This window comes from Rhodococcus sp. NPDC059969, from assembly GCF_042738325.1.
Lineage (GTDB): Bacteria > Actinomycetota > Actinomycetes > Mycobacteriales > Mycobacteriaceae > Rhodococcus_F.
Genome location: NZ_JBHWUF010000005.1, coordinates 226,760 through 276,788, shown reverse-complemented (window position 1 = coordinate 276,788; position 50,029 = coordinate 226,760). Strand labels below are relative to the sequence as shown.

50 protein-coding genes (1 of these 50 only partly in view) are annotated in these 50,029 nt (G+C 62.5%); 23 read left to right on the top strand and 27 right to left on the bottom strand.

The window, feature by feature from the left end:
• Nucleotides 1–117: 117 nt before the first annotated feature.
• From ACFWAD_RS17125 to ACFWAD_RS17100, 6 genes are read right to left on the bottom strand one after another with little or no spacing between them, the layout of a single operon-like run.
• The gene (locus ACFWAD_RS17125; protein ID WP_378545838.1) at nucleotides 118–903 is read right to left on the bottom strand and encodes an ABC transporter permease; all 786 of its coding nucleotides are present in this window, start codon (nucleotides 901–903) and stop codon (nucleotides 118–120) included.
• Nucleotides 878–1,780 carry a 2-aminoethylphosphonate ABC transporter permease subunit gene (locus tag ACFWAD_RS17120; protein ID WP_378545835.1) on the bottom strand — a complete coding sequence of 301 codons (903 nt, stop codon included), beginning with the start codon at nucleotides 1,778–1,780 and terminating at the stop codon, nucleotides 878–880. Before ACFWAD_RS17120 ends, ACFWAD_RS17125 begins: the two co-directional genes overlap by 26 nt.
• On the bottom strand, nucleotides 1,777–2,952 hold the full coding sequence (locus ACFWAD_RS17115) for an ABC transporter ATP-binding protein (protein ID WP_378545832.1): 1,176 nt from the start codon (nucleotides 2,950–2,952) through the stop codon (nucleotides 1,777–1,779). The genes ACFWAD_RS17120 and ACFWAD_RS17115 overlap by 4 nt, the downstream gene beginning before the upstream one ends.
• A 2-nt stretch (nucleotides 2,953–2,954) precedes the next feature.
• Complete coding sequence (locus tag ACFWAD_RS17110; protein ID WP_378545829.1) at nucleotides 2,955–4,004, bottom strand: 2-aminoethylphosphonate ABC transporter substrate-binding protein; 1,050 nt, start codon at nucleotides 4,002–4,004, stop codon at nucleotides 2,955–2,957.
• Nucleotides 4,005–4,029: 25 nt separating this feature from the next.
• Nucleotides 4,030–4,707, bottom strand: a complete 678-nt coding sequence (locus ACFWAD_RS17105; protein WP_378545826.1) for a phosphonatase-like hydrolase — start codon at nucleotides 4,705–4,707, stop codon at nucleotides 4,030–4,032.
• A 25-nt stretch (nucleotides 4,708–4,732) separates the two neighbouring features.
• Nucleotides 4,733–5,860 (bottom strand): TIGR03364 family FAD-dependent oxidoreductase, encoded by a 1,128-nt coding sequence (locus tag ACFWAD_RS17100; protein WP_378545823.1) that lies wholly within the window; start codon nucleotides 5,858–5,860, stop codon nucleotides 4,733–4,735.
• 96 nt (nucleotides 5,861–5,956) lie between these two features.
• Between ACFWAD_RS17100 and ACFWAD_RS17095 the strand changes: the two genes are divergently transcribed.
• Nucleotides 5,957–6,700, top strand: coding sequence for a GntR family transcriptional regulator (locus tag ACFWAD_RS17095; protein ID WP_378545820.1), 744 nt, complete (start codon nucleotides 5,957–5,959; stop codon nucleotides 6,698–6,700).
• A 101-nt stretch (nucleotides 6,701–6,801) separates the two neighbouring features.
• Nucleotides 6,802–7,653, top strand: coding sequence for an SDR family oxidoreductase (locus tag ACFWAD_RS17090; protein WP_378545817.1), 852 nt, complete (start codon nucleotides 6,802–6,804; stop codon nucleotides 7,651–7,653).
• A gap of 23 nt (nucleotides 7,654–7,676) precedes the next feature.
• On the opposite strand, the gene ACFWAD_RS17085 is transcribed toward ACFWAD_RS17090, so the two are convergent.
• The 7 genes from ACFWAD_RS17085 to ACFWAD_RS17055 all read right to left on the bottom strand — a co-directional run bounded on the left by ACFWAD_RS17085 (nucleotide 7,677) and on the right by ACFWAD_RS17055 (nucleotide 16,089).
• Nucleotides 7,677–8,804, bottom strand: a complete 1,128-nt coding sequence (locus ACFWAD_RS17085) for an FAD-dependent oxidoreductase (RefSeq protein WP_378545814.1) — start codon at nucleotides 8,802–8,804, stop codon at nucleotides 7,677–7,679.
• 9 nt (nucleotides 8,805–8,813) lie between these two features.
• Nucleotides 8,814–9,500: a TetR/AcrR family transcriptional regulator C-terminal domain-containing protein gene (locus ACFWAD_RS17080; RefSeq protein WP_378545811.1), complete on the bottom strand. Its 687-nt coding sequence runs from the start codon at nucleotides 9,498–9,500 to the stop codon at nucleotides 8,814–8,816.
• A gap of 264 nt (nucleotides 9,501–9,764) precedes the next feature.
• Nucleotides 9,765–10,925 carry a serine hydrolase domain-containing protein gene (locus ACFWAD_RS17075; RefSeq protein ID WP_378545808.1) on the bottom strand — a complete coding sequence of 387 codons (1,161 nt, stop codon included), beginning with the start codon at nucleotides 10,923–10,925 and terminating at the stop codon, nucleotides 9,765–9,767.
• Between the two features lie 150 nt (nucleotides 10,926–11,075).
• Complete coding sequence (locus ACFWAD_RS17070; RefSeq protein WP_378545805.1) at nucleotides 11,076–11,981, bottom strand: hypothetical protein; 906 nt, start codon at nucleotides 11,979–11,981, stop codon at nucleotides 11,076–11,078.
• A gap of 126 nt (nucleotides 11,982–12,107) precedes the next feature.
• On the bottom strand, nucleotides 12,108–13,466 hold the full coding sequence (locus ACFWAD_RS17065) for an L-serine ammonia-lyase (RefSeq protein ID WP_378545802.1): 1,359 nt from the start codon (nucleotides 13,464–13,466) through the stop codon (nucleotides 12,108–12,110).
• Nucleotides 13,463–14,677, bottom strand: coding sequence for an amidohydrolase (locus ACFWAD_RS17060; RefSeq protein ID WP_378545799.1), 1,215 nt, complete (start codon nucleotides 14,675–14,677; stop codon nucleotides 13,463–13,465). The genes ACFWAD_RS17065 and ACFWAD_RS17060 overlap by 4 nt, the downstream gene beginning before the upstream one ends.
• A 68-nt stretch (nucleotides 14,678–14,745) precedes the next feature.
• Nucleotides 14,746–16,089 carry a DUF3100 domain-containing protein gene (locus ACFWAD_RS17055; protein WP_378545796.1) on the bottom strand — a complete coding sequence of 448 codons (1,344 nt, stop codon included), beginning with the start codon at nucleotides 16,087–16,089 and terminating at the stop codon, nucleotides 14,746–14,748.
• A 135-nt stretch (nucleotides 16,090–16,224) separates the two neighbouring features.
• Here ACFWAD_RS17055 and ACFWAD_RS17050 point away from each other — a divergent pair, with 135 nt between their 5' ends.
• Nucleotides 16,225–17,223, top strand: coding sequence for an Lrp/AsnC family transcriptional regulator (locus ACFWAD_RS17050; protein ID WP_378449505.1), 999 nt, complete (start codon nucleotides 16,225–16,227; stop codon nucleotides 17,221–17,223).
• Between the two features lie 37 nt (nucleotides 17,224–17,260).
• Here the strand turns inward: ACFWAD_RS17050 and ACFWAD_RS17045 are convergent, their stop codons facing one another.
• From ACFWAD_RS17045 to ppk2, 4 genes are read right to left on the bottom strand one after another with little or no spacing between them, the layout of a single operon-like run.
• Nucleotides 17,261–18,226, bottom strand: a complete 966-nt coding sequence (locus ACFWAD_RS17045; RefSeq protein WP_378545793.1) for an endonuclease/exonuclease/phosphatase family protein — start codon at nucleotides 18,224–18,226, stop codon at nucleotides 17,261–17,263.
• Nucleotides 18,227–18,273: 47 nt separating this feature from the next.
• Nucleotides 18,274–19,968, bottom strand: coding sequence for a SulP family inorganic anion transporter (locus tag ACFWAD_RS17040; protein ID WP_378545790.1), 1,695 nt, complete (start codon nucleotides 19,966–19,968; stop codon nucleotides 18,274–18,276).
• 18 nt (nucleotides 19,969–19,986) lie between these two features.
• A complete protein-coding gene (locus ACFWAD_RS17035; RefSeq protein WP_378545787.1) occupies nucleotides 19,987–22,728 on the bottom strand; it encodes a cation-translocating P-type ATPase in 2,742 nt (913 codons plus the stop codon).
• Nucleotides 22,729–22,755: 27 nt separating this feature from the next.
• Nucleotides 22,756–23,604: a polyphosphate kinase 2 gene (ppk2, locus tag ACFWAD_RS17030; RefSeq protein ID WP_378545784.1), complete on the bottom strand. Its 849-nt coding sequence runs from the start codon at nucleotides 23,602–23,604 to the stop codon at nucleotides 22,756–22,758.
• 172 nt (nucleotides 23,605–23,776) lie between these two features.
• Here ppk2 and ACFWAD_RS17025 point away from each other — a divergent pair, with 172 nt between their 5' ends.
• Nucleotides 23,777–24,028, top strand: a complete 252-nt coding sequence (locus ACFWAD_RS17025) for a three-helix bundle dimerization domain-containing protein (RefSeq protein ID WP_378533672.1) — start codon at nucleotides 23,777–23,779, stop codon at nucleotides 24,026–24,028.
• A 130-nt stretch (nucleotides 24,029–24,158) separates the two neighbouring features.
• Entirely contained in the window at nucleotides 24,159–24,536 is a 378-nt protein-coding gene (locus ACFWAD_RS17020; protein WP_378545781.1) for an SHOCT domain-containing protein, read from the top strand.
• Here ACFWAD_RS17020 and ACFWAD_RS17015 read toward each other — a convergent pair.
• Together ACFWAD_RS17015 and ACFWAD_RS17010 are read right to left on the bottom strand one after the other, a co-directional pair.
• Complete coding sequence (locus ACFWAD_RS17015) at nucleotides 24,514–25,911, bottom strand: hypothetical protein (RefSeq protein WP_378545778.1); 1,398 nt, start codon at nucleotides 25,909–25,911, stop codon at nucleotides 24,514–24,516. The two genes, ACFWAD_RS17020 and ACFWAD_RS17015, sit on opposite strands and share 23 nt — an antisense overlap.
• Before the next feature lie 78 nt (nucleotides 25,912–25,989).
• On the bottom strand, nucleotides 25,990–26,388 hold the full coding sequence (locus tag ACFWAD_RS17010; protein WP_378449497.1) for a hypothetical protein: 399 nt from the start codon (nucleotides 26,386–26,388) through the stop codon (nucleotides 25,990–25,992).
• A 162-nt stretch (nucleotides 26,389–26,550) separates the two neighbouring features.
• Here ACFWAD_RS17010 and ACFWAD_RS17005 point away from each other — a divergent pair, with 162 nt between their 5' ends.
• A complete protein-coding gene (locus ACFWAD_RS17005; protein ID WP_378545775.1) occupies nucleotides 26,551–27,144 on the top strand; it encodes a GNAT family N-acetyltransferase in 594 nt (197 codons plus the stop codon).
• A 17-nt stretch (nucleotides 27,145–27,161) separates the two neighbouring features.
• Here ACFWAD_RS17005 and ACFWAD_RS17000 read toward each other — a convergent pair whose 3' ends face one another.
• The 4 genes from ACFWAD_RS17000 to ACFWAD_RS16985 form a co-directional block, all read right to left on the bottom strand.
• Nucleotides 27,162–28,238 carry an ABC transporter substrate-binding protein gene (locus ACFWAD_RS17000; RefSeq protein ID WP_378533664.1) on the bottom strand — a complete coding sequence of 359 codons (1,077 nt, stop codon included), beginning with the start codon at nucleotides 28,236–28,238 and terminating at the stop codon, nucleotides 27,162–27,164.
• 141 nt (nucleotides 28,239–28,379) lie between these two features.
• On the bottom strand, nucleotides 28,380–29,216 hold the full coding sequence (locus tag ACFWAD_RS16995; RefSeq protein ID WP_378545772.1) for an AraC family transcriptional regulator: 837 nt from the start codon (nucleotides 29,214–29,216) through the stop codon (nucleotides 28,380–28,382).
• Between the two features lie 55 nt (nucleotides 29,217–29,271).
• Entirely contained in the window at nucleotides 29,272–29,598 is a 327-nt protein-coding gene (locus ACFWAD_RS16990; protein WP_378545769.1) for a DMT family transporter, read from the bottom strand.
• Nucleotides 29,595–29,945, bottom strand: coding sequence for a DMT family transporter (locus ACFWAD_RS16985; protein WP_378545766.1), 351 nt, complete (start codon nucleotides 29,943–29,945; stop codon nucleotides 29,595–29,597). The genes ACFWAD_RS16990 and ACFWAD_RS16985 overlap by 4 nt, the downstream gene beginning before the upstream one ends.
• A gap of 70 nt (nucleotides 29,946–30,015) precedes the next feature.
• Here ACFWAD_RS16985 and ACFWAD_RS16980 point away from each other — a divergent pair, with 70 nt between their 5' ends.
• The 5 genes from ACFWAD_RS16980 to ACFWAD_RS16960 all read left to right on the top strand — a co-directional run bounded on the left by ACFWAD_RS16980 (nucleotide 30,016) and on the right by ACFWAD_RS16960 (nucleotide 34,718).
• Nucleotides 30,016–30,735 carry a hypothetical protein gene (locus tag ACFWAD_RS16980; RefSeq protein WP_378545764.1) on the top strand — a complete coding sequence of 240 codons (720 nt, stop codon included), beginning with the start codon at nucleotides 30,016–30,018 and terminating at the stop codon, nucleotides 30,733–30,735.
• A gap of 29 nt (nucleotides 30,736–30,764) precedes the next feature.
• A complete protein-coding gene (map, locus tag ACFWAD_RS16975; protein WP_378533654.1) occupies nucleotides 30,765–31,622 on the top strand; it encodes a type I methionyl aminopeptidase in 858 nt (285 codons plus the stop codon).
• An 8-nt stretch (nucleotides 31,623–31,630) separates the two neighbouring features.
• Nucleotides 31,631–33,142 carry a cobyric acid synthase gene (locus tag ACFWAD_RS16970; protein ID WP_378545761.1) on the top strand — a complete coding sequence of 504 codons (1,512 nt, stop codon included), beginning with the start codon at nucleotides 31,631–31,633 and terminating at the stop codon, nucleotides 33,140–33,142.
• Between the two features lie 96 nt (nucleotides 33,143–33,238).
• Nucleotides 33,239–33,808: an RNA polymerase sigma factor gene (locus ACFWAD_RS16965; RefSeq protein ID WP_378449488.1), complete on the top strand. Its 570-nt coding sequence runs from the start codon at nucleotides 33,239–33,241 to the stop codon at nucleotides 33,806–33,808.
• Nucleotides 33,809–33,884: 76 nt separating this feature from the next.
• Nucleotides 33,885–34,718 carry an ANTAR domain-containing protein gene (locus tag ACFWAD_RS16960; protein ID WP_378449487.1) on the top strand — a complete coding sequence of 278 codons (834 nt, stop codon included), beginning with the start codon at nucleotides 33,885–33,887 and terminating at the stop codon, nucleotides 34,716–34,718.
• Here the strand turns inward: ACFWAD_RS16960 and ACFWAD_RS16955 are convergent.
• On the bottom strand, nucleotides 34,715–35,140 hold the full coding sequence (locus tag ACFWAD_RS16955; RefSeq protein WP_378449486.1) for a DUF6069 family protein: 426 nt from the start codon (nucleotides 35,138–35,140) through the stop codon (nucleotides 34,715–34,717). The two genes, ACFWAD_RS16960 and ACFWAD_RS16955, sit on opposite strands and share 4 nt — an antisense overlap.
• Nucleotides 35,141–35,224: 84 nt before the next feature.
• Entirely contained in the window at nucleotides 35,225–36,094 is an 870-nt protein-coding gene (locus ACFWAD_RS16950) for a PhzF family phenazine biosynthesis protein (RefSeq protein WP_378545758.1), read from the bottom strand.
• A gap of 121 nt (nucleotides 36,095–36,215) precedes the next feature.
• On the opposite strand from ACFWAD_RS16950, the gene ACFWAD_RS16945 reads away from it, so the two are divergent.
• Together ACFWAD_RS16945 and ACFWAD_RS16940 are read left to right on the top strand one after the other, a co-directional pair.
• Nucleotides 36,216–36,677, top strand: coding sequence for a PPOX class F420-dependent oxidoreductase (locus ACFWAD_RS16945; RefSeq protein WP_378449484.1), 462 nt, complete (start codon nucleotides 36,216–36,218; stop codon nucleotides 36,675–36,677).
• A 220-nt stretch (nucleotides 36,678–36,897) separates the two neighbouring features.
• Entirely contained in the window at nucleotides 36,898–37,443 is a 546-nt protein-coding gene (locus ACFWAD_RS16940) for an alpha/beta fold hydrolase (protein ID WP_003942671.1), read from the top strand.
• 78 nt (nucleotides 37,444–37,521) lie between these two features.
• On the opposite strand, the gene mtr is transcribed toward ACFWAD_RS16940, so the two are convergent.
• Nucleotides 37,522–38,898, bottom strand: coding sequence for a mycothione reductase (gene mtr / locus ACFWAD_RS16935; protein WP_378545755.1), 1,377 nt, complete (start codon nucleotides 38,896–38,898; stop codon nucleotides 37,522–37,524).
• Nucleotides 38,895–39,944, bottom strand: a complete 1,050-nt coding sequence (locus ACFWAD_RS16930) for an alpha/beta hydrolase (RefSeq protein ID WP_378545752.1) — start codon at nucleotides 39,942–39,944, stop codon at nucleotides 38,895–38,897. Before ACFWAD_RS16930 ends, mtr begins: the two co-directional genes overlap by 4 nt.
• Nucleotides 39,945–40,090: 146 nt before the next feature.
• On the opposite strand from ACFWAD_RS16930, the gene mqo reads away from it, so the two are divergent.
• The 10 genes from mqo to ACFWAD_RS16880 all read left to right on the top strand — a co-directional run.
• Nucleotides 40,091–41,629, top strand: a complete 1,539-nt coding sequence (mqo, locus tag ACFWAD_RS16925; protein ID WP_378449480.1) for a malate dehydrogenase (quinone) — start codon at nucleotides 40,091–40,093, stop codon at nucleotides 41,627–41,629.
• 11 nt (nucleotides 41,630–41,640) lie between these two features.
• Nucleotides 41,641–42,117, top strand: coding sequence for a GNAT family N-acetyltransferase (locus tag ACFWAD_RS16920; RefSeq protein ID WP_003942808.1), 477 nt, complete (start codon nucleotides 41,641–41,643; stop codon nucleotides 42,115–42,117).
• 224 nt (nucleotides 42,118–42,341) lie between these two features.
• Nucleotides 42,342–44,273 (top strand): magnesium chelatase subunit D family protein, encoded by a 1,932-nt coding sequence (locus tag ACFWAD_RS16915; RefSeq protein ID WP_378545749.1) that lies wholly within the window; start codon nucleotides 42,342–42,344, stop codon nucleotides 44,271–44,273.
• A gap of 21 nt (nucleotides 44,274–44,294) precedes the next feature.
• Nucleotides 44,295–44,909: a cob(I)yrinic acid a,c-diamide adenosyltransferase gene (gene cobO, locus ACFWAD_RS16910; RefSeq protein ID WP_378545746.1), complete on the top strand. Its 615-nt coding sequence runs from the start codon at nucleotides 44,295–44,297 to the stop codon at nucleotides 44,907–44,909.
• Entirely contained in the window at nucleotides 44,903–46,279 is a 1,377-nt protein-coding gene (locus ACFWAD_RS16905; RefSeq protein ID WP_378545743.1) for a cobyrinate a,c-diamide synthase, read from the top strand. Before cobO ends, ACFWAD_RS16905 begins: the two co-directional genes overlap by 7 nt.
• Nucleotides 46,263–46,676 (top strand): cobalamin biosynthesis protein, encoded by a 414-nt coding sequence (locus tag ACFWAD_RS16900; protein WP_378545740.1) that lies wholly within the window; start codon nucleotides 46,263–46,265, stop codon nucleotides 46,674–46,676. The genes ACFWAD_RS16905 and ACFWAD_RS16900 overlap by 17 nt, the downstream gene beginning before the upstream one ends.
• A complete protein-coding gene (gene cobA / locus ACFWAD_RS16895; protein WP_283303818.1) occupies nucleotides 46,673–47,899 on the top strand; it encodes a uroporphyrinogen-III C-methyltransferase in 1,227 nt (408 codons plus the stop codon). The genes ACFWAD_RS16900 and cobA overlap by 4 nt, the downstream gene beginning before the upstream one ends.
• Nucleotides 47,900–47,958: 59 nt before the next feature.
• Nucleotides 47,959–49,425, top strand: coding sequence for an MFS transporter (locus ACFWAD_RS16890; protein ID WP_378533634.1), 1,467 nt, complete (start codon nucleotides 47,959–47,961; stop codon nucleotides 49,423–49,425).
• An 80-nt stretch (nucleotides 49,426–49,505) separates the two neighbouring features.
• A complete protein-coding gene (locus tag ACFWAD_RS16885) occupies nucleotides 49,506–49,934 on the top strand; it encodes a CBS domain-containing protein (protein ID WP_378533632.1) in 429 nt (142 codons plus the stop codon).
• Nucleotides 49,935–49,969: 35 nt separating this feature from the next.
• On the top strand, nucleotides 49,970–50,029 hold the start of the coding sequence (locus ACFWAD_RS16880; RefSeq protein WP_378533630.1) for a YdiU family protein. The gene runs 1,449 nt beyond the window's last position; the window shows 60 of its 1,509 coding nt (coding positions 1–60); the start codon lies at nucleotides 49,970–49,972; the stop codon falls past the right edge of the window.

Genomic DNA, 50,029 nt, shown 5'->3' with positions numbered 1-50,029 from the left:
TCCTAACCCCCCCACCCCCCCGCGGGGAATGGTTCTGCTTTAATTCTGGCGGTTGGCAAACCCCCTTGGTGGGCCATTTTATCACCCGGGGGGTTTAAATAACGCCCCACAGCAAGGTCAGCGCCGACGGATTCTGCCGACCACCATGAGGGCGATCAGGGTGACTGTGAGCAGCAGTGTCGTATTTGCTGCGGCAAGAAATACCTGGCCGCGGTCGGTGAGTCCGAAGATACTGACCGGCAAGGTCTTCCATGTCGCCGGGTAGACCATGACCGTTGCGCCCAGCTCACCCATCGACAGTGCGATAGAAAGCCCGGCGGCCGCACCCAATGCTGGGAGCAGCAGCGGTAGCGTTACCCGCGTCAGCACCCGCGCTGGGCCGGCGCCGAGTGATTCGGCAGCTTGACGGTAGGCGGGATCGAGCCGTTCGAGCGCGGCCGATACGGAACTGAAGGCAAAGGCAAGCACCAAAACCGTGTGAGCGAGAATCACGATCCACTTGGTACCGCCGAGCAGTAGTGGGCGCTCGTTGAAGGTGATGAGCAGACCCAAGCCGATCGCGACCGACGGAACCGCAATCGGTAAATGGAATACGGCATCGGTGATGCGCCGCGGCCACATCGGTGCCTCACGAGAGGCCAGCGCGGCCCACGTTCCGACGATCAGTGCCAATACTCCCGAGATGAACGCAGTCTGCAAGCTGACGGTCAGACTGGCGAAGTTCTCGTCGGACAGCGCCGTGGAGAAGTTCTTGCCGCCGAGATTCGACGGGAGTGGCCCCGTCCACGATCCGGCCAGCGCAGCCGCGACGACGGTGGCGATGGGTGCGACAAAAACTACCGCGACGACGAGGGCGAAGAATCCGAGAACGAAAGCCCTAGAGCTTCGTGTCCACAGCAGCATGGCTGCCTCCCATTAATCTGTTGAAGGTGAATCGGTAGAGGCAGTACAAGCCGAGTGAGAGTGCGACCTGGACGGTCGCGATCACTGCCGCGCCTGGCAAGTCGAAGGTGACGATGCCACGGGTGTAGATGAGGACCGGCAGAGTTACGACGTCTTTGGCTCCGGTGAAGAGCACGATGCCGAATTCGTTGAGTGTCAAAAGAAGTACGAGCGATCCACCGGCCAGGAGGGCCGGCCACGCTTCCGGCATCACCACCTGTCGCAGAACTCGTACGGGTGACGCTCCGAGGCTGGCTGCGACGTCGAGTTGTTCACGCGGAATCTGGGTGAATGCCGCAAGAAGTGGACGCACGACAAAGGGCGTGAAGAAGGTGATTTCGGCCGCGATCACACCCAAGGGAGTGTTGAGGAAATTCAGGGGCCCATTCGCGTCGCCGGTGATGCGGACGATCAAGGCGTTGACGGCGCCGGCCGTGCCGTACAGGAACGTGAACGCCAATGTGATCAGGAAAGACGGCAGCGCGAGCACCGTGTCGATCAATCGCCCCACCACCTTGGATCCGGCGAATGGAACGAAGGCAAGCACCAAGGCGAGGAAAGTGCCGAGGACCAGGCAACCCAGGGTCGACGCCACGGCGATGTGGATGGTCCGCCAGAGCGCGGTTCGGAACAGTTCCGATCCGAGCACCGAAGACCACGTGGACAGACCGGTGCCGTCTGCGGTGCTCAGCGATTCCGTGAGGACCCGCGCGGTGGGATACACCGCGAACACGAGCACCAGAAGCAGTGGCGGTAGCGCCCACCCGATCCGGCGCCACGGAATCGGGTCTTTGTGTTGGGTCATAGCGGTTTCGGGGCGTTCCAAGGTTGTGGTCATGGCCGGCGATCCGCCGGAACCAGAACGCTGCCGTCCGTGGGCAAGACGACGCCGACCTCGGTGTCGACCGGTCGTTCGTCGTGGCCTGCAACATCCGCGTCGACGCGGACGTTTTCGAGGCCACGGACAGCCAGTGTCAGACGCGTCGTCGAACCACGCCAGACGCTCGAGACGATGCGTGCCGGGAACGATCCTCGTGCGCCGACGCCGGTCACCACTACCGCGTGCGGACGAACACACAGGTAGGCATCCATGTCGGACTCCCACTCGATGCGCCCGATCTCGGGTTGAGGGGCGTGAGCAGTGAACGGAGCGCCACCGATCGAGACCAACGCGGAGGTACCGATGACGCGAGTGACCGTGCAGGGCAACAGGTTGGCGCCGCCGAGGAAGGCCGCCGTGAAGCTGGACGGCGGACGCTTCCACAAGGCCTCCGCGGTGTCGATGTCCGCGAGTCTGGCATTGCGCATCACTGCGATTCGGTCCGCGAGCGCCAGGGCTTCACTCTGATCGTGCGTCACGTAGAGCATGGCTGTGTCAGGTAGTGCGGCACGCAGTCTCGCCAGTTCGCCGAGCATGCTCTCGCGAAGTTGAGCATCCAGGGCGGCCAGCGGTTCGTCGAGGAGGAGTACTCCGGGACGAATAGCCAACGCGCGAGCGATGGCAATCCGCTGCTGTTGACCGCCGGAAAGCTCACGCGGCAGACGCTTTCCGTACGCCGACATCCCGACCATGTCGAGGGCTTCGGCCACGCGTGGGCCGATCTCCGACCGCGGCACACGGTGGGCTCGGAGTCCGAAGGCCACGTTCTCGGAGACCCTCATGTGTGGGAAGAGCGCGTACGACTGAACGACGACGCCGATTCCTCTTTGTGCGGGAGGGAGATTGGTGATGTCTCGGGTGCCGAGCTTGACCGAACCGGACGTGGGGCGGACAAATCCCGCGAGGGCCTTCAAAGCGGTCGACTTGCCGGATCCACTGGGCCCCAGCAGTGCCACAGTTTCACCCGGCGCGACTCGTAGATTGAAATCGACGAGGGCGTGGGTTGCGGTCTTTCCGCGGCCGTAGGCGACGTTGACGCGATCGAAGGTGATGGCCGGAGCGGAATGTTCGATCGCTCCGTGAATACCGACGGTCTCGGGGAGCGTCCGCCCCAGTCTGGTTCTTGCCATGATCAGCTCCCGGTGGCTTTCTGGTAGGCGGCGATGTCGGCGTCGAGCGAGCTGAGGACGTCGTTCCAGTTCGGGGTCCACACGTTGACGCCCTGTAGAACTCCGGAAGGCGTGTTCTTGTCGGTGGATTCACCGGTAGCGCTTCGGACGTCCTCGCGGACCGATACGCCGAGTGCGTCGGTGGCGACGGTCTTCTGGGATTCTTCGGAGAGCAGGAATTCCATGAGCTTCTTCGCTTCTTCGCTGCTCGGTGCGCTCTTGGCGAGCCCCATCACGTAGGGCAGTGCAATGGTGGTGCGAGTGCCGTCGGCTCCGGCGGGGAAGAAGATGTCGAACTTCGATCCGTCGTCCGCGATCGAAGCGAGGTTCATCTGGACGTCACCGTTGGCGACCAGCAGCTCTCCGTTGCTGACCTTGGGCTGGAGCTTTCCGGTCGAGGACGAGGGGCCGACGTTGTTTGCCTGGAGCTTTCCGAGGTAGTCGAGTGCTCCTTCCTTACCCATCAGGTGCTGGAGCAGCAAGAGCACCGCGGTGCCGTCGCCGGCCTGGCCGGGCGTGGAGTACTGCAACTTGCCCTCGAACTGATCTGTGAGTAGGTCGTCCCAAGATTGTGGGGCGGGTGATGCAGTCGGATTGGCAATGAACGAGAGGTAGTTCTCGACGACGGGTACGTACTTGCCTGCGTCGTCCTTCTCGCCGGCCGGAACGGCGGAGGTGTCGATTCCGCTGGGCTCGAGCAGACCTTGCGCGTCGGCCTTCTGAATGAACGGCGGCAGGGTGATGATGACGTCGGCCTGTGGGTTGGACTGCTCCTTGTCGACGCGGGAGACGACCTCGCCGGAACCGGCTTCCACCAGGTTGACAGCGATGCCGGTCTGCGCGGTGAAGGCGTCGAATCTGCCCTTGTACCAACCGGACAGGCCGTCGGCGCTGTAGACGGTGACGGTTTCGGTATCTGATCCGGCGGCAGTGCCGGTTCCACCGCAGGCTGTGGTGAACGAAAGGACGGACACGGCGAGAGCGGCCGCAGCGATGCTCGGGCGTAGACGCATGACGATTCCTTTTTCGGAGGTGAGATCAGGGGTGGGTGAGGAGTTCGGCGAACTCCGTCACGGACGGGACGATGTGGGTGGCACCGGCGCCGCGCAGTTGTTGCTCGTCGTGAGCGCCGGTCAGAGTTCCGGCGACGATGGTTGCGCCGGAGCGAATGCCGCTGAGCACGTCGTTGGACGTGTCGCCGAGTACGGCGATCTGGTGGACGTCGTCGATCGAGAGTTTGAGCAGCGCAGTCAGAATCAAGTCAGGGAACGGGCGACCGCGACCGGCTTCGGCGGGGGAGAGGGTGAGATCGGCGAGGGTTTCCCAGCCGAGCGCGACGAGGAGTTTATCCTGCGTCGATCGACTGAACCCGGTGGTCAAGGCAACTTTGATGCCGGCCTCGCGGAGTTTGGTTATTGCCTTCTCCGCGCCGGGGATCGGCTCGGCGAGCCCCTGGTCGATGAGGGAGTCGTACGTGGTTTCGAAGGCGGCGTTCGCGGCCTGGGCGCGGTCTTCGTCACCGAAGATCGCGCGGAACACGACGATCTTCGACTGGCCCATCGTGTCGAGGACGTACTGGCGAGCGGCATCGGCTTCCGGGCCTTCGTCGGGCAGTCCGCCGGCTTCAGCGGCGGCAGCGAAGGCGCGAAGAACCAGTCCGTCGTCGGCGACGGTGGTGCCGGCCATGTCGAGAACGGCAAGGGTGATGGGAGACATGAGAAGTCTTTCTTGTCAGAAGGATTCAGAGACCGAGCTGGTCGGCGGTTTGTTCTGCCAGTGCCGGGCCGAGCGTCATACCGCGGCCACCGGGGCCGGCAACCACCCAGACGTTGTCGGCGGCCTGTGCGCGGTGAACCAGTTGTGAGGGGTCGAGGCACTGGCTGTAGACGCCCGCCCATCGCTTGACGATGGGCGGAAGATCGTGTCCCAGAAGGGTTTCCACCACTGCGGACAGATGGCGATACGGCGCCTCGTCGACGTCGAAGTCGAAGGGTTCCTCGTACTCGTGGGTGTCGCCGATGGTCAGCCCGCCGTGCAAGCGCTGCACGCACAGGAGCTGCATGCGGTGCGCCTCGGCAGTCGGTTCCTGCGGCTGCACGGTGCGAAGGTGATCGAGGGCAGATCCAGCGAAACCGGGGTAGTAGCGGAAGCTGTCGCCGTCTGCGATTGCGGTGGTGAGCTTTTCGCCGAGTGGGGCCGTCTGCATCATCTGTAGGCGCACACGGCGCAGGGGGAGATCTCCGGCGAGATCGCGAGCCAATCCGCCGAGTGTTGCTCCGGGGCAGACGATCACGTGATCGGCGTCGAAGTTGCGACCGTGGTCGTCGCGGATGTGTACGCCGGTGCTGTTCGTCGTGATCTCACGAGCTTCTGTTCCGGCATGGAAGGTGTAACGGCCGCTGGCATCGAGATGCGACCGGATGGCGGGGAGCGCTTGCCGTGATTCGACTGCAGCGTCGAGGCTGCAGTGCAGTCCACCCAGGAACTTCCCTCGGAGTGCTGGGTTGACGGCACGAACGGCGTCGGGATCCAGGAGCGCGAACCCTCTGTTGTGAGCGTCCGGCGGAGAGAACGCTTCCTGCGCGACCGCGACTTCCTCCTCGGTGCGCATGAGGGTGATCGAACCCGCCGGTCGGTATCCGACGCCGGGGACACGGGCGGCAAGGTCTGCCCACAACTCGCGCGAGCGCAGCGCGGTCTCGAGTTCGTTGGGAGCTCGCCCGGATACCCAGACGAGTCCGAAGTTCCGTACCGTGGCACCGCGGGCTTCCGGCTCGCGTTCGAGATGAACAACCTCATGTCCCCGGCGGATTGCCTCGTCGGCGTGCGCCGTTCCGAGGATTCCTCCGCCCACAATCAAAATTCGCATGTAGAGATAGTGACGTTTGGTCTAGACCAATAGGGGGAATCGAGACGAACTCCAGGTTAACAATTGGTATAGACCGAATTCTTGTACGCTTGCGCCATGAATCAGCAGACGTCCACCGGGCCGGGGACCTCGAGCGTCGTGATCGAGCCGGAGCTGAAGTACTACCGCGTCCGCACCGAGATCGAGACCATTCTCGGTGGGCTCGCGGAAGGTGATGCCGTCCCGTCGGAGCGGGAACTGGCATCGCGGTTCACGGTCGCTCGTGAGACGGTCCGTCAAGCGCTTCGCGATCTGCTCGTCGAAGGACGGATCGAGCGGCGTGGGCGAGGCACCGTCGTTGCGAGTCCGAAATTGGTGCAGCCCCTCTCGCTTCGTTCCTACACCGAGGGCGCGCTGAGCGCTGGGCGAGTGCCCAGTCGTGAAGTCGTGACCTTCGAACGAATGTCGGCCGACGACGGTCTCGCCACTGAGTTGGGTATCGAGGTGGGCGACACCGTCGTTCATCTCGAGCGTGTCCTCTTCGCCGACGGCGAGAAGATCGGACTCGAATCAACGTTCTTGCCGGACAGCAGGTTCGGTGAGATGCTCGACGCCTTCGATGCGACGACATCGCTGTACGCTGCCATCCGCTCCATCGGCGTGGTCTTCGCCTCCGCTACCGAACGGATCGAGACGGTACTTGCCTCACCGCGTGAGGCGACGCTCGTCGAGTCCACCACCTCGATGCCGATGCTTCTATTGCACCGGACGTCCGTCGACCCGGAGGGCGTGCCGATCGAGCGGGTGCGCTCGCTCTACCGCGGCGACCGTATTGCCTTCTTGACGACTCTGCGCGAGTAGTCGGGGCGTTGAGGGGTTCTGCTGGTACCCGGAACGGCAGGCACTCCCGCCCTCGTGCAACCTGGTCTGTACTGGACTCGTCAAACGAGAGGACAGTACGCATGAGTGACAAGAAGATCTGGTTTGTTACCGGCGCAGGCCGGGGCATGGGAATTGACATTGCGCAGGCGGCCCTTGCCGCCGGGCACGCGGTGGTGGCAACGGGGCGTGATGCGGACCGCGTTGCTGCAGCGATCGGTGAGCATGACGACCTGTTGGTGATTGCCTTGGACATCACCGACGAACAAGCCGCATATGCTGCGGTGGACACGGCAGTTGCACGATTCGGTGGAATCGACGTGCTGGTGAACAACGCCGGAAACTTCTACGCCGGGTTCTTCGAAAATGTCAGCCCGGCGCAACTTCGCGCTCAGATGGAGACCAATTTCTTCGGGCCGATCAATGTGACACGGGCGGTGTTGCCGGTGATGCGTCGGCAACGGAGTGGACACGTCGTGACCGTCAGTTCTATTGCGGGCCTGCGCGGTCAGGAATTTTGCGGAGCCTATGCTGCGTCGAAATTTGCGTTGGAAGGCTGGATGGAGTCCTTGCGATTCGACGTCGAGCCGTACGGTATCGGCACGACTATCGTGGAGCCGGGATTCTTTCGCACCGAACTGCTCGTCGAAGGTGCGTCGTCGATCTGGCCGGAGCTGTCGATCGCCGACTACGACGCTCGGACCGGCGAGACCGTGGAAGCGTGGAAGAGTATGAACGGCTTCCAGGGTGGGGATCCGGTAAAACTTGCGTTGGCGCTTGCGACGCTTGTCGATTCGCCGTTTCCTCCACGTCGTTGGGTTGCCGGAGCCGACGCGGTATCCGCGGCTGAGCAGAAGGCCAACGAATTGCTTGATCAGGTCGAAGCCCACCGTGCGCTGTCGTCGTCGCTTGCTCATGACGATGTGACGATATGACGATCCAGCCGGAAGCGGTCGGGTCACCCATGTGCGCTGAACATGTCCAGGAGCCGTTGGGGTGCGTTCTCGCCGAAGCACATGTCCAGACCATCAGCCGACTGTTGTGCCGATGCGGCGCTGCGCGGGAAGAGTCGCTCTTCGTAGGCAGCGAGTCCTTCCTCCGTGTCGCTGTGTGACGTGATCGCTTGACCGAGTTCGGCGCCGTCGAGCATTGCCAGGTTCGCGCCTTCTCCGGCAAACGGCGACATGACGTGGGCCGCGTCCCCGAGCAGTGTGACGCCGGGAGTGCGACTCCAGCTGTGTCCGATGGGAAGGGCATGGATGGGACGAGGGGTCAACGAGCTGTCCGCTTCGACGATCATCGACCGGAATGACTCGTCCCAGTCCGAGAAGTGTTCCAGCAGAATCTTCTTCGCAATGTGGTCGTCGGAGAAATCGACGCTCGAAGCCCAACTCTCGGGAACTCGGAGGGCAGCGTAGATGTGCAGACTGTTGTCCGTCTCACGATGGGCAAGGAAGCCCTTGTCGGCACTGAGCGCGAACATCATTCCGCCGCCGACTGTTTCGGCGGATTCCGCGTGCTGGTTGTCAGCGTCGTGAAGGTCGAACTCCACGAAGGATATTCCGGTGTAGGCAGGAGTGGCGTGTGAAACCAGTGGACGGATTTTCGACCACGCACCATCGGCGCCGACCAGAAGATCGGTGGTGAAGTGGGAGCCGTCCGCGAGATGAACTTCGTGTCGACCGTCCGGCAGTGCATGCGCGCCGCGCACTTTGGCTCCCCAATGGACGGTGTCTTTCGGCAGCGATCCGAGTAGTAGGTCGCGCAGTTGTCCGCGGTCGACTTCGGGGCGGTCGCCGTCTCCCTTGTCCTCCTCGCTCAGGTGCACGACGGCATTTCGATCGAGAACGCGCATCTGTTCACCGCCTTGATGAACGAGTGCGCAGAACTCGTCGTACAGACCGGCGGCACGAAGTGCGATCTGGCCTGAGTCCTCGTGGATGTCGAGCATCCCGCCTTGAGTTCTGGCCGTCGGTCCGGATTCGAGATCGAATACCGCCGAATTGATTCCGTGCTGATGGAGGACTCGGGCGAGTGTGAGGCCACCGAGGCCGGCGCCGATGATTGCGATGGGGTAGTGGTTCATGGTGGGTTCCTAAGAAGTGAGTGGGGTGTTCTCGATGCCCGTGATGAGCGTTCGGAATCCCCAGGAGAGGCGTGCGGTGGGTTCACCGGCAAGTAGGGCTGTGGAATGGCTCGCGACGAGGGGGTGCGTCTGCGGGTCTGCGTGCTCGATTGCGTCGGTCAAGGCGTTCCACCGGGCGTCCGTGTCCGAGGCGTTGTTCGGCGCCGAGTGCTCGGCAGCAGTGGACGTCGCGTACTGAAGTAGTAGGTCCACGCCCCAGGCGGCTTGAGCCGAGGGAACCGTGCCCTCGTCGAGCAATGCCAACAGGCGTTCGAGCAGGCGTACGTAGTGAACTCCGCTTGGCCGCGAAACAAGAGCCGACTGGGCAAGGCCGGGATGATCGAACAATACGGCCGTGTAGGACGTCAACACCCGTTCGAGGCGCGCTTGCCAAGTGCCGGAAGTATTTTCGGCGAGGTCGACGACTCCGAGCAGCTCATCCAGAACCGCGGCGTGCAATTCGGCTGTGTTTCGCACGTACACGTACAGCGACGCGGGTCCGGTGTCGAGTTCCAGGGCGAGTCGACGCATTGTCAACTTCTGCAGCCCCTCCGAGCGCAAGATCTCCACCGCCGCACTGACGATGCCCTCACGTGTCAGTGCGGGTTTGGCCGGGCGATTGCGTCGGCTCGACGGACTTGCTGGGTGAGTGGGCATGGCTCCACCATACACGAACATGTTCGTAACGAACATGTTCGTTGAATCACGCGATGGGTTACATACCCGTTCCACCGGAAAGCATCGCGATCGTCAGCAGGATGCCGCCGACAATCCCCACAAGCGGGTGGTCACTGTTGAGTAGCCAGTCGTTCAACGATCCCATGAGCGCCTCTTTCGGGTTCGATCTGTCGATGATCGAGCCTATCGACAGATCGAACCCGATATGTCACTTTTATCCGATTGTCGGTTGGGTCGGAGTGATCAGCCGTAAACGTGGTCCGGGCTGATCAGCTTGGTGATGGGCACCATCAGAGCGCTGGTCAGGTCAGTCTCGCCGTCGATATCGGTGTTGATGAAGACGACCAGGGTGGTGTCCTTCTCGGGCAAGTAGACCGAGACTGTCTTATAGCCGGGCAGGCTTCCGTTGTGACCGATCCAGCCGCCGCTGTTGAACAAACCGAGTCCGTACCCGGAACTGTCGTCCCCTTCGCTCAAGTTCACTGTTTGCAGGCGCTGCTTCTGAGTGTCGTCTGAGAGGAGATCGCCCTTGGCCAAGGCCGGAACCCAGATGCGCATGTCGTCCAACGACGAGATCATCGCACCCGCGGCGCCGCCCCACGACGGATTCCAATCCGTTGCCGCGGTCACGGATTCGTCGAGCGTTTGGTTGGTGTACCCCTGTGCGTGTGGGTTCGGGAACGCGTTGGTGGTGGGAAAGCTGGTGTGCTCCATCCCGAGTGGTGTCGCGATCTTGGTGTCGATGACTTCCGACAGTTTTGAGCCGGAGACCTTTTCGATCACCATTCCCAGCAGAATAGTGTTGGTGTTCGAGTAGTCGACGGTGGTCCCTGGTCGAACCTGAAGTGGGAGATCCTTGACGTACCCCACGAGCTCTTCAGATGTGAAAGCTCGGCGAGGATCCGAAAGATATTCCATGACAAACTGTTCGGACGTCGTGTAGTCGACGAAGCCGCTGCGCATCCCCGCCAGCTGTCGCAAGCTGATCGCATCACCTTCCGTGACGCCATCGACGTACTTGGAGATCGGATCATCGAGACCGATCTTGCCCTCGTCGACCAATTGCAGCAGGGCGGTCACGGTAAACGTTTTGGTGACGCTGCCGATCCGGTGGTAGAAGTCGGTTTCCATCGGCGCCTTTGTCGCCGTATCCGAGACGCCTGCAACCTTGACATAGTTGCCGTCGGGTCCCCAGATGCCCACCATCGCACCGGGAATCCCGGTCGAATCAACCGCTGCGTCGATGATCGCATCGAGCTGGTCGGTGACGGCAGAGTCCATGACCTTCTCGGATGTGGCTGTCGGATTGTCTGTGGATTTGTCCGTGCTGCAGCTGATTACAGCCCCGGCAACCATGGCGCTGCACAGGCCGACGAGCATGATGCGTCTTGCTCCGATTTTCATGAGTCGAACTCTGCCTGTCCGACGAGGCGTGCACATCGACCCTCGGTACGGCTGCCGCAGTCCCCAGGTACCTCCTCAACCGGTACCGGGGGACTACGGAACCCCTGCCTGAACCCCTGCCTGAACCCCTCCCTGAACCCTTGACTTGGGTCAGAGTCCGCCGTCGAAGAACGCCGCCAGCGCGGGTGCCGGGTCTGCCGCGGTGCCCATATTTGCTACGCCGACAACGATCAATCCCAGCGTGAACAGTGCAGTGAGAAGACCGATCGACCCCGACACGAATCTCGTCCGTCTGTCGGATCGCGCCGTTCTCGCGAAGCGTGCCCACACGACCACAGTCACGGTCAGTGATATTGCTGCCGCGATCAGCGCGATCACCGCCATGGCCACGTGATACCGCGCGAAGTCGCTGATCATCAGTTCGAGGACAGGGCTTTGCTGGTTTCCGGTGCCCGTCGACTGAGCGAGCTGTTGGCGGACCTGCCCGACAGTGTCGCCAAGTGCCCCATCCGCCTGGGCCACGGGCAACATCGAGATCAGCGAAGAGAAGGGTGCAACGACACCTTGGACATTGGCCATCACGAGCACCGAAGAAAACATCGCGAGGAGCGTGACCAGCCCTCCCGCCGAGACGAATGCGAGTTTCCTTCCAGCCGTCAGAGGGCCGGCGTTCACGAACGACGCCTTGAGCATGCGGCCGAGTGCGAGCAGAACCGTCAGCAGGATTACCGCGATCACTGCCTTGGCCACGTGGTACCGCATCCAGTAATCGACAGCGGACTCCAAGCTGGGAGAGAAGGCTTGGACACCGGAACTCCAGTACTCGACGAACGCGACACGGACCGTCTCGACGAGTTCCCCCTGGTGTGCATACCCATCGCCCGGCCTACCGGTCAGCATGCCCGGGCCGAAAACGAAGGCAGCGGAGACAACGGCGACCAACGCGATCAGCGCGGCGATCTTGCGACCGGAGGCCTGCGTCGAGCGCGACGGCCCCGCAGTGTTGTGCCGTGAAGAATTGTGCAGTGGGATTCCTCCAGCGTGATGAGCGATCATCTGGTAACCGTCCACAAAGTCATGTCACCGAGTGTAGAAATCGGTACACCGGACTTCATCGTTCGAGAGGATGATATTTCCGGCGACGGCGTCCGCCCGCCCTCGCCGCTGCCGTCGACATCCCCCTCAGCACTCGACGACATTGACGGCGAGCCCGCCCTCACTGGTTTCCTTGTAGCGCACGGACATGTCGTTTCCGGTTTGTCGCATGGTTTCGATGACGGTATCGAGGCTCACCACGTGCGTTCCGTCGCCCAGGTATGCGAGTTGAGCCGCGGTGACCGCAGTCGAGGCAGCGACGGCATTTCGTTCGATGCACGGGATCTGGACCAGACCACCGACCGGATCGCAGGTCAGGCCCAGATGGTGTTCCATGGCAATCTCAGCGGCATTCTCGATTTGTCGTGGCGATCCGCCCATGACGGCGCACAGACCGGCCGCCGCCATCGCACAGGCGGCTCCGACCTCACCCTGACACCCGGCCTCCGCCCCGGAGATCGAGGCATTCGCCTTGATGATCGATCCGATTGCGGCCGCAGTGAGGAGAAATGTCCGAACGTCGTGAACGCCGGCGCCGGTCGCGCGTATGTGGTGGTAGAGCACCGCAGGCACGATGCCTGCCGCACCGTTGGTTGGGGCCGTGACAACGCGGCCACCTGCTGCATTCTCTTCGTTGACCGCCATGGCGTAGACGGTCAGCCACTCGCGTGAGGAGGGTGCGCAGTTGCGTTGTTCCAGTTGGCTCTTCGCTGATTGTGCTCGTCGGCGAACTCCGAGTTTTCCGGGCAGCACACCGACGGTATGCATGCCGCGCTCGATGCAGGCGCGCATCGCGGACCAGATTGCGTCGATACCGGCGAGCGCTCGGTTCTGGCCGTGCATCGCGATTTCGTCTCCCAACGCCAGTTCGGCGATAGTTCCGGAGCCACATTCCGCCAGTAGCTCTTTCGCGGTGCGATAGTGGGAGTCGATCGGGTGCGTGGGTTCTTGCGTCTGCGCTCCCGTGCGCACTACGAACCCGCCACCGATCGACAGATATGTACTCGTGTAGACGATTTCGTGACCTTCGAATGCCGTCAGGGTCATCGAGTTCGGGTGCCCGTGCCGGCGAACGAGCGGTTCGAACACCATGTCGTCACGAGTGAAAACGACGTGTCCGAGTGAGCCACCGGCGAGCATCACCGATCCACCGTCCGACAGTTCGGCAAATGGGCCGTGCACGTCGGCGGGCTCGCACGTTTCAGGATCCAACCCACGAAGTCCCGCGATCACGGCGTCGGGAGTGCAGTGGCCAATACCCGTGGCCGCGAGAGAGCCGTGCAGATTGCAGCGAATTCGGTCGACCGGATCGGTCAATCGGGCAGATTCGAGTTCGCCGACAAAAGCGTGGGCGGCTCGCATCGGACCGACTGTGTGTGAACTGGACGGTCCGATGCCGATGGAGAAGAATTCGAGAGCGGAAACGTAGACGCCATTGGTGCTCATTCGGCACTCGTGACGGTGGTCGCTCCTGACTCGCGCTGGGCCGCAATCGTCAGTAGATCGGAGCGAGAGTCTCCGGTAGCGGCTCGGATCACCGTGCGCGCCATTGCAATTGCTCCGTGTAGAACAGCTTCGTCACCCGCTGAGGAGCGGGCATCAGCGGCAAATTCGATCGTGTGAGGAACTCCGGTGACACCGCGCAACGCGATCATCGGGTGGATCGAGGGAACCGCCTTCGAAACGTTGCCCATGTCGGTCGAACCACCGGTCAGGGGAGTTCGGGCGGCCGCGATGCGGCCCAGGTTCGCGATCTCCTCGTCCCAGATAGTTGCCAACACCGGATGTTGAACCAGTTCCTCGTAGCGAGGTTCGGCGCGTTCGGTTGACCAGGCGCAGTCGCTGGCCACCGCGCCGCCCTCGAAGCAGGCGAGCATTCGACGTTTGGCGTCCAACAGCACCTCGAGATCTGCGGCCCGAACTTCCGCTCGGACCAGAGTCGAGGCCGGGATGATGTTGGTGGCTTCTCCGCCGTGTTCGACGTAGGCGTTGAGTCTGACGTCGGAAGGGAGCTGTTGACGGAGGAGTCCGATGGCAACCAGTGCGATCGTGGCGGCGTCACCTGCGTTGATGCCCTTGTGTGGTGCGGCGGCCGCGTGTGCGGCCCGTCCGGAGTAGGTCACGTCGAAACGATCGACTGCTTGCGTTCCGGTGACAGTGCAACTGACGTCCTCACCTGCAGCGCCGTGGACCATGATCGACATTGCCGCGCCCTCCCACGCGCCGCGTTCGAGGAGCAAGACTTTCCCACCGCCGTGTTCTTCGGCCGGCGTACCGAGGAGGACAACAGTCAGCCCGTGGTCCTCCGCGACCTCACCGAGCGCGATGGCTGCGCCCAGTCCGGCGGCGGCGATGACATTGTGTCCACATGCATGACCGATGTCAGGGAGAGCGTCGTACTCGGCGCAGACGACGACGCGGAAAGGGCCGGAGCCCCGAACCGCTTCGAATGCCGTCTCGAGGCCGTGGGCGGCGCGAGTAACCGTGAAGCCGGCTTCCTGCGCGGCGTCGGCCAAGAGGGCCGATGCACGATGCTCTTCGAATGCCAACTCCGGGTGAGCATGGATGGTGTGGCTGACGTCGATGAGGCGTGATGCCCACTTCTCGATCGTGTTCGAAACAGAGTCCGTGGGGGTGAGGGTGTCGGCTATGGACATGGATATGTCTTCCTTTCAACGTCTTTGGTTGTCAGCATCTTTGGATCGCGGTGTCTTCGGGTGCAGTTCTAGTGCCAGAGGCCGAGTGCGAACTCCGCGACGACCACTGAAAGTAGGTACGAGGCGAGGATCGCGACGATTCCGACGGGGACGATCTTCCAGCCGATCGTCTTGAGCAAAGGGAGGTCCTTGCCGAGGCTGAGACCTGCGACAGTCAAGGTGAGGGTGCAGATCGAGAGAAAGTCGACGGTACCGACGGTGCTCGAGACGAAATCGCCGATGGGGGACCATGGCGTGGTCGCCAACGCGCCGATGGTGATGATTGCGATCATCGCCGCGATCTTTCCGCGTGTCAGACGGGCGACCCCGACGCCCAGGAGCAACAAGCCGGTGAGGATCAGGTATCCGACGATGATCGAGCGAGACATCCCACCCGCCGCGATCGAGGAGACAATGACTCCTCCGACGAACAGAATCGGAATGACAGTTGCCAACGGCACGGTGACGCTCGGAGCAACTGCTCGGGGAGCAGTCCGGGCTTTCTGTTCGGTGGTCACCTTCGAGCGCTTGGTGAGTACGCCGTAGATTCGATCAGCAAGGGGGAGTGCGACATACATGCCGACATACACGCCCAGGAGACCGGTGATGATGTTGGATGTGGCCGCCACGGCGAGTACCTGATCGGCCATCTCGGGGTGCGCCGAGACGACGCTCGCGGCAGCGGCGGCCATCATCGAGCCGGATCCGACTCCAGCGCCCATCGCCAACGCGAGGGGGTCGAAGATGTTGAAAGAGGTAGCCAGCGATGCGATCAGGCTGATCAGCACGGCACCGAAGAGCGTGCCGAAAACGTACATCGACAGGACCCCACGGTACTGGTCGGAATCGGGGCCGTATCGTTCGCTGACCATCGCGAAGGAGCCCTCACGGTCGATGGAGAACGTTGCTCCGACGGTGGCCGGTCCCATCCGAAGGAGTACCGCCAGTGGGAGTGCGAGCGCGATCGTGCCGAACAAGTGCCCCAATTCCTGTAGCAGGAGTGCGGGGCCGGCGTCGAACAACAGTTGGATGTTCGGGCCGATGGTGAAAGACAGTCTTGCGCAGAGCAAGAGAACCGCAAGACCCATGATTGCCGACGCTGCGGCCTGAAGGTCGAGGCCGAGGGGTTTCCACTTCTGGCTCGAGACGACACCGCCGGCGATCAGTCCCCACACCATGGGCAAGATGGTGATAGCGGCAGCGCCGACGGGAATCACTGCGGGGCCGATCAGTTGGGCGCCTGCCGCAAGAGCGAGGAGCAGAAGCACCACGATCCACAGCCGTGGCGATCTCATGCCGAAAATGACCTTCTGCGTCGTGGCTGGGGCGCGAACCGGAGAATCGTCATGCGAGACGGGAAATGCTTCGGTCATGTCGGTGTCTTTCTCGAGGGGCGAACGAACGCAAGACGTGAGCGTTCTCGAGGTTCAGGATTTGGTGGACTATTGATGTCATGAAGTTAGGATCAACGCGTTTCGATCCTGTTTCGGTGCAGCATTCTTCTGAAAGTGAGGTCCCCGGTGCAGGATCAGATGCTCAAGGACGAAGATCTTCGACTGTTGAACGCATTGCAGATAAGGCCGCGAGCGTCGTGGTCCGAGCTTTCGCGTGCCATTGGTTCCGATCCGGTGACACTGACCAGGCGTTGGGAGCGTCTTCACTCGCAAGGGATTGCCTGGATCGCTGCTTACCGTGGGGGTCCCATCGTGTCCGCGACCGCACTTCTCGAGATCGAATGCGCACCGGCGCAGACCCTGCGCGTTGCCGAACAGATCGCGCACGATCCCGAAGTACTCACAGTTGATCTCACAACCGGCAATCGGGATCTGTTCGTCACCCTCACGTGTACTGACCTCGATCAATTGTCGAGGTACGTCTTGGAACGAACCCAATCGCTGCCGATGATCACCGCGATGCGAACACAGATCGTGTCCTCGGCGAACTCCGATGCCCGAAACTGGCGTCTACGTGCTCTCGACGCGGACGAAATTGCCGCGCTCGAGTCGACCCCGCCGGCGAAGATTCGTGGTGTTCGAGCCAGCGAAGAAGAACAGTCGCACCTGTTCGAGATCCTTTCTCGCGAACCACGAATTACCGTCTCTGCCCTCGCCGCAGCGCTCGGGGTAACAGCGGCCCGCGCCGGGGCGCTCCTGTCGCATGAGCTGTCGACGGGGCGACTGGTCGTCCGCACGGAGATTGCTCGGCCTTACTCCGGCTGGCCGGTCTATGCCTGGTACTTCTTACGTCTCGACGCGCGAAAGGAGGCAATTGCCCAGCGTCTTGCTCACCTGCGAGAAGCGAGGCTTGTTGCTTCGACTATCGGCAGCTACGACATCGCACTGGCGGTGTGGCTTCGCTCGATCGACGACGTGCAGCGATTGGAAGGTTATCTCGCCGAACAGTTCCCGGGCGTATCCGTGGTAGACCGATCGATAGTCCTGCGCACGCCGCATCACCTCCATCGGACGATCGATGTGTCGGGTCGAAGCATGCCCAAGCATGGGTGAGGTGCACCGTGTCCGTGCGTGGCGGCATGCTCGCTGACTATTCGGGGATGGTCACGTCGACGATCAAGCCGTGGTGATCGGAACCTTCGATCTGGATTCGCTCGAGCGACTTCGCCTGTGCGCCGCGCAGAACTACGTGGTCGATGCCGACTATCGCAGGGAATCGCTTGTCGGCGGGGTAGGTGGGAACGATGCCGACGCCCAATTGGTCTGCGGCGTCGGAGTAGCCGACGTCGAGGAGGTCTCGGAATTGTTTGTGCATGAAGGTCGTATTGAAGTCACCGCTGACGATGACGGTGTCCTCGGCGGCAGCGGCGTCGAGCGCGTTCCGGAGAGTGCTCAGCTCGGCAGTCCACACGTCGGGCGGGGTGACGTACGCCGGTCCGGGGTGTACCGCCAAAAGCGTGAACGGGGTGGAGAAACCCACTGTTGCAACAAGATTAGTGGGTCCGAAGCCGTTCAGCTCTCGCGTATCCGTCAGCGGGAAGCGGCTGTAAATCCCTGCTCCACCGCCGCCGGCGTTGTCCGGCATCAAGAAGCGGTACGGCAATAATTGTTCGAGGCCCTGATCTCGCAGGGATCCTTCGAGTGATTCGGTCAGTTCCTGAACTGTCAGGACGTCGACTGCCTTCTCGCGCACCGTCGCAGTCAAACTGGCAGGATCTGCCTGCCCGAACAGAAGATTGGCCTGCATCACCCGCAGGGACGGCCCGTCGATTTCGGAACCGTTCGCGACGTACAACGGGCTGATCACCGAAGCGCCGGTCGCTATGAGCGCAACCGAGATCGCCAGGAGGATCCAGCGCCGAAAGGCCAGGCAGATCAGAGACGCGACGAGTGTGACTGCAAGCAGAATCGGGACGAAAGAGGCCACGGCGATCAACGGGTTGATCGGTTTGGAGGAGTACAACGCGATCAGCGCGACAACGCCGACGGCAATGCCGCCCACACCGGCGACCTGAGCGATACGGCGTGCCGGAACATTGTCCGTCCTGAATCCCATACCGAACGGTACCCAAAACGACCGATGCTCCCAACTTCGTCGTGCAGTCAGTCGCTGTTCCTGGCGCGGAATGCGCTCACCGCAGCCTCGAGTGTCGGGAAGAAATGCGTCGAATCGAACCGATCCCCGACGCCGAATCGGATGAGTCGATCCTTGATCGGACCTTTCATCTCCGCGAACGCCAATCGAATTCCTTTGCCTTCGAGGAATGTATCCAGATCGACGAGTTCGTCGACAGCCGTGGTATCGAGTCCGGTGATCGGTTCGGCGGCAATCACCACCCACTCGACCGGGTCCGGCGCCTTGGCGACGACGGAGCGAACGTACTCGTCGAAGATCTCGCCGTTCGCGAAGAAGAGTGGAGCGTCGAACCTCACCAACACCAACCCGGGGATGCGATGCCCATCTGGATGGCGTTCGACGTCGTGGAAGCCGGCCAGGTCACCGGTTTCGACGAGTTCGGTTCTGTGCGGTTGCCACACCTGCGCGATGACTGCCGCGAAGGACAGTCCGATCGCAACCAGGATGCCTTGAAGCACGCCGACCAGCGCGACTCCCAGGAATGCCGCGACAGCGAGGCCGAATTCGACAGTGCTCATCCGCCACATTCGAACCATGCCGCGTACGTCGATCAGCGCACACGCGGCGACGATGACGACGGCGGCCAGTGTCGCATCGGGTAGATAGGCCGTGAGTCCGGGAGCAACGAGCACAAAAACCAGTACGGCGAGCGCCCCGACGACGCCGGCCAATTGCGTATGCGCCCCGCTCTGTTCGGCTACCGGAGTTCGTGACCCGCTCGCCGAGATGGGGAATCCGCCGAAGAGACCGCCGGCCACGTTCGCGACACCGATTGCCTTCATCTCGGTACTGCCGTTCACGTCCTCGCCGTGTCGTGCGGCGAAGGTGCGCGAGAGAACGCCGGTGTCGGCAAAGGCAATCAATGCGATACCGGCCGCCGGCCCGATCAGATGGCCGACGTCCTGCCAGGTGACTCCGCCGACAGAGGGGAGGGGAAGTCCTTCCGGCAGTGCTCCCACCATGCCGATGTCATCGGTGAGACCGGCGACGGCGGACAAGACTATTGCCGCGACAACGGCCACCAGCACGCCGGGCACAACAGGTACCCAGAGTCGGAAGGCGACGATGACAACGAGTGAGCCGACACCGATGGCCGCAGCGAGTGGGTCGACATCGCCACCGATCAGGGCCTTCCCGATTTCACCGATTTCACCGAGGAGGCCCGATGCGTCGACCGAGAATCCGAGCAGCTTGGGAATCTGACCTACCACGACAACGACTGCGATGGCGTTGAGGTAACCGAGGCGGATCGGTTTCGAGAGGAGTTCGGTCACGAAGCCCAGACGAAGGAATCCGCCGATCACGAGGATGAGTCCGACAAGAATGGCGAGAACCCCGGCGAGTGCAAGCGCGTTCTCCGAATCGCCGACCACAGCCAGCGGTATGACCGCGGCGGCGATCAGCGGTGCCAGCGACGAATCAGGTCCGAGTACAAGAATTTTCGACGGTCCGACCAGCGCGTACGCGAGCAGCGGCACAATGGTGGCGTACAGCCCGGCGTACGCGGGCAGTCCGGCGGCTTCGGCGTAGCCCATACCTGCCGGGATCAGCAATGCCGTCAAGACGAGTCCGGCAGTGATGTCTGTTCGCAGCCATTCGCGGCGATACCCGCGGGCAGTCGCGATGCCCGGTAGCCGACCTAGATTCTCCGCCCACATCATCGTGTGATTGTCCCTCCCTCAGCGGAGTACACGCGCGCGTTCGGGGGCAATCGCGGCGGCCGCGGTCATCGGGACAGGTCGCTGCGCGAGGCGGCGGCGTCGGATCGCCTTCTCCAACTCGACGACAACCGGGATGACCAGCGACCATCCGAGGCAGGCGAGCCATTGGGCGCCGGTCAGTGAGGTGGTCATGAGGAGTTCCTGGAGGACACCCGCCTCGACGGCAAACACGGTGACGACCGTGGGAATCGTCAGGATTTTGACAGCACCGAGAACCGGCGGAACGAGACCGGACTCGGGATCGCGCCGCATGGTCAACCCCGCGAATATGGAACCGAGAGACAGGACGACGAATGCGGTGGTCATGGGGACATTCGCTTCGGTAGTGCTCATTTCACCCGGTGCGAGAAGCATCGCCGCGAGGGTCACGGCAAATTGCAGGACGCCGTACGCGAGCCACTGTCCGACCGCGCTTCGATGTGCGATCGGCATCTTGGGATCACGTGGCGGCTTGTTCATCAGATCCGGAGGCGGCGGGTCGAGCATGATCACGGCAACGGGGAAGAGCGTGATGAAGAAGTGTTGGAACAGCACCATCAGCGGCGTCAGCGCGACACCCTCGTTGATGTTGAAGATGCTGGCAGCGAGGAAGAGGAGAACCAACGAGAAGAGCTTCGACATTTGATAGCGGATGTACGAGACGATCTTCCCGTAGATGTTGCGGCCCAAAGTGATCGCAGTGATGAGTGTTCCGAAGTTGTCGTCGGTGAGCACCATCTTGCCCGCCTGTTTGGTCACTTCGCTGCCAGAGCCCATGGCGACGCCGATGTCTGCCTTCTTCAACGCGGCGGCATCGTTGACGGCATCGCCGGTCATTGCGACGACGGCGCCACTGCGCTGCATGACATCGACCAATCGAAGTTTGTCCTGCGGGGTGACTCGGCCGAACACGTGCAGGTTCGGCAATGCGGTCGACAGTTCGTCGTCGGTCATCGCTTGTACATCGCTTCCGCTCACGGAACCCGGGCCGAGCCCGAGTTCGGCACCGATTGCGGCGGCGGTGACGGCATGGTCGCCGGTGATCATGCGGACCTCGATGCCGGCGCGGTGCGCGGTGCGCACCGAATCGACTGCCTCCGGCCGCAGCGGGTCGATGATGCCTGCCATGCCGACAAACGTCAGGTCCTCGACAAAGGACATGGGGTCCGCCACGACGGCTTCTTCCCGTCCGTCGAGTCGTCTGACAGCGAAAGCCAGCACCCGAAGACCCTTCTCGGACATGGACTGATTTGCTGCCGTCAGCTCGTCACGGACTTCGTCGATCGGTACCGGTCGACGGCCGGGGAGGAAGGCCGAACCACACCGAGCGAGGACGACGTCAGGCCCGCCTTTGACCAGTTCGACGAACTGACTTTCGCCGTCGACTTCGAGATGGTGGTACGTCGCCATGAACTTGTACGCGGAATCGAACGGAACCGTTGCGACTCGCGGATAAGTCCGTCTGGTGAGTGGGGCGTCGGCACCGATCTTCGCCGCGAGCACCACAAGTGCGGCCTCGGTCGGGTCGCCGACAACCTCTCCGGAATCGGAAACCGTTGCATCGCTGTCGAGGCACAACCCGTAGGCGAGGAGTGTGAAGTCGGGTGGTGCCTCGCCGGCAACCTGCGTGATCCTTCCGGTCTTGGCGTAACCTTCTCCGTCGACCGTGTACCACCGGCCGTGGACGTACAGCGATCGCACGGTCATCTGGTTCATGGTCAACGTGCCGGTCTTGTCCGAGTTGATCGCACTGGTCGCGCCGAGTGTCTCGACATCGGTCAGGTTCTTCACGACTGCCTTGGCGTCTGCCAGTTGACGGGCACCGTACGCCAGCATCGCCTGAACGAAAGTTGGTAAGCCGGTCGGTATTGCAGAGACCCCCATTGCGATACCGAGCAGCAGAAGCGTTGTCAGATCCTGCCCGCGAATCAGTCCGATGGCGACGATGACGATCACCGCCGTCCACGCGATGATCCCCAGAAGTTTTGTGAGAGAGTCCAATTCTCGTTGCAGCGGCGACTTTCCCGGGGCGACCGCCGACAACATCGACGCTATCTGGCCGATCTGCGTCTGCATCCCGGTCTCGGTGACCACCATGGTTGCCGTGCCGCGAGTGACCGAGGTGTTCTGGAACACCAGATTGCTCCGGTCTCCGAGAGGAATATCCTTATTGCTCAGCGTTTTCGGGTCCTTCGGGATCGGTGCGCTTTCACCGGTCAGTGCGGCTTCTTGCGTCTCCAGGGTGGTCGAGGCGAGCAACCGTCCATCGGCGGCGATGATGTCTCCCGCCTCGACTTGGACGACGTCACCCGGCACCAGTTCGGTAGCGTCGAGCTCAATCAGGTTCCCGTCACGAATGACCCGCGCTCGAGGTGTCTGCATCTTGGCGAGCGCGTCGACGCTGGCCCGTGCCTTCAACTCCTGTCGAGTTCCGAGGACGATGTTGAGCACGACGAGCACGGCCACCACGATTGCTGTCGGTACTTCACCGATGGCGATGCTGACCGCAGCAACGGCGACCAGCATCAAGTTCATCGGATCTTTCAGCTGCAACAGTGCGATCGACCACGTCGACGGAGGTGGTGTCGACGTGATTTCGTTCGAACCGTATCGTCGTCGGCGCTGGTCGGCATCAGCCGATTGCAGCCCGCGCTCCTGGTCCGACTGCAGTGCGGACACGACTGACTCGCCGCTCTGCGCATGCCACGGCGTGGGGCTCATGACCGCACGTCCTTTCCTTGGCGATCGTCAATACCGGGTCGGAATCCAGTGCAGCGGTTGTTTGGGCGTCTGGTAGCCGTGGGCCTTCTGCCGCTTCGGCAACGTGATGTCCGTCGATTGCAACGGTTCGTAAGGGATCTGACTCAGAATGTGGCTGATGATGTTGAGTCGCCCGCGTTTCTTGTCGTCGTTGTTCGCGACATACCAAGGTGCCCAGCCGGTGTCGGTGAAGCGAAACATCTCGTCGCGGGCACGCGAGTAGTCGTACCAATGACTGAACGACTTCAGATCCAGATCTGACAGCTTCCAGATCTTTCGAGGGTCGTCGATTCGGCTTTGCAAACGCAGAAGTTGCTGCTCTTCGCTGACCTCGAGCCAGTACTTGAGCAGAATGACGCCGGATTCCACGATCGCGCGCTCGACGGTCGGAATGAGCTGGAGAAATTGATGTGCCTGTTCTTCGGTGCAAAAGCCCATCACCCGTTCGACACCGGCACGGTTGTACCAACTTCGGTCGAAGATGACGATCTCACCAGCCGCCGGAAGATGCGGGACGTAACGCTGGACGTACATCTGCGAGTGTTCTCGTTCGGTCGGGGCGGGCAGCGCAACGACCCGGAATACTCGCGGACTCACTCGCTCGGTGATGGCCTTGATGACACCGCCCTTCCCCGCGGTATCTCGGCCCTCGAACACGACGCAGACCTTGGCGCCAGACGATTTGACCCACTCCTGCAAAGCCACGAGTTCGCCGTGCAGAGGCTTGAGTTCGCGGCGGTACGCCTTGTTCTTCATCGGCTTTTCTGCGACGGGTGCCGCGTTGTCGTGAAGAATCGACGCCGTGTCGTCGCGGCGAGTCCGAGCGTTCTTTCCCACTTCGACTCCCTGCCATCGTGAGCGCATCGTGAGCGTGCGGGGATCGTCCGCTCGTATGTGTATGCCCCGTATTCGGTCAACCTATTCTCCCCATGATCGAGACCCGAATCGTGTTGTTTTCGAACCTGTTTCGAGTCTTGACGTGCTCGTCTGGACGGACGACCATTAATGGATGACTGGCGACGAAGAGTTGCTCCACGTCGAGCGGGTGATCACTCGCCTGATTTCCCGCTATCCCGCCGTTTCGCCAGCGGAGATCGAAGCCAGAGTGCGCAAAATTCACGAGCGCTTTGTCGGCTGTCGGATCCGTGACTTCGTACCTCTCCTCGTCGAAAAGGCGGCCACACAAGAGATCTTGAACAGGAGAATCGTGATTCCGATACTGGATGAGCGGTCGGCGAGCCTCAACTCACTCGAGCTGTAGCCGGAACGGACGTCGTCGGCGCATACTGAAATGACCTTGGACCAGGGAGTTCTGGCCGCATGCGGATTTCAGGCGCGGAACGTCAGTCTCCCGACTCCTGATGTGGAAACCGAGTACAGGGAGCGTTGACATGGAAGGCTTCTGGGAATTCTTCTGGTTCATCTTCGTTTGCTTTGCGTTTGTGGCCTACTTGAGTGTGCTGTTCTCGATCATCACCGACTTGTTCCGTGATCACGAGACTTCGGGCTGGGCCAAAGCTTTATGGATGATTTTCCTCTTCGTCATTCCATTCTTGTCCGCGATGATCTACGTGGTCGTGAAGAATGACGGAATGACGAGGCGGTCGATGGAGGCCGCCCAACAGCACATACACGCGCAAAGTGACTACATCCGAACCGTCGCCGGCAAATCTCCGACTCAGCAGATCGCCGACGCCAGAGAACTTCTCGACTCCGGTGCGATCAACGAACAGGAATTCCAGGCCGTCAAGGCAAAGGCGCTGGCGTAGTTTTCACGTCTTCCTGTGCGGCAGTGCGGGCAGGACGAACCAGCACTTCCAGTGCGACGAGTGCGACCAAGGCAATGATGACGATCCAACCCACGACCAATCCGGTGGGGTAGCGCCAGAAAAGCAGCAACAATGCGGCGATGCCGATGATTGTGCAGCGCAGCGGAACACGAAGCTGATTGGCCCACCGCTCGATCTGATTCGGCGTACGTCCGCTCGCAGAATGGCGGACGAAGTCCAACGCCTGCCCGTAGCCTCGACGAACGGCGATCGCCGACGACGACCCACCGACGAGGTAGGCGCCGAGTCCCACCACCACGCCAAGGACCGCAACCGCGCGCAGGCTCGTCCGCAGCGGCACCAGGACAGTGTCGATGACCGCTGTGGCGGCGTCGGGCGAGAGAATGTCGGTGGGGACACTGTCGAGGTAGATTGCACGCCCGATCAGAATTCCGATCGCGAGAACAAGCATTCCCAAGGCAATCGACAGGCCGACCAGGGACAGCGCACGGAGCCTTCGACCGCTGGGGGCAACGGTGACTGCGGCTGCGGCGCAAGCGATTCCCAGCCATGGCAACACCGACGACACTTTGTCGAGTGCCGAGACAGCTCGCTGCGCCTTCACCAGTTCGGGGGACTGGAAGAGTACAAATTCCTTGTCCACGGAGGGGATTTTGTCTGCGAAAGCGAAGCCGCGATCGGTCAAGGCCGTTTTCACCCGGTCGATGATCGTGCTCAGTGAAATGCTGACAGTTCCGCTCTGGTCGACCTCGACGGAGTCGGGGCCGTAGTTTCCGGTCATGACTGCGACGAGAGAGTTGTGCGCCGCTCGGTTGGCTTGAATCCACAGGTCTTCGAACTGCTGCGTCTGTATGAGCGAGCCCACTGTGTCGTGGACGAAACTCTTCGCCTGGCCGGCGATCACCGGTGCCAAACCCACCAATGCCTGGTCCACGCGAGGAGCGTTGGCTGCGAGATTTGAAACGTCCGTCAATGCGGTGAGTGCCTCGGTGGTGAGCCCTTCGACGTCGACGCGATCGAAGATCTCGTCCGTGACTTGATTCGTGATCTCCGCTTGCACGGCTGGATTCTCACCCAGCGGCGCTACCGTGCTGACGTAGCGGTCGGTGTCGAGGATCTGACTTCGGACGAAGCGGGTGGTTACCGACAAGACGGCGAGTAGTGCCACCAGCACCAGCAGGATTGTCACCGGTATCCACCGCAGCCCGTGTCGAGGTGGTCGGGAGACTTTCTCGACGGTCGTTTCGCGGGCGCTGGGAGTCTGCTCGCGAAGTGTTGTTACTTCTTCGCGTAACCGGGCTAGTTCGGCACGTTCGTCCTCGTGGAGTGGGCCGTCGCTCGTGCCGTTTGCCATCGTGTTCCTCTCCGGAGGGAAACTGCTGCCGCACAGATGAAAACGTTGAACTCGAGGGGTGGAACCGAAGGTGTGGCCTCAGATCACGTCGGGATTCCATGTCGCGACAGCCCAGATGACGAACACGTCGAGCGCGATGATGGTGATCGACCACCACGGCGAGTGGGGTAGCCACAGGAAATTCGCGAGGATCGACAGCGAACAGAAGATTATCGCGCCTACCCGTGCCCACGTCGCGCCGGTGAAGAGCATGATTCCGACAGCGGTGACGAGCACGCCGAGTGCGAGGTGAATCCATCCCCAGGAGGTGAGGTCGAATTGGTACGCGTATTCAGGGCCGACGACAATAACGTCGTCCTCGGATATCGCCGAGATGCCTTGGAGAATTTCGAGCACACCGACAGTGACGAGGAGAACCGCTCCGCCCAGGGCGCTTCCTTTTGCTACACCCTGCTTGACCAGTGAATCCTCGGACATGACCGCCCCTAGATTTCAAGTGCGAAATTGCCTGGCATAACTCCGTATTCCGACCTTTTACGGTGGTGAAGTAGCCCGTCGGAGGGCAAATCAAACATTGAGCGCTGCACGGCATTGCGATATTCATTCGCCTACGAATTCGAAAGAACCTACCGTGTCGGCATGGATATGGCGGACGTAGGTGAGGCGACGACGACTGCACCGGAAATGATTCGGACGGATCGGTTGGTGCTTCGTACCTACCGTCCAGGCGATCACCGGGATCTCCTCACCTTCTACGGGCGCAGCGACGTATGCCGGTATTTGCTGAACGATCCCTGGGATCTCGCGGAGGCTCGAGAGGCTGTGCAGAGCAGGATCTCTCGTCGTGACCTTGCTGCCGGAGCGGTAGCACTTGTCGTTGAAAGTGACGGCATGGTTGTCGGAAGTGTGAGTGCCTGGCTAGTCGAGGAATCGGGTTGCACAGCCGAAACCGCGCACACGGCTGAAGTCGGGTGGGCATTCTCGCCCGACTTCGGCGGCCGAGGATTCGCGACGGAAGCTGTGACCGCTCTGATCGACCTGGTGTTCGCAACACCCCGATTACGCCGTGTGGTCGCGCAGATGGATGCGAGAAACGAATCCTCGGCACGACTCGCGCGGCGAATCGGGATGCGGCGAGAGGCGCATTTTCGGCAGAACGCGTGGATCAAGAACGAGTGGACCGACACTGTGGTTTTTGCAACGCTGCGCAGTGAGTGGCCTTCAAATCTCTGATCAGGAGGGTCGAGCTGCTACTTCGCAACCAGTTCGGTCAACTGGGGTACCAGCTGGTCGGTTGCCCACGGGACGCTCAGAACACTGACGTACATGGTCGCGGCCGTCAGGCGATTGTCGGTGATCCACAAGTCTTTTCCGTTGGCGATGACCGGCCACCGTGCGAACAGAGTGTTGGCCAACGTGCTGTCGACCTCCGACTGATCGCTTGCCCAGCCGAGATAAACGTCGGTGTTGATCGTGTCGAGCTTCTCCATGCTGATGCCGAACAAGAACGAGTCGCCGGCGAAGTTCTTGGCGCCGTTCACTACGTCGGGAGCGACTGTGAGCCCGAGGTTTTCGACAAACTTGACGCGTGGATCGTCCGGGCCGTAGATGGCGGTTTCGGTTTCTCCTTCGCGGATATAGGACCCGAAGGCAAAGGTGACTCCGTTGAATTCGGGATGGCTCGCCTTCGACTCCTGAACCGTTTCCTCAACCGACTTGATCAGCGCTGCGGTCTGAGCGGGACGGCCGAGGGCCTTGCCTACATCGGTGGCGAGGTTTTGCCACGAGCTCGGCTGGTATGGCTTGGTGTCGTAGGGAAGGGTAGGTGCGATCGAGCTCAGCCGCTGGTAATCCTGCTCGGAGAAGCCCGAGTACGGGGCAAGAATCAGATCGGGCGCGGCATTGAGAATCTGCTCGAACAGAAGCTCACCGCTGTCGGAGTAGTACGGCGCGGGGGTGGGCAGCGTCTGGCCTGACTTTTCGAGTTCGGCCCGCGTCCACGGCAGGAACCCGTCGGCGTCGCCGGCCCACGAGTCCTTCTGCATCGCGATCGGGGTGACGCCGAGGGCGATGACGGTGTCTGCCGCCGCGGAATCGAGCGTGAGGATCCGTGTCGGTTCCTTGTCGATGGTGGTCTCGCCGAATGCGTGTTTGATCGAGACGGGAAATGCGCCGTCCTCGACGGCGGATGCCGACGAACTATTCTCCTGGGCGTCCGATGACGACTGTGTGCAGGCGGTCAGAGGCAGTGCCGCCGCCAGCATCAGCGCAACAACGATTTTTCGCCTCCGCTGGGGACGAATTCTCTGACGGGCAGATCTGAACACGCGAAACTCCTCGGGATTGATCGGGGAAGTGCTTGCACGACTCATCGCAGGTGCATATGAGAGCAGGCTTACCTAAGCGAATGTAAGGCGCGTTCGTGTAGCGAAGGGGCCAGCAGATGTCGACAACAGGTCAGGCTCGAGTCAATTGACGGCGGCGAGGGCATTGCCGGGGGTGTAGCCGACCGTCTTACGAAACGCAGCGATGAAGGAGCTCGACGTCCCATACCCGACTCGACGGCTCACGGAGTTCACACTCATTCCGGTCCCGAGCATGCCGAGGGCTGTGCTCATGCGAACCAGAGTGCGCCACTGCGCAAAACTCAGGGCGAGTTCCGCGGCAAAAATCCTGGTGACCGTGCGTCGGCTGAGGTTGAGAACGTGCGCCCACTGATCGAGTGATCGATCGTCGGCGGGGTCCGACAGCACCTTGTCGACGAGTATCCGTATCCGCGGATCGCGGGGGATCGGCACGTCGAAATGCGGAGCCGATGCGGGAGTGAGGAGATCGACGCAGACCTGCTGCGCCCGAAGGCGTTGTTCTGCAGGCATTCCGGTGTGCGCGAGGTGGATGAGCAGTACCCGGGCCGCTTCACTCAACGTCACGATGCACGGTTCGTTCCAGGCGGGAGTCCACAACTCGGGCGTGAAGAGGGTGGCACGGAAGGCGACGTGGGGATTGGCCTGACCTTCGTGGAGGACTCCGCAAGGGATCCACAGGCCGACGCCGGGCGTGACGGTCCAGAGTTGATTGTCGATGATCATGTTGACCACGCCCCGGTCGGACCAGATCAGTTCGTGCTCGGCATGAGCGTGCTGTGGCCACCGGGTGATGTGGTCGGTCTCGACGATGTACGTCGTCAGTTGAAATGGCGCCGGGACGGCACGCGCCATCGGAGTATGGCGGTCGGTTTCCCGCACGTGGGGACCGTCGTCCAGGTGTGGACCGTCGTCGATTTCACGAAGGGCAGGGATCAGCACCGCGGACTACCTCCAGAGCAAAGTTAGGTAAACCTTACACTGAAATGTGCTGGGCTCAGTGACCCGCTCCGAGTTCGATGAGAAGCACGCCTGCGGCGATGAGACAGATCCCCACGATCATCAGCCTGGTCAGCGGTTCGCGAAAGAGAATGCGGGATGCGATTGCCGTCAGTGCCACCCCGCACGCCGTCCAGATGCCGTACGCAACGCCGATCGTCAGGCCTGCGTCGAGTGCGAGTGTGAGGAAGGCAAAAGCGGCGAGATACCCCACGGTGACAACTGCAAGCCAGCGCTTGTCGCTGCCGTCCTGCGACGCCATCCTCAGTGAGAGTGTTGCGGTGACCTCGGAAATAATCGCAGCGATCAGAAACACGAAGGTCATGCCGGGTCCGCCGGTCCGCTGTCGGCAGCTGCCTGAGAGCCGAGTTCGACGCACAGCACTCCGCCGATGACCAATGCAATCCCAACGCCCATGGTGGCTGTCAGAGGATCCCCGAAAAGGACGGTCGCGAACACCGCTGTCAGGACGACACCAGTTGCGCCCCAGATTCCGTATGCAACACCGAGTCCCATGCCCGCGCGTAGGACGAACGACAAAGCGGTGAACGCCGCCAGATATCCGGCGACGACCACGACGTACAAGGCGGGGTGATCGAGGGCCGCGCGCAACGACAGCGTCGCAGACACCTCGGTCAGGATCGCGGTGATCAACAGCAGCCATTTCTTCACGGGTCGGATTCTGTCAGGCTCGCTGGATTTCGGTCGCACACGGATTTCGGTCGCGCACTACTGTTGCGCCATGACGTGCGTGCTGCTCGGCGGAATCCGCGACGGTGACATCCGCCACGACGCGTCGGTTGGCGATGTAGCCGCGACGCCGATTCTCGACTGGGGCAACGGCGACGTGGCCCGCCTCTACGACGACATTGCGGGAGGTGCAATCCAGTCGGCGCGGGAGTTCGTGGTGTCGGCGCATCGCAGCGTCGGCGCAAGGATTCGGGCGGTCTACGGGCTCGACGACCGGCAACCTGTGTCGGTGACATTGAGTCGAGGACGCGGATCGTGCAGTCAGAGACTTGCAGTCGTCGAAGCGTTGGCTCGCCGCGACGGTACCGCCACCCGAGTACGCGGTCTCGTACTCCGTGGGGAGTTCTGGTATCCAAGATTTCGGCATCTACATGCGGTGATTCCGAAATCAGTGCTGCTGGCTTGGCCGGAATTCCTGGTCGACGAACGCTGGCGGGATATCTCCGAGATCGTTTCACCTGCTGCGCTCTCATATGTGGAACCGTTCACGAACGCCGGCAAGGAAACTCTGTTCGACGCGATCGGACGTGCTCCGGTCAGTTGGGGTAAGTCGGTTTCATGTGATTGCTTGGACTTCTCCGAATTCGTCGGCCGTGATCTGGGCACCTTCGAATCCCGTGACGAACTCTTCGAGAAATTCGGACAGACGATGTCGACCCCCGCCAGGGTCCTGCTCGATCCTGCTTTCCGGAACTGGAGTGCATCCGGCTGACGTGCGACGCGAGGTCTAGGCTGTTCTGCATGTCTGTGCGCACCCCATTGGTCCCTGGAACCGTCTCTCCCGTCCTCGCAGTGCCCTCGAAGATCGAGCGGCCCGAGTACGCGTGGAAGCCGACCGCCAAAGAGGGCAACGAGCCCTGGGTTCAGACGCCGGAGACTATCGAGGCGATGCGCATCGCCAGCAAGATCGCCGCAGGCGCACTCCAGGAAGCCGGCAAGGCGGTGGCTCCCGGTACCACGACCGACGAGCTCGACCGCATCGCACACGAGTTCATGCTCGACCACGGCGCCTACCCGTCGACGTTGGGCTACAAGAGCTTTCCCAAGTCGTGCTGCACGTCCCTCAACGAGGTGATCTGCCACGGAATCCCGGACTCGACCGTGATCCAGGACGGCGACATCGTCAACATCGACGTCACCGCATACATCAACGGGGTACACGGGGACACCAACGCGACGTTCCTTGCCGGTGATGTGTCCGAGGAGAACCGCTTGCTCGTCGAGCGCACCCACGAGGCAACGATGCGAGCCATCAAAGCCGTCAAGCCCGGCCGCGCGCTCAACGTGATCGGACGCGTCATCGAGTCGTACGCCCACCGCTTCGGGTACGGCGTCGTCCGGGATTTCACCGGGCACGGAATCGGTGAGACCTTCCACAACGGTCTCGTGATCCTGCACTACGACGAGCCCGCGGTCGAGACCATCATCGAACCGGGCATGGTCTTCACGATCGAACCGATGATCAACCTCGGTGGTATCGACTACGAGATCTGGGAGGACGGCTGGACCGTCGTCACCAAGGATCGCAAGTGGACGGCACAGTTCGAGCACACCCTGGTGGTCACCGAGAGCGGTGCAGAGATTCTCACCCTGCCTTGAGTTCGGAGATGCATGGCGCTCTGCTGGTAGCGGGCACAACGTCCGACGCCGGCAAGAGCGTTCTGGTGGCCGGATTGTGTCGCATGTTGGCGCGTCGAGGCGTGCGAGTCGCGCCGTTCAAGGCACAGAACATGTCGAACAATTCCGTCGTGACGCTCGACGGCGGAGAGATCGGCCGTGCGCAGGCCCTTCAGGCACGGGCGTGCGGGCTCGAACCGAGTGTTCGATTCAATCCGGTGCTGCTCAAGCCGGGCAGTGACCGGACGTCGCAGCTTGTCGTTCGGGGCAAGGCGACGACCACGGTGGGTGCTCGCGACTACATGCAGCATCGCCAGTGGCTTCGAGGAGTCGTGGCCGAGGATCTCGAATCGCTTCGATCCGAGTTCGACGTCGTGATCTGTGAAGGCGCCGGTTCACCGGCCGAAATCAACCTACGCGCAACGGATCTTGCCAACATGGGGTTGGCAGAGGCCGCACGGATTCCGGTCATCGTCGTCGGTGACATCGATCGCGGCGGCGTTCTGGCCCATCTTTTCGGCACCGTAGCGGTGCTCTCGCCGAGCGATCAGTCGTTGATCGCCGGGTTCGTGATCAACAAATTCCGCGGCGACGTTGCCCTGTTGGAACCCGGCCTCGAACAACTGCACAGCCTCACCGGTCGGCCGACACTCGGCGTGATTCCCTTTGCCGACGACCTCTGGCTCGATGCCGAAGACTCGTTGGGGGTGACCGGGAATGCTCCCGTCGGCCGACCGCGTCCGCCTCTGGGGGATCGGTGGTTGAGCGTCGCCGCGATCAGGCTGCCGAGGATCTCCAATTCGACGGATGTCGAGGCGCTGGCATGTGAACCGGGCGTTGCGGTTTCGTGGATCACCGACGCGGCGCGTATTCGTGACGCGGACCTCGTGGTGATTCCGGGGAGCAAGTCCACTGTCAGTGATCTCGAGTGGTTGCGCAGTACCGGTCTGGCCGACGAGATCATCGCTCGCGCAGGTCGCGGGCAGGCAGTGCTGGGAATCTGCGGTGGCTATCAGATGCTGGGCAAGTCCATCGTCGACGACGTCGAATCGGGATCGGGTACCACGGCGGGTCTCGGACTGCTGGATCTCGAGATCGAGTTCGCGCCCGACAAGGTACTGGCGCAGGTGACCGGCACGGCAGACGGTATCTCGGTGTCCGGGTACGAGATTCATCACGGCCGGGTAGTCCGCAACGGCGACCGTCCACTGTTGGAGGGTTCCGAAGGCGCACCGGAAGGCAGCGTGCGAGGGTCTGTTCGAGGAACGCACTGGCACGGACTCCTCGAAAGTGACGACTATCGGCGCAGTCTGCTGGGGGAGATCGCGGTTACCGGTTTTGTTGTTGCACCCGACACCTCGGTTGCCGCCGTGCGCGAGCAACAACTCGATCTGCTTGCCGACCTTGTGGAACAGCATCTCGACCAGGATCTGCTCGAGAAACTGATCAACGGCGGCGCGCCGCGTGGGCTCCCCGTCATTGCCTCCGCACTCGACGGCTGAGAGCGCTCCCGCAGGCGTCGATGTGGACGTCTGCGTGGACGCGGTAGAATAGCCAGGCCTCACTCCCGCGACGGCTCCCTAGTAGGAGTGTGCGCGGTGGCAGATCAATTCGACGGCTTGCTGGCCGACTTCAGTGACGAGGTGCTGGTCGACTCGGCAATGCTCGGCGATCACGCAGCCTTCGATGTCATCGTTCGCCGATACGGCCCGCACTTGTATCGATTTGCCCGTCGACTGCTCGCGAGCGAGAGTGACGTCGACGACATCGTCCAGGAAACGTGCGTTGCCGCGTGGCGCCAACTTCCGGGGTTTCAGCGGCGCTCGAGCATCAAGACGTGGTTGTTCGCGATCTGTTCTCGCAAGATCGCGGATTTCTATCGAAAAGTCGGCTCCTGCGCCGCCGACGTGGACGAACTCCGCGAAGAAGCCGATCCCCGATTACGCGATCCGAGCGAAGAAGTATGCGGCACAGCATTTCTCGACGCCTTGGAATCCGAACTCGATCGCCTGCCCCTACACCAGCGCGCCGCCTGGGTCCTGCGGGAAGTGGAGGGTATGACGTATCCGCAGATCGCGACAGTTCTGGAACTGAGCCCGGACGCGGTTCGCGGCCAACACACTCGGGCGAGAAGAAATCTCGGCGCCGCACTCCACCGATGGCGATGACAGCTCGCCGGTTTGCCGGGTTTTGTCGCCGAACTCACTCTCCTTCCTGCCCTCGAAACTGGAAGAATGCTTCGTCGTGGATACCGCTTTCGACCCCAGAGGCTTCGACCCGCGAACCGAGGATTCGGTCCCGTCGGTGATGCCGGACGACGCGACGGCAGCCGGCGCTGACGTCGCCGTCGAGGCTGCGGAAACTCGACTGACTGCAAGCGCGGTCCGAGAGTTGCTGGCAGCGCTCGGGGGAAGTATCGGCGACGAGGACGAACTCGTGATCCTGCTCCAGCGCGCCGTCGAAATCGCGAACGACGCCATCGACGGGGCCGACAGCATCGGCGTCACGATCGATCTGGCGGGACAGACCTACACCGCCGTTCACACCGATTCGCGGACTCTGCGCGTCGACATCGAGCAGTACGACGCCGGCGACGGACCGTGTCTGCACGCAGCCCGAACCGGTGAAACCGTTGTCGTCGACGCCGAGAGAAGTGCGGAACGCTGGCCACGGTTCGCGGCGGCGGCGAAAGACGAAGGAATCAAGTCATTTCTCGCGGCGCCGCTCTTCACACCGGATCAGCGGCTCGGTTCATTCAACCTGTACGGACGCGCTCCAGCGGCCTTCGACAGCGTCGACGCGGACGTCATGGAGATCCTCACGACAACAGTCTCACGTGCGATCGGCGACTTCTCTCGCTTCAAATCTGCCAGGGCGGTGGCTGATGCCTTGCAACGCGCGCTCGAGACCCGGGCGCCGATAGAACAGGCCAAAGGCATGCTGATGGCCATCCATCGGATCGACGCCGACACCGCATTTCACATGCTGCGCAAGCAGTCTCAGACCACGAACACCAGGTTGCGTGACGTGGCAGCCGAGATCGTCGAGACGTATTCCGCGCCGCCAACCGCGGTCTAGTTCGACGGAGACCGACGTACAGCCTCGAGCGCGACGACGACGCCCGCGGCGACAACCACGTGCATCAGAGCGAGCATGACCGTGCTGGCGGCGTCGAAGTCCGCGGCGATCGTCAGAGCGATGGTGCCGAGCGCAAACACCGCACCCACGACCTGAGCGATGCGGATGATCGGCTCCCACTTCAGTGAGATCAACATTGCGAGCGACAAACCGACCAGCAGCGGCACCACCGTCAGTGTGATGACCCCGCCGGGAGCTACGCTCGCCACCTTTCCCTGATCTGTCATCTCGAACGATCCGCCCAATGCCAGGCCGATCAACCACAGGATCAGGTTGGCGACGAGGGCAATGACGGTGGCCCCGAGTACGGCACGCGGCTTGGTTAGGTGGAGGTTGTGTGCGGTTGACGCGATTGCAGACATGATGTTCTCCCGGTTCGATGCCATGGTCTTGTGACGGTGTAGTGATGTAGACCTGCGGACCCGGAGAAACTCATCGCCGGGCAGCTACCGCGGATCGGTGATGGGCACGGCGGTGCCCGTGACCGCGATACCGCCGTCGACCGGGATCTCGACCGCGAGAACGCTGGGTCGCCCGACGTGTCGGCCCTGGTGGATGGTGATCCGGCGAGGAGCGGCCGCGGGATCAAGTTCGCGCAGGTAACCGCCGGTCGACGCCGCTGCAGACCCGGTCGCGGGATCCTCGACGATGTTTCCGACCGGAAACAGATTTCGAGCTTCGAAGGTGTTGTCGTCGAGGGGATGCAGGATCGTCACCGTGCCCGCCCACCCCTGCGCGTCCATCAGAGTTCGCATTGCGGATGGATCGAAGGTGAACTCGTCGAACGTCCCCTGATCCCGAAGGACAACGATCGGGTGCGTGTTGCCGGCGTACGAGAGCATGGCGGGATACCGCTGGTCCAGTGCAGACGAATCGACGCCGATCAGCCCGAGCAGTGCCGTCAACACGGCATGATCGATCGGCGTGACCGACGGTTCGACGCTGGTGAAGGTCGCGGTGGATCGCCCGTCTTCGTCGGTCGCCGTGTCGATGGATACCGGTCCGATCGGTGTTTCGAATGTGAAGGTCCCGCTGCCGTCGCGCTCGGTGAGTGCTACGGCTGTCGCGATGGTGGCATGACCGCAGAACGGTACTTCGGCGATGGGGGAGAAGTAGCGGATACGGCTGTGGCGCGGGTTGTCTCCGAGTGCCGGTTCGGTGAGAAACGCCGTCTCTGCATACCCGATTTCGGCTGCAACAGATTGTAATTCGGAGTCGTCGAGCCCACGGGCGTCGAGCAGCACGCCGGCCGGATTGCCGCCGGCGGGATCCGAACTGAACGCAGTCAGCCGGAGAATGTCGCGAGAATTTGCCATGCCGACCATCTTTGTCCGCCGCCGTCGATCGGGGGAAGAGCAGTCGCGCGATTGCGGTCCGCAATCTTCGAACTGGACTGCCTCCGGAACAAACCGGCCGCACGGCGTCGTTGGTGCAGTTATGAGCAATGACACAGGCACTGACGACGCGTTGTTCGCACTTGTGGCCGAGGGAAAGCAAGGAGTGCTGGCGACCGTCAAACGCGACGGCCGCCCACAGTTGTCCAACATCATTTACCGGTGGGACGTCGAGTCGAAGACGGCTTCGGTGTCCATCACCGCAGATCGTGCCAAGAGCCGTAATGCCCTGCGTGATCCGCGGGTTTCCCTCCACGTCAGCGCGCCCGACTTCTGGAGCTATGCCGTGATCGAAGGACTTGCCGTGGTGACACCCGCGGCGGCCGATCCTCACGACGAAGTGTCGGACGCCTTGGTCGAGCTCTACCGGGACATCAGCGGTCAGGAGCATCCCGACTGGGAGGAGTACCGCGAAGCGATGGTGGCGGAGCGTCGACAGATCCTCACGGTGCGCGCTGATCACGTCTACGGAATGACGCGGCTCCCGAAGCCGTCCGGCACCTAGCCCCGCGCCCTCACTCGAGTTCGGACTGTTCGGACCACCCCCACTTCGAGCGAACGGTACGTCCGTCGCCTCAGATGCGCCGAAAGCCACTTTCGCTCAGTGGGGAGGTGGTGCAGAGCGAACAAATCGGACTCGCAGGCGGTGGTGAGAATGTATGAGTGGTCATACTTCTGTCGACTCCAGGGTCCTCCACAGTGTGGATCGCGTACCGTTTCCAGACATGGAATTGACTCGAGTAGCGGTGGGCAGTGGTTCGTGCACCGTTCGGATCGACGGGCCGGTCAGCAAGCATGCGGTACTCCTGCTCCCCGGCAAGGGCGACCCCGTCGACTTGTACGACGATGTGTGTGAGCGACTGCATCATTCGGATCTGCGGACCGTCGCGGTGGAATCGATCGAGAATCTCGACGAGACATCGGCAGTGGTACTTCTGGACGAGTTGAACATCGCCTGGGTGAACCTGGTCGGTCACCGGGAGGGAGCTGATCTCGCCTGGCTGTTGGCGGCACGGCAGTTCGGCCGCTTCGCGAGTCTGATCGCGGTGGACCGCGGACATCCGTCGGCGAGCGATATTGCCGGCGTTCCACCGGTCGAGGTTCCGACTACGGTCGTCGTGGGCAGTGGGGGTCGGGCCATTGCCGACGCCAGCGGTCGTTTCGTGTACTCCGATTTCCGCGTGACGGAACTTCCGGGTGTCGACGACGTCGTGAAATCGGCACCGGCCGAACTCGCAACCGAGATCGTGCTGCGTACCAGCCCCTGGTGAAACTCTGACATGCGAAAAGGCGGGCACTCCCATTGCGCGGAGTGCCCGCCTTTTGTATGTCGTACGGGGTGCGGGGGCTCAGATGTCGAGGCCGAGCAGCGCGTTCTCGACTACTTCGGCCAGGGCCGGGTGGATCCAGTACTGGCCGCGCGCCATGTCCTGAGCTGACAAACCGAAGCTCATCGCCTGGATGAGCGGCTGGATCACCGTCGGAGCCTGCGTACCCATGACGTGGGCACCGAGAATGCGTCCGGTGCCGCGCTCGGCGATCACCTTGCAGACACCCTCCTGATCCTCCATCGCCCACCCGTACGCGACGTCTCCGTATGCCTGCACCTTGACGCTGATGTCGAGTCCGGCGTCGCGGGCCTGCTTCTCCGTCATGCCGACATCGGCGATCTGCGGGTCGGTGAACACTGCGGCGGGTACGAAGCGGTGGTCGGTGCTGCGAAGTCCGGACGTGTCCTTCCATGCATCCTGAAGGAGGTTGTGCTGAACGACTCGCGCTTCGTGATTGGCGACGTGCTTGAGCTGGTACGGCGACGAGACGTCACCGAGCGCGAAGACGCCCTCTGCGGTGGTGCGTTGGTATTCGTCGACCACGATCGAGCCCTTGTCGTCGAGGTCGACGCCGGCCTTGTCGAGACCGAGTAGGTCACCGTTCGGCGCACGACCCACCGCGACGAGGAGAACGTCACCGGAAACAACTGTGCCGTTTGCCAGTTCGACGGCGATGTTGTCGCCGTCGCCGCGTACCGACGTGAGGGGGGAGCCCAGATGGACGTCCCACTTCTGTTCGGCCAACTCGGTGAAACGCTCGGAGATCTCGTCGTCGAGGTGCCGCAGCAGTCGCTGGCTGCGACCGATGATCGACACGCGAGAACCCAACGCGGAGAACACGTGTGCGAATTCGGTGGCGATGAATCCGGAGCCGACGATGACCAGGTGCTCGGGAAGTTCAGGCAGTCGCATGATGTCTTCGTTGGTGTAGTACTTCACCCCACTCGACGCGATCTCTTCCGGGATGATCGGGCGTGACCCGGCCGCGATGACCACCTGATCGGCGGTGATCGTCTCGCCGGTTCCGGTGTCGATCGTCTTCTCGCCGGTGAACGTCGCGTGGCCGCGGTAAACGGTGGTGTTGGGGCTGTCTTCGCTGCGATACCGCTCGCCACCTGCAGAAATGGGATCGATGCGGCCGAAGACGCGCTTGACGATGTCGGACCAACGGACGCCGTCGAGCGTGGCGTCGACGCCGTACTTCTCGGCAGTGGTGATGGTGCGTGCCACCTCGGCGGCGTAGACGAACATCTTGGTCGGGATGCATCCGACATTGAGGCACGTGCCGCCGAACGTGCCCTCTTCGAGGATTGCGATCTTCTTGCCGTCGAACCGCTCGTCGGGCAGCGAGTTTCCGGATCCGCTGCCGATGATTGCAAGGTCGTAGTGCGTCACTGCGCGATCTCCTGTGTGTTGCTTGCGGTGCTTGCCGAACTTTCTACCGCCTGCGTGAGGTGGCCGTCGAGCCACTCCAGCCACAGGTCGAGTTCGGAAAAGGCTGTGGCCAAGGGCTTCTCGGTGGACAGGAACACGTCGTGACGGGCGCCGTCGATCGGGACGATGCTGGTGCGATCGCCGAGGCAACCGGCCCAACGTGCGATCTGCTTGACGTCGAGCACAGAATCCGCCAGGTCGACGCTCGGGTTGTACGCCTTGGCGAACTGCGACTTCTTCGAGCGCAGAATCAGTGCAGGCACCCCGATGTCGAGGCCGCGGTGCAGTTTTGCGTGACCCGCTCGGACGGCCCGCATCCAGCCGAAGGTGACGGGGCAGCCGGCCAGCGGCTTCCAGTCGAGGTTGTAATCCCAGACTCCGTTGGCCGAAACGTGAAGACTGGAACCGTAAGTCGGTAGCCCGGTACCGGGGATCACGGTCTTTGCCGAGACCCGACCGAGGGCGTCGATAGCGGTGGTACCGACGTTGCGAACCACCGAAGGTCCCTGAAGGTCGAACCACGGGCTGTTGAGGACTAGACCGCAGATTCCGGCTCCGGCGCTGCCACCGGGCTTGCGCTGCAAGCGGTTCAGCCACAGCGGAACGATCAGACCACCGGTGGAGTGCGCCATCAGCAGCACCTCGCTGCCGTCGGTCTCGTTGCCGACGATGCGCAGCGCCTCGTTCAGTTCGGCGTCGTAGAGCGCGAGGTCGGAGACGTAGTGCGCTGTGTGTCCCGGCTTGAGGGACCGGCCGCACTTACGCAGGTCGAGTGCAAAGAAGGCGTAGCCCTGCTCGGCGAAGTGCTCGGCAAGGTGCTTCTGGAAGAAGTAATCGGTGAAACCGTGCACGTACAAAACGGCACGGCGTGTCTTCACCGCCTCCTTCTGCGGTTGGTAGCGGACCAGTGTCGCGTCCACCTCGCCTTCGCCGTCCGGATCCGTTCCGAGCGGGATCGTCAGCTGCTGATATCCGTCACCGAGGACGTCTGGAACCCAAGTAGTCACAAATCACAATCTAATCGTCGTTTCGAGTGCGCGTTGTAGAGCACAATTGGGGGTGGTGAACCGCGCGTGTACGCACGGGTAACCTGTTCGGCGTAACACAGCAGGCGGATGCGCGCACGGCTAATGACAAGGAAGTCGATTCTCCAGTGTCGAATCAGAACGCGGTAGAGACGAAGACGGATGTAGTGCTCGTGGGCGCAGGCATCATGAGTGCCACGCTGGGCGCATTGCTGCGCCAGCTGCAGCCCGATTGGTCGATCTCGACCTTCGAGCGGCTCGATGCCGTCGCAGCCGAGAGCAGCGACCCCTGGAACAACGCGGGAACCGGTCACTCCGCCCTGTGTGAGCTCAATTACACTCCGGAGAACTCGGACGGCACGGTCGACATCAAGAAGGCCGTCAACGTCAACGAGCAGTTCCAGGTGTCTCGCCAGTTCTGGGCGCACGCGGTCGAGCAGGGCGTCCTGACTCAGCCCAAGGAATTCATCAACCCCATCGCTCACGTGAGCTTCGTTCACGGTGAGGCCAACGCCAAGTACCTGCGTGCTCGCTACGACGCACTTGCCGGCCACACGCTCTTCCGCGGTATGGAGTACATCGACGATCCGGCCGAGTTCAGCAAGCGTTTGCCGCTCATGGCCAAGGGACGCGACTTCTCCGAGCCCTTCGCACTGAACTGGAGCCAGGACGGCACCGACGTCGATTTCGGAGCGCTCACCAAGCAGCTCATCGGCTACATTGGTAAGACCGGCGGCAAGATGTACTTCGGTCACGAGGTCACCAACCTGACCCAGAACTCGGACAAGTCGTGGACCGTCAAGGTCACCAACCGTCGTACCGGTGAAAAGCGCACCGTTCGCTCGCGCTTCGTGTTCGTCGGAGCTGGTGGTGGCGCCCTGCACCTGCTGCAGAAGTCGGGCATCAAGGAAGCCAAGGGCTTCGGCGGCTTCCCGGTCAGCGGTGCTTTCTTGCGATGCACCAACCCCGAACTCATCGACCAGCACAGCGCCAAGGTTTACGGCAAGGCCGCCGTCGGCGCCCCGCCCATGTCGGTGCCGCACCTCGACACCCGTGTCATCGGCAACAAGCCGGGTCTGCTGTTCGGTCCCTACGCAGGTTGGTCGCCGAAGTTCCTCAAGCAGGGTCGCGTCACGGACTTGCCCGGCTCGGTCAAGCCCAACAACATCCTCTCGATGCTCGGCGTCGGCGTCAGCGAGCTCGGCCTGGTCAAGTACCTGGTCAGCGAACTCGCCAAGAACGAGGCCGGTCGCATCTGGGATCTGCGTGAATTCGCGCCCAAGGCGCAGGCGCAGGACTGGGAACTGATCACCGCAGGTCAGCGTGTCCAGGTGATCCGCCGGGCCAAGGGTAAGGGCGGCGTCCTCGAATTCGGTACCGCTGTGGTCGCCGCTGAGGACGGTTCCATCGCCGGTCTGCTCGGTGCTTCGCCCGGTGCTTCCACGGCCGTCCCGGCGATGCTGGACGTACTCGAGCGCTGCTTCCCGACCGAGTTCCAGGGCTGGAAGGGCAAGCTTCGCGAGATGGTTCCGTCCATCGGCGTCAAGCTCACCGACAACGAGGGCCTGTTCAACCAGGTGTGGGATTGGTCTTCGAAGGTCCTCGAACTCGATTCCGCCGGAGCTTCCGGATCGGCTCCGGTCGCGGATACCGCCGCGACTGTGTGATAGTCCAACCCATGACGGCAACAGCAGCTTTGAAGCGTTCATGGGCACTCGATCTCGACAACAAGACGTTCTACGAGTTGTTGAAGCTTCGAGTGGAGGTCTTTGTCGTCGAGCAGGCCTGCCCGTATCCCGAGTTGGACGGGCGGGACTTGCTGACGGAGACGCGTCACTTCTGGCTCGAGCAGGACGGCCAGGTGGTGTGCACACTCCGTCTGCTCGAAGAGCACGACGACGGCAACAAGAGCTTCCGAATCGGACGTCTCTGCACGTCGCGTCAGGCGCGCGGTCAGGGCCACACGACCCGCCTCCTGCAGGCCGCACTGGCCGAGGTCGGCGAAGCGCCGTGCCGGATCAATGCGCAGACCTACCTGGTCGAGATGTACGCCAAGCACGGATTCAAGGCCGACGGCGAAGAGTTCATCGAAGACGGCATCCCGCACACCCCGATGCGTCGTGGTGGGGGAGAGCCCTTCGTGGCTGTCAGCTAGTTTGTTCGAGATTTGACCCTGGTCGGCTCATGGGAAAGTGAGCCGACTAGGGTTTTTTCGATACCGAATGCTCGCGGGGAAGTCCTGTTCGATTCAGGCGCGGTCCCGCCACTGTGAAAGATCTCTCCTCTACCGATCGTCCGGGAGATCTCAGCCAGGTTGCCGCGACATTCGAGTGCAGCCAAATTCTCGGCGAGGAAACCGAGAGGTGGAGGGATATCGACGTGCGAAGTGAAGAAGATCGACCAGTAGCGGGCTTCCCGTTCAGTGCTGTGGTCGGCCAGGATCAATTGCGATTGGCGCTGATCCTGTGTGCTGTGCATCCGGGGATCGGTGGAGTCCTGGTTCGCGGTGAGAAGGGAACTGCCAAGTCGACGGTCGTGCGCGCGCTGACTGCGCTGCTGCCGGCGGTCGACGACGCCGGAACGACGCGACCGGCCCGCTTGGTGGAACTGCCCGTCGGCGCCACCGAAGACCGGGTGATCGGGTCCATCGATCTCGAGAAGGTTCTCCGTGACGGGGAACGCGCTTTCCAACCTGGACTTCTCGCGGCCGCTCACCAGGGCGTTCTGTACGTCGACGAGGTGAATCTGCTTCACGACCACCTGGTCGACGTGCTTCTCGACGCCGCAGCAATGGGACGGGTTCACATCGAGCGTGACGGCATCTCCCATTCGCATCCGGCCAAGTTCGTACTCGTCGGCACGATGAATCCCGAAGAGGGAGAACTGCGTCCGCAGTTGTTGGACCGTTTCGGTCTGGCGGTCGATGTCGCAGCTTCCCGCGACGTCGACGTTCGCATGGAAGTGGTGCGTCGCCGCCTCGACTACGAGCGTGACCCCGAGGCATTTGTCGCTCGGTACGAATCAGCCGATCAAGAGTTGGCAGCCGAAATCCATACGGCGCGTAACAAACTGGACTCCGTCGAGTTGAGCAATCGGGAGCTGCGACGGATCGCCTCACTGTGTGCGTCGTTCGACGTCGACGGAATGCGCGCCGACTTGGTGCTCGCGCGCACCGCGACCGCCCATGCCGCGTGGCGAGGCGACAGCGAGGTCACTGCGGAGGACGTGCGAGTAGCAGCGGAACTGACGCTGCCGCATCGCCGCCGCCGTGACCCGTTCGACGAGCCCGGCTTGGATCAGCAGCAGTTGGACGATGCACTCGAGCAGGCTGATCAGGATGCCCGGTCGCAGGTCGAGGACGACGCGCGCGACGGCGAGCCCGAACCTCCCGAGAATCCCGACGGTCGCGGCCCCGAAGATGGGGGACCAGGCGATGAGGGCCCAGATGATGACGGCCCTGAAGACCCTGACGGGCCAGGTGGGGGAGTGCGCGCTACTGAGCGACCCTCGGCTCCGCCCGCCGGCGAGTTCAAGGCCAAGCTCCTCGAGGTTCCTGGCGTCGGCGAAGGTGCTCCGGGACGCCGCTCGCGATCCATGTCGTCCCGCGGACGGGTCGTGCGATCCACCCGGGAGCGGGGTCACGGGTTGCATTTGACGAGTACGGTCTTCGCCGCAGCCGAGTCCCAAGTTGCGCGCGGTCGTACTGCGGGGCGGTTGCGACTGGCACCTGATGACCTTCGCGGCGCGATTCGTGAAGGGCGAGAAGGCAATCTGATCGTCTTTGTTGTCGACGCCTCGGGGTCGATGGCAGCTCGCGATCGGCTCTCCGCGGTCACAGGTGCGGTTGTCTCGCTGCTCCGCGACGCCTACCAGCGCCGCGACAAGGTCGCCGTCATCACTGTTCGCGGCCGCGACGCGGAGCTCGTCCTGCCGCCGACGTCTTCGGTGGACATCGCCGTTCGCCGTCTGCAGTCCATGCGTACCGGCGGCAAATCCCCACTTGCAGAAGGATTCCTGCGTGCCCGCGAGGTGGTTCTGCGTGAGCGCCTTCGTGACCCGCAGCGCCGCGCTCTCGTCGTCACGCTCACCGACGGCCGGGCTACCGGCGGCAAGGATGCGCTGCATCGCGCCCGCGTCGCCGCGCATCTTCTTGCCGACGCGTCAGTCGCGTCCATCGTCGTCGACTGCGAGACCGGCCTCGTTCGTCTGGGCTTGGCGGCCGAGTTGGCCCGAGAACTTCGTGGCGGATACGTCCGCCTTGCCGAATTGTCAGCGCAGCAGGTCGCGGGTGTCGTCCGCGCCGCAGCCTAAATCCGAGCTCAGGAGTTCACGATGCCCAAGGGTGTTCCCGAGACAGTTCCCGACGACGGTCTGACCACGCGTCAGCGTCGTAACGCACCGGTGCTCGCCGTGCACACCGGCCCTGGAAAGGGTAAGTCCACTGCCGCTTTCGGCATGGCGCTGCGCGCCTGGAACCAGGGGTTCGACATCGGCGTCTTCCAATTCGTGAAGAGTGCCAAGTGGAAGGTCGGTGAGGAAGCCGCATTCCGCGCCCTCGGAGACTTGCACGACGAAACCGGCGTCGGTGGGCCGGTGCAGTGGCACAAGATGGGCGAAGGCTGGTCATGGACACGCAAGGCCGGTAGCGAAGAAGACCATGCCGCTGCCGCCGCTGAGGGTTGGCAGGAGATCGCGAGAAGGCTTGCAGGCGAGGAACATCGATTCTATGTCCTCGACGAGTTCACCTATCCGCTCAAGTGGGGCTGGGTCGACGTCGACGAGGTCGTGCAGACACTGCGCGATCGTCCGGGCAACCAGCACGTTGTCATCACGGGACGCGACGCCCCGCAGGCGTTGATCGACGCCGCCGACCTCGTAACCGAGATGACCAAGATCAAGCACCCCATGGATGCCGGCCGAAAGGGCCAACGGGGCATCGAATGGTGAGTGTTTCCACGCCGGCCGTGGTGATTGCCGCCCCTGCCTCGGGTAGCGGAAAAACCACGGTGGCAACGGGATTGATCGGTGCGCTCCGGCGGTCCGGCAGCAGCGTCGCGCCTTTCAAAGTGGGGCCGGACTACATCGATCCGGGTTATCACGGGCTCGCAGCGGGTCGACCTGGACGCAACCTCGACACTGTCCTGGTGGGCCCGGATCGCATCGGCCCGCTCTACCGGCACGGAACAGGCGGCTGCGACATCGCAGTGGTCGAAGGTGTCATGGGCTTGTTCGACGGCAAGATCGACGAGGCCAACTCGCAGCCGTCGGCCGAAGGATCGACGGCGCAGGTCGCGTCGATCCTCGGTGCGCCGGTGGTTCTCGTGATCGACGCCCGTGGACACAGTCAGAGTCTGGCCGCCGTACTGCACGGCTTCGCGACGTACGACGCGGGTGTGCGGATCGGCGGCGTCATCCTCAATCGTGTGGGCAGTGCTCGCCACGAACAGGTGTTGCGGCACGCGTGCGACAAGGTCGGCGTCGCAGTGCTCGGAGTTGTACCGCGGTTGACGGAACTCGAAGTTCCCTCCCGTCATCTCGGGTTGATTCCGGCGGCAGAGCACGGCGCGGCCGCCGTGGCCGCGGTGGACGCGATGTCCGACCTGATTGCCTCGCACGTCGATCTCGGCGCTGTTCGCGAGCTGGCCGCATCGAACGTGAGTTCAGGTGCGTGGGATCCGGTTGCCGAAGTCGGCGAACACGGCGACTCTCGGCCTGTGGTCGCCATGGCTGGTGGACCCGCCTTCACCTTCGGCTACGCCGAGCACCGAGAACTGCTGTCCGCTGCCGGCGCCGACGTCCAGGTGTTCGATCCGATGCACGACGAGCTTCCCGCACGAACTGCCGCTCTGGTCCTTCCCGGCGGTTTCCCGGAAGAGCACGCGGTAGATCTTGCGGCCAATACCGTTCTGCTGCAGCAGGTTCGTGACCTGGCGGACGGCGGTGCGCCGATCCATGCGGAGTGTGCCGGTCTGCTCTACCTTGCTCGCAGCCTGGACGGTCACAGCATGGCCGGTGTTGTCGGGGTGGATGCGACGTTCGGGAAACGCCTGACCCTCGGGTACCGGGAAGCGGTCGCGATCAGCGGATCGAGCCTCTTCGACGCCGGCGCCCGCGTCACCGGGCACGAGTTCCACCGAACCTCGCTGGTCTCGGCCGACGCCGACGGGTGTGCAAGTGCATGGGGTTGGCGGCCGTGGGACGGCGGTAGCGTCCGCGAGGGATTCATTCGCGGCGGTGTCCACGCGTCGTATCTGCATACTCATCCGGTGGGGCAGCCCGAATCGATCGCGAAGTTCGTCGATGCCGCCCGAGGATGACCTCTGTCTTGGCATTGGATTCACGACGAGTGCCACCGCGAAGGACATCGTCACTGCGGTGAACGCCGTACTGCGAGGGCGTTGGAAGATCGTGGTACTCGCCACTGCGACGGCAAAAGCCGAGTCCCCGGCTCTGCTGGCAGCGGCCGATGAACTGAACGTCCCGATTGTAAGTTTTGCACCGGGCGTGCTTGCGCGCGTTCAGGTTCCGTCGCCGTCATCTCGCGTCGAGAACGCGATCGGGACGCCGAGCGTTGCGGAAGCGGCCGCGATCCTCGCGTCCGGGGGCGGCCGGCTCGTGCTGGCCAAGACTGCCAGGGATGGAGTGACCGTAGCCGCGGCCCGTAAAGTTCCCTCCAGCTTGAACAATTCTGACGACGAAACGGAGTGCGAGTGAGCGAGTCCACCGCAGACGAGACCAACTACCTGGTCGGCCTCAACCTGACCGATCGACGCGTGGTCGTGTTCGGCGGTGGCACGGTGGCTCAGCGCCGTCTCGGACTGCTTGTCGCATCCGGTGCCCGTGTTCACGTCATCAGCCGCGCGTTCACTCCAGCGGTCGAAGGCATGGCCACGGCCGGGCAGATCACGGTCGAAGAGCGTCCGTACGCCGATGGTGACCTCGAAGGTGCGTGGTACGCCATCGCGTCGACCGACGAACCGGAAACCAATGCGGCGATCGTCGCCGAAGCGGAGCGTCGCCACATATTCTGCGTGCGCGCCGACAACGCGAAGCACGGCACCGCGGTAACTCCCGCCAGCGCCGAGTACGACGGTATGAGCATCGGAATTCTGGCCGGCGGCGATCACCGTCGTTCGGCAGCGGTCCGCACCGCCGTCGTCGAAGGTCTTCAGTCGGGCGTACTCGCCGATACGGCCGAGCCTGCCGCTGCGGGCGTAGCCCTCGTCGGTGGTGGCCCCGGTGACCCCGATCTGATCACCGTGCGCGGACGCCGGTTGCTCGCTCGTGCCGACGTCGTCGTCGCCGACCGATTGGCTCCACCCGAGTTGCTCGCCGAACTGGGTCCGGACGTCGAGGTCATCGACGCCGCGAAGATTCCGTACGGCCGCGCCATGGCTCAGGAGGCCATCAACGCCGCACTGATCGACAACGCCAAGGCCGGGAAGTTCGTCGTCCGACTCAAGGGTGGGGACCCGTACGTCTTCGGGCGGGGATACGAAGAACTCGAAGCGTGCGCCGCCGCCGGCGTTCCGGTGACCGTAGTGCCCGGAATCACGAGCGCGATCTCGGTCCCGTCGGCCGCAGGCATCCCGGTCACCCACCGCGGCGTCACCCACGAGTTCGTCGTCGTGAGTGGGCACGTGGCTCCGGATCATCCGGATTCGCTGGTCGACTGGTCGGCGCTGGCCAAGCTGCGCGGCACGATCGTGCTGCTCATGGCGGTCGAGCGCATCGATCAGTTCGCCAAGGCGCTCGTCGACGGTGGACGCCCGGCAACCACTCCGGTCATCGTCATCCAAGAGGGCACACTTCGTACTCAGCGTGAGGTCCGTGCCGATCTCGCGACCGTTGCTCAGCGCGTCAAGGACGAGGAGATCAAGCCTCCGGCGATCATCGTGATCGGGCCGGTCGCGGGCTTTTCTGTCGACGCTGGGTAACGTGAAGTCTTGTGTCTGATTCCCTGAGATCCGAAAACGCTGCTGGGTCCGAAAACACCATGACGAAGTACCCCGTGGCAACACGGGCATTCGGACTGGCGATCATCGTCTTGAGCGGTATGCAGTTGATGATGGTGCTCGACGGCACGGTGGCGTCGTTGGCCTTGGCTCGGATCCAGGAGGACCTCGATCTCAGCGACTCCGGTCGGAACTGGGTCATCACTTCATACGCACTGACCTTCGGCGGACTGATGCTGCTGGGCGGCCGGCTGGGTGACACCTTCGGGCGCAAGAAGGTGTTCCTCAGCGGAGTCATCTTGTTCACGCTCGCTTCGCTGGCATGTGGTTTGGCTACCAACGAAGCGATGTTGGTGGCGGCCAGATCGGTCCAGGGCGTCGGCGCAGCGATCGCCTCACCCACTGCGTTGGCACTCGTGGCGACGACTTTCGCGCCCGGCCCCGTAAGGAATCAGGCCATCGCGATCTTTGCTGCCATGACCGGAATCGGTTCGGTGACAGGGCTGATCATCGGCGGTGCACTCACCGAGGTTTCATGGCGGTGGATCTTCCTGATCAACGTCCCCATCGGACTGATGATCATCGGGTTTGCATTCAAGGCCTTGGTCGAGACCGGAGCTGAGCGACTCAAGCTGGATGTGCCAGGGGCAATTCTTGCGACTGTGGGCTGCACCGGAATCGTTTTCGGGTTCACCGAAGGCCCCGAGATGGGTTGGACCAGTCCTGCGGTTTTGGGTGCTCTCATCGGGGGAGTCGCACTGTTCGTCGTCTTCCTCCTGGTCGAACGGCGCGCCGAGAATCCACTGTTGCCGTTCAGCCTCTTCAAGAACAAGAACCGCGTCTTCACGTTCATTTCACTCGCCTTGATCGGTGCCGTCATGTTTTCGCTGGCGCCGTTCGTGGCGCTCTTCGTCCAGGACATCCTCGGGTACAGCCCGTTGCACGCGGGTCTGGCTTTTGTGCCTTTCGCGTTCGGGCTGGGTGCGGCAGCATTCGTCGCGTCCAAACTTGCTGTTCGCGTACAGGCACGATGGCTGATCGTGACGGGTTCGCTGCTGACGTTCGTGGGACTTCTGTACGGGTCGACGTTGGACGAGACGACCACATACATGGGCAATCTCTTTGTTCTCGTCGTGGGAATCGGCTTCGGTGTGGGTTTGGCCGTCGTTCCCCTGCCGCTGTGCGCTATCGCGGGTGTTGGCCCACAGGACATCGGTCCGTTGACCGCAATCGCACAGGTTGCGCAAGTTCTGTTCGGTCCCGTCGGACTTGCGATCGTGGGTGCGATGGCGACGTCACGAACCCTCTCGCTCGGAGGTGTGAGCGGAGTCGCTGCAGACATGACTCCCTCGCAGTTGTCGGCGCTGAGCGAAGGCTACGTCTTCGCCCTCTTCGGTTGCGCGATCTTCGCGGCCTTGGCAGCGATCTCCGCACTGTTCATCAAGTTCACTCCCGCTCAGGTTGCCCAGGCGCAGGCGGCGGAGAAGGCAGCTCAGGGAATCGCCTGATCAGTCCTGTTTATCCGCTTCGCTAGCCGATACGATCGTTGCAGGACGTGCCGAGAGTCTCGACGAATCGGGGTGCCGTGATGCGGATCGCGGACATATTGCGAAACAAGGGCAACAGCATCGTCACCATTGACGCCCACACGACGGTGAACGGGTTGCTGTGCGACCTCGCTCGTCACAACATCGGCGCCATGGTGGTGATCGACGATGGTGCGGTTGTCGGGATCATTTCCGAACGAGACGTCGTTCGACGCCTGCACGAGCGCGGACCTGATCTTCTCGGCACACCGGTCTCCGAGGTCATGACGGCCCTGATGTACACGTGCATTCCGGCAGACGCCGTGGACAGCATTGCCGCGATCATGACCGAGCGTCGAATCCGCCACCTGCCGGTGATCGAGGACGGCAGCCTGCTCGGCATCGTGAGTATCGGGGACGTGGTGAAGAGTCGCATCGACGAGCTCAAGAGTGAACGCGATCAACTGGAGTCGTACATCGATCAGGGCTGATCGATAGGTCGTCTCACGGTGACTACTCTCGTGTGATGGCTGCAATCGAGGAATCCACAGCAGACCCGGTCACCATCGTGGCCGGCCTGGAGAGC

Excerpts from the sequence above, each read along its gene's own strand:
- ACFWAD_RS17105 (WP_378545826.1), bottom strand. The coding sequence starts at position 4,707 with ATGTCTCCCATCACCCTTGCCGTTCTCGACATGGCCGGCACCACCGTC.
- ACFWAD_RS16890 (WP_378533634.1), top strand. The coding sequence starts at position 47,959 with ATGACGAAGTACCCCGTGGCAACACGGGCATTCGGACTGGCGATCATC.
- ACFWAD_RS16885 (WP_378533632.1), top strand. The coding sequence starts at position 49,506 with ATGCGGATCGCGGACATATTGCGAAACAAGGGCAACAGCATCGTCACC.
- ACFWAD_RS17125 (WP_378545838.1), bottom strand. The coding sequence starts at position 903 with ATGCTGCTGTGGACACGAAGCTCTAGGGCTTTCGTTCTCGGATTCTTC.
- ACFWAD_RS17020 (WP_378545781.1), top strand. The coding sequence starts at position 24,159 with ATGGAAGGCTTCTGGGAATTCTTCTGGTTCATCTTCGTTTGCTTTGCG.
- ACFWAD_RS17110 (WP_378545829.1), bottom strand. The coding sequence starts at position 4,004 with ATGCGTCTACGCCCGAGCATCGCTGCGGCCGCTCTCGCCGTGTCCGTC.
- ACFWAD_RS16955 (WP_378449486.1), bottom strand. The coding sequence starts at position 35,140 with ATGTCTGCAATCGCGTCAACCGCACACAACCTCCACCTAACCAAGCCG.
- ACFWAD_RS17115 (WP_378545832.1), bottom strand. The coding sequence starts at position 2,952 with ATGGCAAGAACCAGACTGGGGCGGACGCTCCCCGAGACCGTCGGTATT.
- map (WP_378533654.1), top strand. The coding sequence starts at position 30,765 with ATGTCTGTGCGCACCCCATTGGTCCCTGGAACCGTCTCTCCCGTCCTC.
- ACFWAD_RS17025 (WP_378533672.1), top strand. The coding sequence starts at position 23,777 with ATGACTGGCGACGAAGAGTTGCTCCACGTCGAGCGGGTGATCACTCGC.
- cobO (WP_378545746.1), top strand. The coding sequence starts at position 44,295 with ATGCCCAAGGGTGTTCCCGAGACAGTTCCCGACGACGGTCTGACCACG.
- ACFWAD_RS17045 (WP_378545793.1), bottom strand. The coding sequence starts at position 18,226 with ATGGGATTCAGGACGGACAATGTTCCGGCACGCCGTATCGCTCAGGTC.
- ACFWAD_RS17120 (WP_378545835.1), bottom strand. The coding sequence starts at position 1,780 with ATGACCACAACCTTGGAACGCCCCGAAACCGCTATGACCCAACACAAA.
- ACFWAD_RS17095 (WP_378545820.1), top strand. The coding sequence starts at position 5,957 with ATGAATCAGCAGACGTCCACCGGGCCGGGGACCTCGAGCGTCGTGATC.
- ACFWAD_RS17035 (WP_378545787.1), bottom strand. The coding sequence starts at position 22,728 with ATGAGCCCCACGCCGTGGCATGCGCAGAGCGGCGAGTCAGTCGTGTCC.
- ACFWAD_RS17055 (WP_378545796.1), bottom strand. The coding sequence starts at position 16,089 with ATGACCGAAGCATTTCCCGTCTCGCATGACGATTCTCCGGTTCGCGCC.
- ACFWAD_RS16940 (WP_003942671.1), top strand. The coding sequence starts at position 36,898 with ATGGAATTGACTCGAGTAGCGGTGGGCAGTGGTTCGTGCACCGTTCGG.
- ACFWAD_RS16950 (WP_378545758.1), bottom strand. The coding sequence starts at position 36,094 with ATGGCAAATTCTCGCGACATTCTCCGGCTGACTGCGTTCAGTTCGGAT.
- ACFWAD_RS17090 (WP_378545817.1), top strand. The coding sequence starts at position 6,802 with ATGAGTGACAAGAAGATCTGGTTTGTTACCGGCGCAGGCCGGGGCATG.
- ACFWAD_RS17070 (WP_378545805.1), bottom strand. The coding sequence starts at position 11,981 with ATGATCGCTCATCACGCTGGAGGAATCCCACTGCACAATTCTTCACGG.
- ACFWAD_RS17010 (WP_378449497.1), bottom strand. The coding sequence starts at position 26,388 with ATGTCCGAGGATTCACTGGTCAAGCAGGGTGTAGCAAAAGGAAGCGCC.
- ACFWAD_RS17075 (WP_378545808.1), bottom strand. The coding sequence starts at position 10,925 with ATGAAAATCGGAGCAAGACGCATCATGCTCGTCGGCCTGTGCAGCGCC.
- ACFWAD_RS16980 (WP_378545764.1), top strand. The coding sequence starts at position 30,016 with ATGACGTGCGTGCTGCTCGGCGGAATCCGCGACGGTGACATCCGCCAC.
- ACFWAD_RS16920 (WP_003942808.1), top strand. The coding sequence starts at position 41,641 with ATGACGGCAACAGCAGCTTTGAAGCGTTCATGGGCACTCGATCTCGAC.
- ACFWAD_RS17060 (WP_378545799.1), bottom strand. The coding sequence starts at position 14,677 with ATGTCCATAGCCGACACCCTCACCCCCACGGACTCTGTTTCGAACACG.
- ACFWAD_RS17040 (WP_378545790.1), bottom strand. The coding sequence starts at position 19,968 with ATGATGTGGGCGGAGAATCTAGGTCGGCTACCGGGCATCGCGACTGCC.
- ACFWAD_RS16905 (WP_378545743.1), top strand. The coding sequence starts at position 44,903 with ATGGTGAGTGTTTCCACGCCGGCCGTGGTGATTGCCGCCCCTGCCTCG.
- ACFWAD_RS17100 (WP_378545823.1), bottom strand. The coding sequence starts at position 5,860 with ATGCGAATTTTGATTGTGGGCGGAGGAATCCTCGGAACGGCGCACGCC.
- ACFWAD_RS17005 (WP_378545775.1), top strand. The coding sequence starts at position 26,551 with ATGGATATGGCGGACGTAGGTGAGGCGACGACGACTGCACCGGAAATG.
- ACFWAD_RS16945 (WP_378449484.1), top strand. The coding sequence starts at position 36,216 with ATGAGCAATGACACAGGCACTGACGACGCGTTGTTCGCACTTGTGGCC.
- ACFWAD_RS16900 (WP_378545740.1), top strand. The coding sequence starts at position 46,263 with ATGCCGCCCGAGGATGACCTCTGTCTTGGCATTGGATTCACGACGAGT.
- ACFWAD_RS17080 (WP_378545811.1), bottom strand. The coding sequence starts at position 9,500 with ATGCCCACTCACCCAGCAAGTCCGTCGAGCCGACGCAATCGCCCGGCC.
- ACFWAD_RS16990 (WP_378545769.1), bottom strand. The coding sequence starts at position 29,598 with ATGACCTTCGTGTTTCTGATCGCTGCGATTATTTCCGAGGTCACCGCA.
- ACFWAD_RS17065 (WP_378545802.1), bottom strand. The coding sequence starts at position 13,466 with ATGAGCACCAATGGCGTCTACGTTTCCGCTCTCGAATTCTTCTCCATC.
- ACFWAD_RS17015 (WP_378545778.1), bottom strand. The coding sequence starts at position 25,911 with ATGGCAAACGGCACGAGCGACGGCCCACTCCACGAGGACGAACGTGCC.
- ACFWAD_RS17085 (WP_378545814.1), bottom strand. The coding sequence starts at position 8,804 with ATGAACCACTACCCCATCGCAATCATCGGCGCCGGCCTCGGTGGCCTC.
- ACFWAD_RS16970 (WP_378545761.1), top strand. The coding sequence starts at position 31,631 with ATGCATGGCGCTCTGCTGGTAGCGGGCACAACGTCCGACGCCGGCAAG.